46 protein-coding genes (1 of these 46 only partly in view) are annotated in these 57,671 nt (G+C 42.2%); 24 read left to right on the top strand and 22 right to left on the bottom strand.

Annotated features, from left to right (window positions below):
- The 10 genes from BMW53_RS08695 to BMW53_RS08645 all read left to right on the top strand — a co-directional run.
- Positions 1 to 537, top strand: the 3' portion of a protein-coding gene (locus BMW53_RS08695; RefSeq protein WP_038558195.1) for an adenylate kinase. 36 nt of this gene lie to the left of the window's left edge; only the last 537 of its 573 coding nucleotides appear in the window; its start codon lies off the left edge, out of view; it ends in the stop codon at positions 535 to 537.
- Positions 538 to 623: 86 nt separating this feature from the next.
- The gene (gene obgE / locus BMW53_RS08690) at positions 624 to 1,613 is read left to right on the top strand and encodes a GTPase ObgE (RefSeq protein WP_038558199.1); all 990 of its coding nucleotides are present in this window, start codon (positions 624 to 626) and stop codon (positions 1,611 to 1,613) included.
- On the top strand, positions 1,613 to 2,305 hold the full coding sequence (locus tag BMW53_RS08685) for a phosphatase PAP2 family protein (RefSeq protein ID WP_051567807.1): 693 nt from the start codon (positions 1,613 to 1,615) through the stop codon (positions 2,303 to 2,305). The genes obgE and BMW53_RS08685 overlap by 1 nt, the downstream gene beginning before the upstream one ends.
- Positions 2,306 to 4,084 (top strand): MutS-related protein, encoded by a 1,779-nt coding sequence (locus tag BMW53_RS08680; RefSeq protein ID WP_038558201.1) that lies wholly within the window; start codon positions 2,306 to 2,308, stop codon positions 4,082 to 4,084. It abuts the gene before it with no gap.
- Positions 4,085 to 5,218: 1,134 nt separating this feature from the next.
- Positions 5,219 to 7,054: a DNA topoisomerase IV subunit B gene (locus tag BMW53_RS08670; protein WP_038558204.1), complete on the top strand. Its 1,836-nt coding sequence runs from the start codon at positions 5,219 to 5,221 to the stop codon at positions 7,052 to 7,054.
- A gap of 38 nt (positions 7,055 to 7,092) precedes the next feature.
- Positions 7,093 to 9,744, top strand: coding sequence for a DNA gyrase/topoisomerase IV subunit A (locus BMW53_RS08665; protein ID WP_038558207.1), 2,652 nt, complete (start codon positions 7,093 to 7,095; stop codon positions 9,742 to 9,744).
- Between the two features lie 20 nt (positions 9,745 to 9,764).
- Positions 9,765 to 10,262 (top strand): shikimate kinase, encoded by a 498-nt coding sequence (locus tag BMW53_RS08660; RefSeq protein WP_038558209.1) that lies wholly within the window; start codon positions 9,765 to 9,767, stop codon positions 10,260 to 10,262.
- A 180-nt stretch (positions 10,263 to 10,442) separates the two neighbouring features.
- Complete coding sequence (locus tag BMW53_RS08655) at positions 10,443 to 12,074, top strand: thiamine pyrophosphate-binding protein (protein WP_038558211.1); 1,632 nt, start codon at positions 10,443 to 10,445, stop codon at positions 12,072 to 12,074.
- 64 nt (positions 12,075 to 12,138) lie between these two features.
- Positions 12,139 to 14,592 carry a helix-turn-helix domain-containing protein gene (locus BMW53_RS08650; RefSeq protein ID WP_038558214.1) on the top strand — a complete coding sequence of 818 codons (2,454 nt, stop codon included), beginning with the start codon at positions 12,139 to 12,141 and terminating at the stop codon, positions 14,590 to 14,592.
- A 91-nt stretch (positions 14,593 to 14,683) separates the two neighbouring features.
- Positions 14,684 to 17,944: a ligand-binding sensor domain-containing protein gene (locus tag BMW53_RS08645; RefSeq protein WP_038558216.1), complete on the top strand. Its 3,261-nt coding sequence runs from the start codon at positions 14,684 to 14,686 to the stop codon at positions 17,942 to 17,944.
- A 132-nt stretch (positions 17,945 to 18,076) separates the two neighbouring features.
- Here BMW53_RS08645 and BMW53_RS08640 read toward each other — a convergent pair whose 3' ends face one another.
- Positions 18,077 to 18,739, bottom strand: a complete 663-nt coding sequence (locus tag BMW53_RS08640; RefSeq protein ID WP_038558219.1) for a transaldolase family protein — start codon at positions 18,737 to 18,739, stop codon at positions 18,077 to 18,079.
- 298 nt (positions 18,740 to 19,037) lie between these two features.
- On the opposite strand from BMW53_RS08640, the gene BMW53_RS08635 reads away from it, so the two are divergent.
- From BMW53_RS08635 to BMW53_RS08625, 3 genes are all read left to right on the top strand, one after another.
- Complete coding sequence (locus BMW53_RS08635) at positions 19,038 to 19,826, top strand: LysM peptidoglycan-binding domain-containing M23 family metallopeptidase (protein ID WP_038558223.1); 789 nt, start codon at positions 19,038 to 19,040, stop codon at positions 19,824 to 19,826.
- A 53-nt stretch (positions 19,827 to 19,879) separates the two neighbouring features.
- Positions 19,880 to 20,770 (top strand): alpha/beta hydrolase, encoded by an 891-nt coding sequence (locus BMW53_RS08630; protein WP_051567809.1) that lies wholly within the window; start codon positions 19,880 to 19,882, stop codon positions 20,768 to 20,770.
- Positions 20,771 to 20,863: 93 nt separating this feature from the next.
- Positions 20,864 to 22,183, top strand: coding sequence for an aspartate kinase (locus BMW53_RS08625; RefSeq protein ID WP_038558226.1), 1,320 nt, complete (start codon positions 20,864 to 20,866; stop codon positions 22,181 to 22,183).
- 61 nt (positions 22,184 to 22,244) lie between these two features.
- Here the strand turns inward: BMW53_RS08625 and BMW53_RS08620 are convergent, their stop codons facing one another.
- From BMW53_RS08620 to BMW53_RS08610, 3 genes are read right to left on the bottom strand one after another with little or no spacing between them, the layout of a single operon-like run.
- Positions 22,245 to 23,075 (bottom strand): MBL fold metallo-hydrolase, encoded by an 831-nt coding sequence (locus BMW53_RS08620; protein ID WP_074780511.1) that lies wholly within the window; start codon positions 23,073 to 23,075, stop codon positions 22,245 to 22,247.
- Positions 23,076 to 23,132: 57 nt separating this feature from the next.
- Entirely contained in the window at positions 23,133 to 23,675 is a 543-nt protein-coding gene (locus BMW53_RS08615; protein WP_038558230.1) for an isochorismatase family protein, read from the bottom strand.
- A 58-nt stretch (positions 23,676 to 23,733) separates the two neighbouring features.
- On the bottom strand, positions 23,734 to 24,351 hold the full coding sequence (locus BMW53_RS08610; RefSeq protein ID WP_038558234.1) for a KpsF/GutQ family sugar-phosphate isomerase: 618 nt from the start codon (positions 24,349 to 24,351) through the stop codon (positions 23,734 to 23,736).
- A gap of 377 nt (positions 24,352 to 24,728) precedes the next feature.
- On the opposite strand from BMW53_RS08610, the gene sucC reads away from it, so the two are divergent.
- Positions 24,729 to 25,862 (top strand): ADP-forming succinate--CoA ligase subunit beta, encoded by a 1,134-nt coding sequence (gene sucC / locus BMW53_RS08605; protein WP_038558236.1) that lies wholly within the window; start codon positions 24,729 to 24,731, stop codon positions 25,860 to 25,862.
- 32 nt (positions 25,863 to 25,894) lie between these two features.
- Complete coding sequence (gene sucD, locus BMW53_RS08600) at positions 25,895 to 26,767, top strand: succinate--CoA ligase subunit alpha (RefSeq protein ID WP_038558238.1); 873 nt, start codon at positions 25,895 to 25,897, stop codon at positions 26,765 to 26,767.
- A 116-nt stretch (positions 26,768 to 26,883) separates the two neighbouring features.
- Here sucD and arsC read toward each other — a convergent pair whose 3' ends face one another.
- From arsC to prfB, 3 genes are all read right to left on the bottom strand, one after another.
- Positions 26,884 to 27,222: an arsenate reductase (glutaredoxin) gene (arsC, locus tag BMW53_RS08595; protein WP_038558240.1), complete on the bottom strand. Its 339-nt coding sequence runs from the start codon at positions 27,220 to 27,222 to the stop codon at positions 26,884 to 26,886.
- A 53-nt stretch (positions 27,223 to 27,275) separates the two neighbouring features.
- The gene (ppk1, locus tag BMW53_RS08590; protein ID WP_038558242.1) at positions 27,276 to 29,336 is read right to left on the bottom strand and encodes a polyphosphate kinase 1; all 2,061 of its coding nucleotides are present in this window, start codon (positions 29,334 to 29,336) and stop codon (positions 27,276 to 27,278) included.
- 98 nt (positions 29,337 to 29,434) lie between these two features.
- A protein-coding gene (gene prfB / locus BMW53_RS08585) for a peptide chain release factor 2 (protein ID WP_139178064.1) occupies positions 29,435 to 30,524 on the bottom strand; the annotation gives its coding sequence in 2 pieces (ribosomal slippage) (positions 29,435 to 30,460 and positions 30,462 to 30,524; 1,089 coding nt in all).
- 246 nt (positions 30,525 to 30,770) lie between these two features.
- On the opposite strand from prfB, the gene BMW53_RS08575 reads away from it, so the two are divergent.
- Positions 30,771 to 32,729, top strand: coding sequence for a beta-N-acetylhexosaminidase (locus BMW53_RS08575; protein ID WP_038558248.1), 1,959 nt, complete (start codon positions 30,771 to 30,773; stop codon positions 32,727 to 32,729).
- A 121-nt stretch (positions 32,730 to 32,850) separates the two neighbouring features.
- Here the strand turns inward: BMW53_RS08575 and BMW53_RS08570 are convergent, their stop codons facing one another.
- The 8 genes from BMW53_RS08570 to BMW53_RS08535 form a co-directional block, all read right to left on the bottom strand.
- A complete protein-coding gene (locus BMW53_RS08570; protein WP_038558251.1) occupies positions 32,851 to 33,321 on the bottom strand; it encodes a regulatory protein RecX in 471 nt (156 codons plus the stop codon).
- A gap of 103 nt (positions 33,322 to 33,424) precedes the next feature.
- Positions 33,425 to 34,147, bottom strand: a complete 723-nt coding sequence (locus BMW53_RS08565; protein WP_038558252.1) for an ABC transporter ATP-binding protein — start codon at positions 34,145 to 34,147, stop codon at positions 33,425 to 33,427.
- A gap of 156 nt (positions 34,148 to 34,303) precedes the next feature.
- Entirely contained in the window at positions 34,304 to 35,770 is a 1,467-nt protein-coding gene (locus BMW53_RS08560) for a DUF5687 family protein (protein ID WP_038558254.1), read from the bottom strand.
- Between the two features lie 71 nt (positions 35,771 to 35,841).
- Entirely contained in the window at positions 35,842 to 36,546 is a 705-nt protein-coding gene (locus BMW53_RS08555; RefSeq protein WP_051567811.1) for a hypothetical protein, read from the bottom strand.
- A 7-nt stretch (positions 36,547 to 36,553) separates the two neighbouring features.
- Positions 36,554 to 37,291 (bottom strand): hypothetical protein, encoded by a 738-nt coding sequence (locus BMW53_RS08550; RefSeq protein ID WP_038558256.1) that lies wholly within the window; start codon positions 37,289 to 37,291, stop codon positions 36,554 to 36,556.
- Between the two features lie 7 nt (positions 37,292 to 37,298).
- A complete protein-coding gene (locus tag BMW53_RS08545; RefSeq protein ID WP_038558258.1) occupies positions 37,299 to 38,012 on the bottom strand; it encodes a hypothetical protein in 714 nt (237 codons plus the stop codon).
- The gene (locus BMW53_RS08540) at positions 38,013 to 38,345 is read right to left on the bottom strand and encodes a PadR family transcriptional regulator (RefSeq protein WP_038558260.1); all 333 of its coding nucleotides are present in this window, start codon (positions 38,343 to 38,345) and stop codon (positions 38,013 to 38,015) included.
- A 108-nt stretch (positions 38,346 to 38,453) separates the two neighbouring features.
- Positions 38,454 to 39,893 carry a T9SS type B sorting domain-containing protein gene (locus BMW53_RS08535; RefSeq protein WP_038558263.1) on the bottom strand — a complete coding sequence of 480 codons (1,440 nt, stop codon included), beginning with the start codon at positions 39,891 to 39,893 and terminating at the stop codon, positions 38,454 to 38,456.
- 87 nt (positions 39,894 to 39,980) lie between these two features.
- On the opposite strand from BMW53_RS08535, the gene BMW53_RS08530 reads away from it, so the two are divergent.
- Together BMW53_RS08530 and BMW53_RS08525 are read left to right on the top strand one after the other, a co-directional pair.
- On the top strand, positions 39,981 to 40,991 hold the full coding sequence (locus tag BMW53_RS08530; RefSeq protein WP_038558265.1) for an aspartate-semialdehyde dehydrogenase: 1,011 nt from the start codon (positions 39,981 to 39,983) through the stop codon (positions 40,989 to 40,991).
- Positions 40,992 to 41,120: 129 nt separating this feature from the next.
- Positions 41,121 to 41,720 carry a 3'-5' exonuclease gene (locus tag BMW53_RS08525; RefSeq protein WP_038558267.1) on the top strand — a complete coding sequence of 200 codons (600 nt, stop codon included), beginning with the start codon at positions 41,121 to 41,123 and terminating at the stop codon, positions 41,718 to 41,720.
- 117 nt (positions 41,721 to 41,837) lie between these two features.
- On the opposite strand, the gene serS is transcribed toward BMW53_RS08525, so the two are convergent.
- Positions 41,838 to 43,112: a serine--tRNA ligase gene (gene serS / locus BMW53_RS08520; RefSeq protein WP_038558269.1), complete on the bottom strand. Its 1,275-nt coding sequence runs from the start codon at positions 43,110 to 43,112 to the stop codon at positions 41,838 to 41,840.
- Positions 43,113 to 43,294: 182 nt separating this feature from the next.
- Between serS and BMW53_RS08515 the strand changes: the two genes are divergently transcribed.
- A complete protein-coding gene (locus BMW53_RS08515) occupies positions 43,295 to 44,347 on the top strand; it encodes an alpha/beta hydrolase (RefSeq protein ID WP_051567812.1) in 1,053 nt (350 codons plus the stop codon).
- 96 nt (positions 44,348 to 44,443) lie between these two features.
- Here BMW53_RS08515 and rpmA read toward each other — a convergent pair whose 3' ends face one another.
- Positions 44,444 to 45,013 carry a 50S ribosomal protein L27 gene (rpmA, locus tag BMW53_RS21605; protein ID WP_081804821.1) on the bottom strand — a complete coding sequence of 190 codons (570 nt, stop codon included), beginning with the start codon at positions 45,011 to 45,013 and terminating at the stop codon, positions 44,444 to 44,446.
- 19 nt (positions 45,014 to 45,032) lie between these two features.
- Positions 45,033 to 45,344 (bottom strand): 50S ribosomal protein L21, encoded by a 312-nt coding sequence (gene rplU / locus BMW53_RS08500; protein ID WP_038564567.1) that lies wholly within the window; start codon positions 45,342 to 45,344, stop codon positions 45,033 to 45,035.
- A gap of 302 nt (positions 45,345 to 45,646) precedes the next feature.
- Between rplU and BMW53_RS08495 the strand changes: the two genes are divergently transcribed.
- Positions 45,647 to 47,443 carry a sensor histidine kinase gene (locus tag BMW53_RS08495; protein ID WP_074780506.1) on the top strand — a complete coding sequence of 599 codons (1,797 nt, stop codon included), beginning with the start codon at positions 45,647 to 45,649 and terminating at the stop codon, positions 47,441 to 47,443.
- A gap of 155 nt (positions 47,444 to 47,598) precedes the next feature.
- Here the strand turns inward: BMW53_RS08495 and BMW53_RS08490 are convergent, their stop codons facing one another.
- Genes BMW53_RS08490 through BMW53_RS08475 form a run of 4 tightly spaced genes read right to left on the bottom strand, consistent with a single transcriptional unit; the run spans position 47,599 to position 51,112 of the window.
- A complete protein-coding gene (locus BMW53_RS08490) occupies positions 47,599 to 47,784 on the bottom strand; it encodes a hypothetical protein (RefSeq protein ID WP_038558271.1) in 186 nt (61 codons plus the stop codon).
- Positions 47,785 to 47,794: 10 nt separating this feature from the next.
- Positions 47,795 to 49,816 (bottom strand): transglutaminase-like domain-containing protein, encoded by a 2,022-nt coding sequence (locus BMW53_RS08485; RefSeq protein WP_038558273.1) that lies wholly within the window; start codon positions 49,814 to 49,816, stop codon positions 47,795 to 47,797.
- 51 nt (positions 49,817 to 49,867) lie between these two features.
- Complete coding sequence (locus tag BMW53_RS08480; protein WP_038558275.1) at positions 49,868 to 50,608, bottom strand: hypothetical protein; 741 nt, start codon at positions 50,606 to 50,608, stop codon at positions 49,868 to 49,870.
- Between the two features lie 6 nt (positions 50,609 to 50,614).
- Positions 50,615 to 51,112, bottom strand: a complete 498-nt coding sequence (locus BMW53_RS08475) for an RNA polymerase sigma factor (protein ID WP_038558277.1) — start codon at positions 51,110 to 51,112, stop codon at positions 50,615 to 50,617.
- 282 nt (positions 51,113 to 51,394) lie between these two features.
- On the opposite strand from BMW53_RS08475, the gene BMW53_RS08470 reads away from it, so the two are divergent.
- The 4 genes from BMW53_RS08470 (at position 51,395) to BMW53_RS08455 (ending at position 57,485) form a co-directional block, all read left to right on the top strand.
- The gene (locus BMW53_RS08470; protein ID WP_038558279.1) at positions 51,395 to 51,985 is read left to right on the top strand and encodes a bifunctional nuclease family protein; all 591 of its coding nucleotides are present in this window, start codon (positions 51,395 to 51,397) and stop codon (positions 51,983 to 51,985) included.
- A 116-nt stretch (positions 51,986 to 52,101) separates the two neighbouring features.
- Complete coding sequence (locus BMW53_RS08465) at positions 52,102 to 53,553, top strand: NupC/NupG family nucleoside CNT transporter (protein WP_245749027.1); 1,452 nt, start codon at positions 52,102 to 52,104, stop codon at positions 53,551 to 53,553.
- Positions 53,554 to 53,907: 354 nt separating this feature from the next.
- A complete protein-coding gene (locus tag BMW53_RS08460) occupies positions 53,908 to 56,535 on the top strand; it encodes a valine--tRNA ligase (protein ID WP_038558281.1) in 2,628 nt (875 codons plus the stop codon).
- Between the two features lie 203 nt (positions 56,536 to 56,738).
- Positions 56,739 to 57,485: a peptidase associated/transthyretin-like domain-containing protein gene (locus BMW53_RS08455; RefSeq protein ID WP_074780502.1), complete on the top strand. Its 747-nt coding sequence runs from the start codon at positions 56,739 to 56,741 to the stop codon at positions 57,483 to 57,485.
- Positions 57,486 to 57,671: the final 186 nt, after the last annotated feature.

Below are 57,671 nucleotides of genomic sequence, written 5' to 3'. Positions count from 1 at the left end.
GGAAAAGGAACCCAGGCCGAATTTCTTATTAAATCATTTGGATTGATCCACTTGTCAACCGGCGATTTGCTGCGTAGCGAAATTGCCGGGGAAACAGCACTTGGAAATGAAGCAAAAAACTTCATGGATAAAGGAGAGTTGGTTCCTGATGAAGTAGTAATCGGAATGATTAAAAGTAAACTCGACGCAAACAAAGACGCGAAAGGTTTTATTTTCGACGGATTTCCCCGTACCGTTGACCAGGCAAAAGCTCTGGATGTTTTGTTGAACGAAAATGGTACGCCAATCTCGGGTATGCTTTGCCTGCAGGTGGAAAAACAGGAGTTGATCGATCGTTTGTTAAGCCGGGGAAAAGTTTCGGGCCGTTCCGACGATCAGAACCAGTCGATTATTGAAAACCGCATCACGGTTTACACCGAAAAAACACTTCCTCTAATCGAATACTACAAGCCACAGGGTAAACATTTCGATATTAACGGAATGGGAACCATTGAGGAAATTGCAGGCAGATTGCAAGAAGTTGTTGAAAAACTATAAGATTGACTTATAAGGGTGGGAAGCTTGTGTATTACAGGTGTCTCACCTTTTTTATATTTGTACAGTTAACGAACAGGAAAAATCAGATGGCAGAGACCAATTTTGTTGATTACGTAAGAATTCATTGTCAGTCGGGTAACGGAGGTTCCGGCTCAGCGCATTTGCGCAGAGAGAAATTTGTGGCCAAAGGTGGCCCCGATGGTGGCGATGGTGGTCGTGGTGGCCATATTATCCTTGTAGGTAATGAGCAGATGTGGACATTGCTGCATCTGAAATTTCGGAAACATATTAAAGCCGGACACGGCGAACCGGGCGGAAAGCAGCGCAGTACCGGTGCCGATGGTGAAGATATTTACCTGGAGGTGCCGCTCGGAACCGTTGCCCGCGATGTGGAAACCGGTGAATTCCTGTTTGAAATTACGAAACACGGCGAAGAGCAAATTCTGCTAAAAGGTGGTCGTGGTGGTTTGGGAAACGATCATTTTAAAACATCTACCCATCAAACACCTCGTTTTGCGCAACCCGGCGAAGAAGGTGTTGAAGGTTGGAAAGTACTGGAGCTAAAAGTACTGGCCGATGTTGGCCTGGTGGGTTTCCCGAGTGCCGGAAAATCAACATTGTTGTCGGTGGTTTCGGCGGCAAAACCTAAAATTGCCGACTATCCGTTTACCACGCTTGTACCCAATTTGGGGATTGTGGGGCATCGCGAACAGCGTTCGTTTGTAATGGCCGATATTCCCGGAATTATTGAAGGTGCACACGAGGGTAAAGGCTTGGGACTTCGCTTTTTAAGGCACATCGAGCGTAACTCGATGTTGTTGTTTATGGTGCCGGCCGATAGTAAAGATCACCTGAAAGAATACAAAATATTGCTCAACGAGCTGGAAAAATATAATCCTGAGCTGCTCGACAAGCAGCGGTTTTTAACCATCAGTAAAGCCGATATGCTTGACGAGGAACTGATGAAGGAAATCAGCCGGGAGCTGGGCGATATTCCGCACCTGTTTTTTTCGGCCGTTTCAGGGTTTAATATTCAACAATTAAAAGACCGAATCTGGGAAATTTTAAATAGTTAATGGAATTATTTCAACGAATACTGGAGCTGGATAAAGAGCTGTTTTTATTCCTCAATGGTTTTCACAACGACTTTTGGGATACCATTATTATAATGATAACGCGACAGGAAACGTGGATTCCGTTTTTTGCCAGCATCTTGTTTTATATTATTAAGAAATACCGTAGCAAATCAATATTGATATTAATTGCTATAGGGCTGTTAATCGCAGCAACTGATCAGTTCTCGAATGTGATCAAAGATTCGGTTCAGCGTTGGCGTCCAACACACGACCCGGCAATTTCGCACCTGGTTCATATTTTTTTCGGTAAAGGCGGATATTATGGTTTCGTATCGGCACATGCTGCCAATTCGGTTGCCATTTTGGTATTAACATCCCGAATTTTCAAAAACCGGATTTATTATGCCTTAATGCTTACATGGGTATTGGTTTTTTGTTATTCGCGTATTTATGTAGGCGTGCACTATCCGCTCGATCTGATTTGCGGGGGGCTAATCGGCTGGCTGATCGGTTGGGGCTTGTTTAAACTGCTGATGTTTGTCGAGAATCATTTCTTTTTTGGCCGCTCGCCTAAAATTGAAAAAACGGCACTGTCGTTAAAAGATGTCGGAGTTATTTTTCTGGTATTTCTAGTGTCGTTTGTTACCGTTTTTCTTGTGGTTGGCCAGCTTCATTTCTTTAAAATTTTATAAATGAGCGAACCGGCCCGGCTTTATTACGAAAGACTTTTGTTTTACACCGATGAATTACAGCGTGTATCGGCGAAAGTAAAACGTTTTGCCTGGTATCGGTTTTTAGCATTTGTTGGCATATTCGCCCCACTTATAATTCTTGGGTGGGAAATTACCACACTGTATTGCACACTTCCCTTAATTGTGCTTTTTTTCTGGCTGATCAAAAGAAATCTTCGGCTCGATAAAATAAAGCAAACCCTTATTGTTAAAACGAAATTGCTGGAAGACGAGCTAAAGGCTCTGGATCATTCCTTTTTGCATTTTGAAAATGGCGAACAGTTTCTTAACGTGGAGCATCCGTTTGCCTACGATTTGGATTTGTTTGGCGAAGGTTCCATGTTTCAGTACTTAAACCGCACGGCAACTGTTGAAGGCCGGCAACGCCTGGCCGATTGGTTGCAAAAGCCGCTAAAAGAAAAAGTGGAGATTGAAAAACGTCAGGAAGCTGTTAAAGAATTGGCTGGAATGCCTTTGTGGCGACTCGACTTTTTAACCGAAGGCAACCTGTTTCAGGAAACCGAAGTGCAGTACGATGAAATCCGAAACTGGTCGGAAATGGAGCTCGGCCTGGATCGCGCAAATTGGTTAAAATGGATGATCCGTATTGTTCCGGCAATTACTGTTCTTGCCGCAATTCCTGCCGTTCTGGGGGTAAGTAATTTTTACCTGGTGGCAATGATATTTGTGCAGTTTCTGCTTTTGTTTGCCTTTACAAAACAGGTGAATTATTACTTCGGGTTTTTTGGCCGTAAGTCCGACCTGCTGGCAAAATACATGCAGTTGCTGAAGCTGATTGAGGAAAAAGAGTTTCGGTCTCCTTATCTCTGCGAGTTAAAGAGAAAAGTAACCGAACCATCGGCCGGAAAAATCTTTGGGGAGCTAAAAAGCCTGGTAAAAGAATTCGAGTACCGGCAGAATATTCTGGTTGGTGTGGTGTTGAACGGGCTTTTCACCTGGGATATTCGATGCGTTTACAAACTTTGGCTGTGGCACAAGCAAAATCACGACAGACTGGCCCGGTGGCTCGAAGTTATCGCCCAGGTGGATGCTTTTATAAGCCTGGCAAATTATGCCAATAATCACAGCGATTTTGTGTTCCCGGAAATCACAGATCAGGAATTTGCCTTATGTGCCACCGAACTGGGGCATCCGTTGCTGAAAAAGGACAAACGGGTGAATAATGATATTGAAATTGAAGGGTGGTCGAAAATAATGATCGTTACCGGGGCAAATATGGCCGGCAAAAGTACTTTCCTGCGTACCGTGGGAACAAATATTTTGTTGGCCGGAATGGGCGCGCCGGTTTGTGCTGCCTCAATGAAAATAAGGCCGGTTGATTTATATACCAACATGCGCACAACCGACTCGTTGCTTAAAGATGAATCGTATTTCTTTGCCGAGTTAAAACGGATAAAAGCAGTGCTCGATCGTTTGGCAGCGGGCGAGCAAATCTTTGTAATCCTCGACGAAATGCTGAAGGGAACCAATTCGATTGACAAGTTGAACGGTTCGAAAGAATTGGTGCGAAAACTGGCACAGCAGCCATGTGCGGCAATGATTGCCACGCACGATTTAAAGCTTAGCGATATGGAAAAAGAACTTCCGCAGCAGGTATTTAACAAGTGTTTCGAGATTCGGATTGAAAACAACGAACTGATTTTCGACTACAAACTATCTGATGGTGTTACACAAACCATGAATGCCACTTTCCTGATGAAAAAAATGGGGATTATTTAGTCCCTGAGACTCTGATTTCAGAAGCCGTCAGCTAACGGACGAGGCCAGGCTGCGATGTTGCAGACGTTGCATTTGTGGACGGCCTCTTTTGGTCGTTGCCCGGAGTTGAAGTAGAACCTTAATGAGAGCGGGAAGCTCCGAGGGATCGAGGAGATCACCCGTCCGAATTTAGGTTTTATGAAAACGTAGGGGAAGGGTCAAAAGCAGCCTTGAATTTTCTGCTTCGTCTTTGCTTTAAGGCAAAGATGAAGGCCCCCGGCAGGGAAAAAGCGGAATAGATCCGGAGGCGTTTCAAAGTTAAATCCATCGATAATTTCGGGGAATCCAGTCTTTGTCTGAAGATCATCTTAATACCAATGAGGAATTAAAATGAGCCTTATTTCAGGGAAATCCTCCTTTTGATCGAAATTCCCACAATAATCTCATTGTCTTCCCTAAGGCTCACAACGAGATTCAATTGATATTATATGGCACACGATTTTCCTTTTTATTCTCCCTTGTAACTAAAATAGCCTTGCGAGGTACTAATATTATGGCGCGAGGTATGAATAATAGTGCGCGAGGGGCTAAAAATATAGTGCGAGATAAAAATATTGTGGTGCGAGGTATAAAAAATAGTGTGCGAGGTAACCTCGCACATGAATAAAAGTACCTCGCAAGCATATATTATTACCTCGCATATAAATATTATTACCTCGCGGGTGCATATTAGTCCCTCGCACGGTAATATTATTCCCTCGCAGGCCTTTATTGTTAGCAGGGGTAACAAATACGCGGCAGATTATGATGTATTAGCCTTAAATCTTTTGTCTGTCAATAAATAATACCTGGTGTTTAACAGTAACAAATTGGCGCAACCATCTCCGTAAAATGTTTTGCGAATTCACAGGTGCGAGCAGGGAGAATTGTGGTTCTTCGCCCGCTTATATCCCTAATTTTATCCACACTTTTTCAACGGACGATTGTTAGTTATTGCCCCCGCGAACACCCTTGTAAAGCGGAGGATTTGATTATATTTGTGACAATTGGGTGAATTCTGTGTTTCGTAAATAAAAAACCAAGTCCCGTAAGCACAAAACCATTGAAAACACAGGGTTTCTGATAAATTCGAAAGTTGATTCTGGAGATTAAAGTATGAGCGCAAACTACGACGAAGGTGCAATTAAAACGTTAGACTGGCAGGAGCACATCCGGCGACGTCCGGGTATGTACATTGGGAAACTCGGAGACGGAACTTCTGCCGACGATGGTATTTATGTTTTGTTGAAAGAGGTGATGGATAACTCGGTTGACGAATTTATGATGGGGCATGGAAAAAAGATCCTTGTAAAGGTCGATCAGGATTTGGTTACCATCCGCGATTATGGCCGGGGAATTCCACTGGGGAAACTGGTGGATGTGGTCAGCAAAATGAATACCGGCGCAAAATACGATAACAAGGTTTTCAAAAAATCGGTAGGCTTAAATGGTGTTGGTATAAAAGCCGTGAATGCCCTTTCTTCCGATTTTACGATAAAAGCAGTGCGCGAAGGCGTGGCTAAAGAAGTATATTTTAGCCAGGGGGTTAAAACCGGCGAGAAAGATTATCAAAATCTCGACGAGGTAAATGGAACAGAGGTGAGGTTTGTCCCCGATGTGGAAGTGTTCAAGAAGTATCGTTATATGAACGATTATATCGTGAATATGATGAAAAACTATACCTTCCTGAACGCGGGCTTAACCATTGAGTACAACGGCGAACGTTTTCACTCGCGCAACGGATTACGTGATTTGCTCGAGGAAAATATGGATCACGACCCAATTTACCCAATTATACATCTCAGAGGCGAAGATATTGAAGTTGCCATAACACATGGTAATCAATACGGGGAAGATTATTATTCGTTTGTTAACGGTCAGCACACCACCCAGGGAGGGACTCACTTACAGGCTTTTCGCGAAGTTTTAGTGAAAACGATCAGGGACTTTTACAAAAAGGATTTCGACCCGTCGGATATACGGGCATCGATTGTGGCGGCTGTTAGCATTAAAGTAGAAGAGCCTGTATTTGAGTCGCAAACCAAAACCAAACTCGGATCGCGGGATATTGGCCCAAACGGTCCGTCGGTGCGTGCACATGTTGGTAATTTCCTGCAAACCGAGCTCGATAATTTCCTGCATAAAAACCATGAGGTTGCAGAAGTGCTCCTCAGACGTATTGTGGAGTCGGAGCGCGAAAGAAAAGCAATTTCGGGCGTGAAAAAACTGGCCCGGCAACGCGCTAAAAAGGCCAACCTGCATAACAAAAAACTGCGCGACTGCCGAATTCATTTCAACGAAAAACATGAACGCAAAGAAGAATCGAGCATTTTTATTACCGAGGGAGACTCGGCAAGCGGATCGATAACCAAATCGCGCGATGTAAATACACAGGCCGTTTTTAGCTTGAAAGGAAAACCGCTGAATACTTTTGGCCTCACCAAAAAAGTGGTTTACGAAAACGAGGAATTTAACCTCTTGCAGGCAGCATTGAACATTGAAGAAAGCATGGAAGACCTGCGGTACAATAAGGTAATTATCGCTACCGATGCCGACGTTGATGGAATGCACATCCGTTTGCTGCTCATTACTTTCTTTCTGCAGTTTTTCCCTGAATTGATAAAAAAAGGGCACGTTTATATTTTGCAAACACCGCTTTTCAGGGTGCGAAACAAGCAAAAAACGTTCTATTGTTATTCAGAAGAAGAGAGGGTGAAAGCCATAAATAAATTGCGTGGTAAACCCGAAATAACCCGGTTTAAAGGATTGGGCGAAATATCGCCCGATGAATTCAAGCATTTTATCGGGAAAGATATCCGCCTCGATCCGGTGCAAATGAAAAAGCACGAATCGGTGGCAGAAATGTTATCCTACTACATGGGTAAAAATACCCCCGAACGCCAGGATTTCATCATCGAAAACCTGTATGTTGAAAAAGACAAAGTGGAATAAGAGCCTCAAATAAAGTACGATAAATTTCAGAGAGAAGAATGTCAGAAGAGAATTTAAATCAGGAGGAAATTCAGGACGATAGTGTAAAAGAGGAAGTAATCTACCTTTCGGGCATGTACCGCGACTGGTTTTTGGATTATGCCTCGTACGTAATACTCGAACGGGCGGTGCCGTACATTAACGACGGGCTAAAACCCGTGCAGCGGCGTATTATGCATGCCATGCGCGAAATGGACGACGGGCGCTACAACAAAGTGGCCAACATTATCGGGCAAACCATGCAGTATCACCCGCACGGCGACGCTTCAATTGGCGATGCTATTGTGCAAATCGGGCAGAAAGAATTGCTGATCGACTCGCAGGGAAACTGGGGGAATATTCTTACCGGCGACGGTGCAGCAGCACCTCGTTACATTGAAGCCCGGCTGACGAAGTTTGCTTTGGAGGTACTTTTCAACCCGAAAACTACCGAATGGAAACTGTCGTACGATGGCCGTAAAAAAGAACCGGTTACACTTCCTGTAAAATTCCCGCTGCTGTTGGCGCAGGGAGTTGATGGTATTGCTGTTGGTTTGGCGTCAAAATTGTTTCCGCATAACTTTATCGAACTTATCGATGCCTCAATAAATTACCTTCGCGGAAAGGATTTTGAATTGTACCCCGATTTCCCAACCGGAGGATCGGCCGATTTTAGCAAATACAACGACGGTTTGCGCGGTGGTTCGGTAAAAGTTCGTGCCAAAATTGAAAAGCGCGACAATAAAACACTCGTGATTAACGAGGTGCCTTACGGAAAAACAACCACAACGCTGATTGAATCGATTATTAAGGCTAACGACAAAGGAAAAATCAAAGTAAAAAAGATTGACGATAACACGGCCGAGCATGTTGAAATATTAGTTCATCTGGCAGCGGGTGTTTCGTCCGATAAAACCATCGATGCGCTTTATGCATTTACCGATTGCGAAGTTTCGTTGTCGCCAAATGCCTGTATCATCGAAAATGACAAGCCGCATTTTATTGGCGTTTCCGAAATTCTGAAACGTTCGGCCGATTCAACAAAGGCCTTGCTGAAACTCGAACTGGAAATCCGTAAATCGGAACTGGAAGAGCAGTGGCATTTTTCTTCGCTCGAAAAAATATTTATCGAAGAGCGCATTTACAAGGATAAAAAGTTTGAGGATTCGGAAAACATGGACCAGGCGGTAGCGCATATCGACCACCGTTTAGAGCCATGGAAACCAAAATTAAAACGCGAAGTTACCCGCGAAGACATTCTGAAACTGATGGAAATTCGGATGGCGCGGATACTGAAATTTAACAAGGACAAAGCCAACGAACTATTGAAATCGATTGAAGATGAAATTGCAGAGATCGAGCATAACATCGAAAATATTATCGATTTCACCATTGAGTGGTTTAAACACCTGAAAAAGAAATACGGTAAGGGCAAGGAGCGCAAAACAGAGATACGCAGTTTCGAGAATATTGTAGCCTCGAAAGTGGTGGTGAAAAACGAAAAACTGTATGTTGATCGGAAGGAAGGATTTATGGGAACATCGCTTCGTAAAGAAGAATTTGTTTGCGACTGTTCGGATATCGACGACATTATTGTTTTCCGCCGCGATGGTTCGTATTTCATCACCAAAGTTTCGGATAAAGCTTTTATCGGCAAAAACATTTTGCACCTGGCCGTTTTCAAGAAAAACGATAAACGCACCATTTACAACGTGGTGTATAAAGACGGAGAATCGGGTAATTTCTACATGAAACGCTTTTTTGTTACGGGCGTTACCCGCGACAAAGAGTACAACCTTACAAAAGAAACGAAAGGCTCGCGCATTGTCTATTTCTCGGCCAACCCAAATGGCGAAGCAGAGATTTTACGCGTTGTTTTAAAGCCAAAGCCACGAATTAAAAAGCTTGTTTTTGAAGAAGATTTGGGCGAGTTGGCCATTAAAGGTCGCCAATCGATGGGGAATATCTTAAGTAAAAACGATATTCATAAAATCACCCTTAAAGAAAGAGGCGTTTCTACGCTTGGAGGTCGTAAAATCTGGTTCGATCCGGATGTATTACGACTGAATGCCGATAGCCGCGGAACCTTCCTGGGTGAATTTTCGGGCGAAGATAAAATCCTGGTTATCTACAAAAATGGTGAGTTCCAGTTGTATAATTACGATTTGAGTAACCACTTCCAGCAAGATATTCTGGTGATCGAAAAATTTGATCAACGTAAGATTTTGTCGGCGGTGTATTACGATGCCGACCAAAAATATTACTACGTAAAACGTTTTGAAATTGATGAACCCGAAGGAAAACTGATACGTTTTATTGGCGAAAACACCGATAATAAACTCATTAGTTTAACCTGGGTGCATTATCCGCGTTTGGAGCTTACGTTTGGCGGAAAGAATGCCGAGCGCGAAAATGAGATCATCGAAGTGGCCGAGTTTATCAGTGTAAAATCGTGGAAGGCAAAAGGTAAGCGACTGAGTAATTACGAAGTGGATAATATTAAAGAAATTGAGCCGGTAATTAAAGATGATTACGATCATCATGAAGAGGAAGTAGAAGAACCGGAAACGGAACAGGATAGCAAACCGGACAAAAAAGAGGAGGTTGATGATATCCCGTTTGAAGTAACCCGGCCGAAAAGGGAAGATGACGGGCAAGGCTCTTTGTTTTAGCCAGTAACAGAAGAAAAAAGATGCGAGTATATTTGATTGGATACATGGGGTGTGGAAAGTCGCGTATGGGGCGCCATTTGTCGGAGCATATGGGGCTGCAGTTTATCGACATGGACGATTACATTGAAGAAAGAAACTGCAAAACAGTGCCGCAGCTATTTGCCGATTACGGCGAAGATGGCTTTCGGCAAAGAGAGCGAAAGGCTTTGGAAGAACTAGCTGAATTCACCGACGTTATAATTGCTACCGGCGGCGGAGCTCCTTGTTTCTTTGATAATATCGACCTGATGAATAAAACTGGGAAGACCGTCTTTTTGAATATCGACCCGGCTATTCTTGCCGACCGTCTCATGAATTCGAAAACCGAACGGCCACTGATTAAAGGAAAATCGCGCGAAGAATTGGTTGCCTTCATCGATGAAACACTAAAGAAACGGAAGCAATTTTATTCGCAGGCACAATTTGAAATTACTGAGCCCGATTTTAGCCTTGATCGTATTCAGGAAATGATTTCGTAATTCAGATAGTTCCTCCCCCTTAATTCATTTTGCTTTTGCATTCTCCTGAAATAGGCTTTAAATTAGCTAAGTCTTAGGTCAAATACAATGTACAGGAGAATATTAGTCCACAAGTTTAAGTTGCTTGAAGGTCCTTTTGCCTTTTTCCTTTATACTTTTGACTTGATAAAATAAAGAAGCATGTCAACAGTTGCAGAAGTTTTTGCGCATACGCTAAAAGAAATCGGGGTACGCTATGTTTTTGGAGTTCCCAGTGGAAACATGATCGATTATGTGGAAGCGTTGCGAAAAGAAGATGGCATCGATTTTATATTGGTTGGGCACGAAGCAACCGCTGCTTTTCTGGCCGGAGTTTGTGGCCGGTTAACCGGAGTTCCGGGCGCGTGTTTTGCTACATTTGGCCCGGGAGCAACCAATTTAAGCACAGGCGTTGGCGGCGCTCAGCTCGACCGATTCCCGCTGTTGGCTTTTACCGATGAAATGCCCGATGAGTTGTTAAAACGCACCGTGCAAATGAACATCAATCATCAGCAGCTTTTCTTTCCTTTAACAAAGTGGACAACCCGCCTGAACGAGAATAACGTTGAAGAAATTATTTTGAAAGGAGCGGGAATTGCAACTGACGATCAACCGGGTGCCGTGCATATAGGTATCCCTGCCGGAATTGGCGGAAATCAGGTGCAGAAAGTAAAAGCTGAAGTGGATTACCTGCGTTTGGAAAAGAAACGCTGGTCGCCCCTGGTTGCCGATCAGATTGCGAAAGTTGAAAAGCTCATCCAAAAATGTAAAAAGCCTGTTTTAGCTGTCGGACTATCGGCGGTACACGTTAAAATAAATGAGCAGCTTGTTGCGCTGGCTGAAAAGTTGCAGGCTCCGGTGGTGCTTACGCCAATGGCAAAAGGCCTGTTCCCCGAAAATCATCCCTTGTATGCAGGAGTGCTTTTTCATGCCTTATCAAACCAGGTTGCCAAAGTTTATTCGCAGGCCGATCTGGTTATTGGAATAGGGTACGATCCCGTGGAGTTTAATTACGAAGACTGGATGCCTGAAGTGCCGCTGATTCATATCGACCAGCAGGAGGCCGATGTGGCAAACGGGAAAATTCCGGAAGTATTTAATGTGTTGGGAGCACTGGACCTTGCCTTGAATGAGTTGCAAAAACTGGATGTAAATCCTAAGGCATGGGATCATCAGGTTTTAGAAGCAAACAAGCAGCATATATTACAAATGCTGACTCCAAAAGACGACAGTTTTGGCTCGCTGGCAGTGCTTGATGGATTGCGAAAGGTTTTGCCCGACGAAGGAATTCTAAACGTTGATGTAGGTGCCCATTTGCACCTGGTTGGGCAACAGTGGCGCACTCCAAAGCCAGAGAAACTACTAATGACAAATGGCTGGTCGAGTATGGGTTTTGCCATCCCGGCAGCTTTGGCGGCAAAACTTTGCAATCCCGATTTGCCTGTTGCAGCACTAATGGGTGATTGCGGTTTCCTGATGATGGTTGGCGAATTGGCAACGGCAAAACGTCTTAACCTGAATATCGTTTTTGTGGTGATTTACGATGAGAGCCTGTCGCTGATAAGCATAAAACAGAATAAGAAGAATTTCGATAGCAGTTACGGAACGGATTTACATTTGTTGAGCGATGAGCCAACCAATCATTATTTTGGAGTTTCGGTAGTTCGGGTAACTAACAGCGAAGCCTACAAAATTGCCTTGGAAAAAGCTTTTGCCGGTGATGGCCCCGTTGTAATAGAGGCTGTGGTAAGCAACAACGAGTATGAGGATTTGGTGTTGCAGCCCAATAAATAAATTCTTATTATATTTATTCTTTAAATAAAACAAACCATATTTTCGAATTTCAGCTGAATAAAAAATGAAAACCAACAAACAACTCCAGTTAGCTTTTGATTTTGTACAATATACCGGGCAAAATATCTTTCTTACCGGCAAAGCCGGAACCGGAAAAACAACTTTTCTGAAAAGCCTGAAACAACGTTCGCCCAAACGCATGGTGGTGGTGGCGCCAACGGGTGTGGCGGCTATAAATGCCGCAGGCGTTACTATTCATTCGTTTTTCCAGCTGTCGTTTGCACCTCAGGTAGGGCACGAGAGCAAACACAGCAGCGAACAGCGGTTTACCAAAGAAAAGATAAATATTATGCGAAGCCTCGATCTGTTGGTAATCGATGAGGTAAGTATGGTTCGCGCCGACGTTTTGGATGCCATCGATCGCACACTTCGTCGCTTTAAAAACAAACGAAAGCCTTTTGGTGGTGCGCAGGTTTTAATGATTGGCGATTTGCAACAGTTGGCTCCGGTGGTGAAAAACGAAGAATGGGGCTTGTTGCGCCACGAATACGATACCCCTTATTTTTTCAGCAGTAAAGCACTGCGCGAATTTCCGCATGTAAGTATCGAACTCACCGAGGTATTTCGTCAGCAAGATGAAAAGTTTATTGCTTTGCTAAACAAGGTGCGCGAGAATAAATTGGATGAAGAAGCCCGTCAGTTGCTGAATACGCGTTATATCCCTGACTTTGTTCCGGGCGATGAGGACGGTTACATTACACTTTGTACGCACAATATAAGTGCGCAGCGGATTAATGATTCGAAACTGAGTGTATTAACCGGCAAAAAGCAAGTTTTTACGGCCTCGGTTGAGGGAAAATTTCCTGAATATTCGTACCCCACTGATTTTAAACTCGAACTGAAAGTTGGTGCGCAGGTGATGTTCGTAAAAAACGACTCCAATCCTGAAAAGCGCTTTTATAACGGTAAAATAGGGCAGGTGCAGTCGATCGCCGATGATCGGGTGTACGTACTTTGCCCGGGCGAGGATGAGGAGATTGAAGTGGAACCGCAAAACTGGGAAAACTATAAATATTCAATCGATAAAGAATCGGGCGAGATACGTGAAGAAATGGAAGGTATGTTCACCCAGATTCCGTTGAAGCTGGCCTGGGCCATTACCATTCACAAAAGCCAGGGATTAACCTTTGAGAAGGCCATTATTGATGCCGAAGCTTCGTTTGCGCACGGGCAGGTTTATGTGGCACTAAGTCGTTGTAAATCGCTGGAGGGCATGGTGCTTTCATCGCCAATTGCCGGCAAAAGCATTATTAACGATCAAAAAGTTAGTGGTTTTATTCGCAATGTGGAAGAAAATCAACCCGGCGAGCAGGAATTAAATGCTGCCAAACTGGCTTTTCAAAAAGAACAGTTAACCGAGATTTTTCGCTTTTACCGCTCGGAAAACTTACTGCGAAATATTGCCAGGCTGGTGAACGAAAATAAAGGTAGTTTCCCGGATGTTACGATTGCGCAGATTGAAAAAATGCGCAACGGTAATGATAACGAGATTGTAGCTGTGGCAGCAAAATTTCATAAGCAGATTACTGATTTATTGCGGCAACAGCCCGATGTTTATCAAAACGATCCTTTACAGGAGCGCATAAAAAAAGCGGCGGCTTATTTTGGCGAAAAGGTGCAACATGTTCTGGCCGATGGAATTAAAAAAATCGACATGGATGTTGACAATAAGGAGATAAAGCGCCAGTTGAAACGTTATGTAACCGACCTGAAAGATGATGTGCAGTTAAAACTGACCGCATTTGAATCGTGCCTGGAAGGATTTGATGTAAAACGACTGATGGATTCGCGCGCCAAAACGCTGGTGAAACAAAGCAAGTCTTCGGGGAAACAAAAGGCGAAAGAAATTACCGATTTCGAAAATATCCCGAATCCCGAATTGTTCGAACAATTACGCAATTACCGCACGGAAAAGGCCGGTGAACTGGAGATTCCACCGTTTATGATTTTTTCGCAAAAAGTTTTGTATGCACTGGTAAATTATCTTCCAACCGATGCCGCATCGCTGAAACTGATTAATGGTTTGGGACCCCGAAAAGTAACGCAGTTTGGAGCTGATATTACAGCAATCATTCAGCATTATTGTAAAGAAAACAAGATTGAAAAAGGGGAGATTCCATTGCAGGAACCCCAAAAGGAAAAGAAGGAAAAAGTGGATACAAAGCTGCTTAGTTTTGATTTGTTTAAGTCCGGAAAATCCATTGAAGAGATTGCAAAAGAACGTGCTCTTTCGGCAAATACCATCGAGGGGCATTTGGCGCATTACATTAAGCTGGGCGAACTGGAGGCCACCCGTTTGGTAGAAGAGGAGAAGCTGAAAAAAATAGCCGAATACTTCGAAAAAGCTGAGGACAAATCCTTTGGTGCCGCAAAATCGCATTTCGGAGAAGAGGTGAGTTATGGCGAGTTACGGATTGGTTTGAGTTATTGGGAGCATGAAAATGAACAGAAAAATTAGTTGCACTTTCCACCTCAATCCGAATTTTTGGAAATAACCCAACTTATCACGAACTTCGCAGTGCGCTGGTTAACTAATACCTTTTTTTACCATGAAACCATTGTGCTGTTTTCTGATTCTTAACTTTGCGCTGCAGATATTTGCTTTCCCCCGCGAACTTACTTTTTCCAATTATTCAATCAATGAAGGGCTGTCGCAAAGTGTTGTGAATTGTCTGTTTCAGGATTCGCAGGGTTTTATCTGGGTGGGTACCCAAAACGGATTGAACCGCTTCGATGGCGAAAATTTCAGGGTTTATCGCTACCTGCCGAACGATTCACTTTCCATTTCCAATAACTGGATTTATGCCCTTTCGGAAGACCGACAGGGAAATTTGTGGATCGGCACTAAAGGAGGATTGAACAAATACCTCCGCGAAAAAGATTGTTTTCAACGGATAAATTATCGCACCGGTTACAATCCCGAGGTGAGCACGCACAGTTATAATAACCAGCTTTTAAGCAACGGGCGATTACTTGTGCACACGCCGCCGGTAATTTCTGTTTTTAAGCCCGAAGCATTACAATTTTCACATTTTCAAAGCGATATTCCGTTCGATCCTGCCATAAAAGATGTAAAACTTCCGGTGTTGGAAGATCGCGATGGCACAGTTTGGACAGGATGCTCGGAAGGTATTGCAGTCTTTTCATTCGCAGATGAAGAATTTACTTGCTATCCGTTTTTATCCGGCAGCGGCGATACATTGCAACAAGCAAATGTTACCGAATTATTTCAGGATGCAAAATCCCGGATATGGGCCGGAACAACAGAAGGCTTGTATCTTTTTAACCGAGAAAGGAAAGGTTTTGAAGAGCGGGTTTTTGCACTTGCATCGGGCGAAGAATTTACTTTTAGCAACTGCGTTCGCAGCATCGTAGAAACAAATTCGGGGCAACTGATAGTGGGAACCGAAGGAAACGGAATTTACTTTCTGACAGAGGAGGCCGGAAAATACTCGATCGAAAATTTAACATCGGAAAACAGCGGGCTGGCGCATAATATTGTTCAGAGTTTGTTGATCGATAAATCGGAAAACCTGTGGGCAGGCACGCTGGCCGGTATCAGCAAAACCGATTTAAAAATGGATAAGTTCCGGCTTTTCCGCCGTAGTAACTCGCCTACATCAATCGATTTGCTGGGAAATGTAATTGCCGGAATGCTAAAAAACGACGATGGCAAACTGTGGATCGGGAACTGGGGGCAGGGGCTAAATATTGTTGATCAGGAAAACAATGAGGTAGAACATTTTTCATCGCAACACAGTGGAAATCAATTTCTGCCCAACGATTTTGTGCATGTGATTTTTAAAGACAATGAAAGCAATATTTGGTTAGGTACCCGCGATGGAATTTTCATTTGGGATAAACAGAAAAGGCTTTTTGAAGATTGGCGGCAATATTTTGACCGCCCCGATTGGCCGGCATTGGCGAATTCACGAATTTATCACATTATTCAGGATAAAAACGATCGATACTGGATCGGAACTTCAGTTGGAGTTTACCTGGTAAATAAAAACTCGCACGAAACGATAAGGTTTGGTCAGCAGGAAAACGGTTCCCGAAAAATTAGTTCAAACCTCGTTTATACTCTTTTGGAAGATTCCGACGGATTGATATGGATGGCGACCATCGGTGGGCTGGATGTGTATAATCCGGCAACCGATAAACTAATTCATTATAACAAAGCAGAAGGTCAACTGAGCAGCGATTTTGTTATTTCGTTGTGCGAAGACAAGCGCCAAAGGATATGGATTGGTACCAATGCGGCACTCAATATTTTTGATAAAAACACGCAGCAGTTTAGCTATCTGGATGAGAATGACGGTTTGCCCAGTAATTACATTTACGAAATTGTTGAAGACAAAAATCACGATTTATGGTTTGCCACCGGTAATGGTTTGTGCCGGTACAATTTGGATAAAAATGAGATTCAGGTTTTTACTCCCGAAGACGGATTGCAAAGTTCTGAATTTAACCTGCGCGCAGCCTACTGTGCTGATGATGGCGAACTGCTGTTTGGCGGAATGAATGGCTTCAATACTTTTTATCCCGACTCGTTGAAAGGAAATCCTTATGTGCCCGATATTGTGTTCACGGCTTTTACCATCACCCGTAACAATCAGCAACACGAAATTAATATTACCCCTGATTCGAAAGTGGTTTTAAAGCACGATGTGCAATCGTTTACCATCGAATTTGCCGCCCTTGAGTTTACCAACGCAAACAAAAACAGTTATGCCTATAAAATGGAAGGCATTTCAAGCGAATGGAATGAAATTGCCAACCGCAAGTTTGTCCCGTTTTTTGCTTTGCCGGCCGGTGAATATACTTTCTCGGTTAAGGGATCAAATAACGATGGTGTTTGGAATCAGGAAGGGGTGAGTTTGCAAATCGTTGTATTGCCTCCGTGGTGGCGCAGTAAAGTGGCTTACATGGCCTATTTTGTATGGATTGTTTTGGGTATTTGGGCGTATATAAAATTGCGCGAACGGCGACTTCTGCTCGAAAAAGTTAAGTTGGAGAAAAAAGTGCTGGAACGTACTATTCAAATTAAAGAGCAGAATGAAGTAATTACGGTTAAAAACAAAGAATTAAACGAGTTAAACCGCACAAAAGACAAATTTTTCTCCATAATCGGGCACGATTTGCGTAATCATTTTAATATCATTATTGGTTTCTCCGAAAATCTGCTGATGAGTTTCAAAAACATGGATGCAGCCAATCAGGAAAGACACATATCAAATATTTACAAATCGTCGATACAGGCGAACGACTTGTTGGGAAACTTATTAACCTGGGCACGCTTGCAGCGAAATGCCATTGCTTTTAATCCTGAACGCGTAAAAGTTACCGAAAAAATCAGGGAGATATTGCGTTTTCATGAAGAGGCTGCTTTAAAAAAGAATATATTGATTGAGGTTTTTGCAAAAGAAGAGCTGGTTGCCAATGTGGATGTGAATATGTTTTCCACGATTATGCGTAACCTGCTTGCCAATGCCGTAAAGTTTACACATAACGATGGCGAAATCGCGGTTTCCGTATCAAAACAAAACAGCTGGTGTGAAGTGAAAATCGCCGACAATGGTATCGGAATAGCCGCCGATAAACTGCAAAGTATTTTTAGTATTGAAAGTACTGAAGTTGTCCGCGGAACAAATGGTGAAAAAGGTACCGGACTGGGGTTGGTATTATGTAAAGAATTTGTTGAAAAACATGGCGGCAAAATAAGTGTTAAAAGCCAGGTTGGAAAAGGAAGCGAATTTGTATTTTCCTTGCCTTTGCATGAATCAACAAAACCGCAATCCATCGTTTAGCCGCTTGTGCTTTTTAACGAAATGAGGGTGTTTTAAACAAGCCGGCTGGTTCTATCCCAAAAGCAATCCACACCTTATTACGGCAAATAAGTATGAATTCCTTTCAGGACTTAGCCGTTAATTCAATCTTCGTTAAAAGATATTGTATAAACCTTCGCCGTCTTTTTCAAACTGTGCAATGCTGATGTCGGTCATTGGGTGCTTTATCAGTTGGAAAAGCAACTCGGGGTTAATTGTAGCCGACTGTGCTCCGGCCATACTTACCCGGTGAATCTGGTCAACAGTTTTAAAACTGGCTGCCAGTACCTTGGTGTCAAGTTTAAATTCTTTGGTATTTTTAACAATGTCGCCAACAACTTCAATTCCATGCGACGAAATATTATCTAACCGGCTAACGTAAGGTGCAACAAAATCGGCTCCGGCACGCGATGCCACCAAGGCCTGTTGCTGCGTGAAAATAGCCGTTGCCGTTACATTAACACCTGCATCTTTTAGTATGCGCATGGCTTTGTAACCTTCTATCGATATCGGAATTTTAGCGTAAAAATTATCGCCCAGATTAAAGTAGCTTTTGTAGGTTTTCGCCTCCTTAACCATTTCTTCGGCTTTGTTGCTCATCACCTGAACGTGAACACTTCCCCGGCCCACAATATCGATAATATTCTGAATGGCTTCCGAAAGCTTTAACCCCGATTGTTTTAAGATGGTAGGATTTGTAGTTACCCCTGTTAACGGGAAAAAATCGTATAAATCTTTTAGTGCCTGAATGTCGGCGGTGTCTGCCAGATAAATCATTTTTATTTTTATTTTTTTGTTGAAATATAGTACAGGCGATCAGTTCTGTTTTAGTAAGTACTGCAAAGATAGCTATGATTTTTCCGGAGGCACTTTTTTTCAGGCGCTTCAATATATTTGTTAACATGAAATGAGCACAAGTACAAAATTTATTTATCGGGAATCGATTGGAAAGCAGTGCGAATTTTACCTGTTGCCTGTGCACTTGCAATTTTAAACACATGAAATTTTTTGGCAAGGAAATATTCTTCCTGCTTTGTCGTTTCCGATTCCAGAAACTTTTGACTTTTTTTGTAGCATGATAGTTAAACGAGTGGGGATTTTTTGTTTGCTGCTTTTGGCAGTGTCTGTGGCTTTCGGGCAAAGTAAAATGGTTACCGCGTTGGATGTGCCAAATATTGAACAAACCATAAATATTGAAGGGTTCACAGCTGCACTGGATAGCTTTCCCCGGTCGGCACAAAAGGGCTACCTGGAGCAGTTTCTTGTTCCCGGAAACGATGGGTATATCATCAGTCGTTTTGGACCGCGTTCGGGGCGCATGCACTATGGCACCGACATAAAAATGTATAAAGGCGACACGGTGGTGGCCACACAAAGCGGAGTTATTGCCCGCGCCAACTGGGGCCATGGTTTTGGTCGGTTGGTGGTTATTCAACATCGGAATAATATTGAAACGTATTACGCTCATCTCACCAAATTTCTGAAGGAAAAAGGCGATACCGTGGAAAAAGGGGAGCCGATAGGTTTGGCCGGAAGTACAGGGCGTGCACGGGGTGTGCATTTGCATTTCGAAATGCGCGAAAACGGAAAGCCTTTTGATCCCGAACTGGTGTTTGATTTTAAAGAAGAAAAAATACGCGACGATGCCTTTAATACCGAAAGTTTAATGGCGCTGCATAAAAAGCTAAAACCAAAAGGCTATTCTACCAATGTTGCAGTGCCCGAATATTACAAGGTGCGCTCAGGCGATTCGCTTTGGGTGATCTCGCGAAAGTTTAAAACCTCGATTACCGAGTTGTGCCGCCTGAACAATATTGCCGAAAATGCCGTATTGCAAATCGGGCAACCGCTGCGAATGTACTAAGCGAATATTGCCATTCGTATTTTTACGGGATCTTTCAAAAAACAAAACAAAAAATGATTGAAAATATAGATTTACCAAAAGCTATAAATGCTGCCGGCGTGCCTGCTACCTTTGCCAACGAACACTACGGCACACACGAACGAAATACTTTCGATATTTGGCTGGCCGATTCAGATCAACCCACGCCGCTTGTAATTTACATACATGGCGGTGGCTTTATTGGTGGCGACAAAAGCCGCTACTACGATTCGGAAGACTGGGTGCGTTTGCTCAATGCCGGTATTTCAATAGCCAGCATTAATTACCGTTTTATGAGCGAGGCTCCATACGGTATTCTGGCCAGCTTGAACGACTCAAAGCGTTGCCTGCAATACATTCGGGCCAACGCCGAAAAATATAATATCGATAAAAAACGAATTGCCTGCAGTGGTGGCTCCGCAGGTGCCGGAACTTCCTTGTGGCTGGCTTTTTCCGATGATATGGCTGATAAAGAAAATAACGATCCGGTGTTGCGGGAATCGACAAAAATATCTTGTGCAGCAGCTTTTTCCACGCAATCCACTTACGATATTCTGCGCTGGCCCGAACTGATTGGCATTCCTCCTTATCAAAATCCCGAGGATCTATTGACCATTGCCCGTGTTTTTGGTCTGAAATCGGCTGAGGGTGTTGATTTGTTCGCCCAAAATGAAATTCGATCGGAACTCGATTTTCTTGCAAAAATGACAAAAGATGCGGTGCCATTTTTTGTGTTCAATCATTACGAAGGGGGCATGCCGACCAACGAAGACGAATTGCATCATCATCCGCTGCATGCCAAAGCGCTTAAAGACCGCGCCGACGAAGTAGGTGCCGGGGCAATTGTTTTCGCTCCGGCCATCGGAATTTCAGATCCTTCGGGTAACGATGTGGTTGAATTTTTCATTGAAAACCTCAAGAGTTAATAAATATTCAAAAATGATGCATATTTATACGTTGTTTTTTGAATTCATTCAAAATTTTTCATCTTTGCGCAGCTAATATATAAGACTAAAGAAATGAAAGTTTTAAAATTCGGAGGTACATCGGTTGGCTCGCCCGCTAATATGAGGGCTGTTATGGATTTGGTAACCGATGGAGAGCAAAAGATTGTGGTGTTATCAGCCATGTCGGGAACGACCAATTCGTTGGTGGAAATTTCAAATTACCTTAAGAAGAAGAATAAGGATACCGCGAGTATTTTTATTGGTAATCTGGAGGAGAATTATAAAAAAGTAGTTGCTGAACTTTTTACTTCCGAAGAAAACAAGAAGAAGGGATTACGGCTTATTAAAGAGGTCTTTCAAACCATAAAATCATTTACATCGGGTACTTTTAACGAAGTTGGCGAAAATACAATTCTGGCGCAGGGCGAAATTATTTCTACCAACCTGGTAACCCTGCTGATGAACGAAAACGGCCACGACACAAAATTGTTACCGGCCCTCGATTTTATGAAGATTGATGAGGACAAAGCTGCCGACCTGAATTACATTCGCGAGCATATTAAGCCGGTTTTGAAAGAGGTTGGCGAGGCGAAATATTATATTACCCAGGGTTTTATTTGTAAAGATGCCAATGGCGAAATTAACAACCTGCAACGTGGTGGTAGTGATTACACTGCATCGTTGATTGGCGCTGCCATTGATGCCGATGAAATTCAGATTTGGACGGATATCGATGGCTTTCATAACAATGATCCGCGCTTTGTAGAGAATACCAGAAAAATCGATCAGCTGTCGTATAACGAAGCGGCTGAGCTGGCTTTTTTCGGCGCAAAAATTCTGCATCCGCAAACGGTTTTGCCGGCACGTGTTCAGAATATTCCGGTTCGCCTGAAAAATACCATGAACCCTACTGATAACGGTACACTTATTACTGCCGAGTCGGATGGGCGAGGAATAAAAGCTGTTGCCGCAAAAGATGGTGTTACGGCTATTAAAATTCGTTCGGGAAGGATGTTGAATGCCTATGGTTTCCTGGCCAAGGTTTTTAAAGTATTTGCCGATTTTCGTACGCCTATCGACATGATTTCAACTTCGGAGGTGGCCGTGTCATTAACAATTGACGATACCCGAAATCTTGCCTCAATAAAAGGGGAACTGGATAATTATGGAAGTATTAGTCTCGATCAGGATATGACCATTGTTTGTATTGTTGGCGATATTATTCAGGAGGAAAAAGGTTTTGCATCGAAGGTGTTTAATGCGTTGGATGGAATCCCAATTCGTATGATTTCGTACGGCGGAAGCCGCCACAATATCTCGATTTTGGTGCCAACGGAGCGCAAAAAGGAAACACTTCAGGCTTTAAGTGATAATTTATTGAATGGATTATAACGGAAGAAATTCCGGATAGCGACGAATCTCGAATAAGATCCCAAACAGCTTTCGCGGCTGGTTAAAACCCGGGAAACTGCAGTTTTAAATTTTGGGTATTGTTCGGGATTTGTTTTTTATGGCCTGCCTCATGCGAAAGTTGGTAAACTTCCGAAGCCTCAAAGCGCGATGCAATAGTAATTTCGAATCTACCGGTAAGCGGTTGCATTGTTTCCAAAGCTTTTTCGTGGGTGTTATTGTCTTTCGAAATGTGGCTCAGAAATACGCATCTCAAATCGCCGTTGGTGTGTTTATCCAGTAATTCAAAAGTCTGGTCGTTCGACAGGTGACCGACATTCGAGGCAACTCTTTCTTTCAGAAACTGTGGATAGCGGCCTTCCCAAAGCATTTTGTCGTCGTAGTTCGATTCCAGGAACAAAGCATGGCATTTTGCTACATGCGCTTTTACATTGTCGCAGGCTTCGCCAATGTCGGTAAAAACCCCGATGCTCAGGTCGTTGTAGCTAATTCTGAATGAACACGGATCGGCAGCATCGTGAAGTTTCTGTACGGGATGAACGGTAAAGTCGTCGATTGCAATGGTTTCATCGCAGGTAAAAAACTTCGGGAAGTCGGGCCGTAGGTTTTTATACGAGCCATCGTAGGTTTTGGCGGTCATGTACACCGGAATCTGAAGGCGTTTTCCCATAACCCGTGCTCCGCGCATGTGGTCGCTGTGCTCGTGCGTAATAAAAAGTGCCCGTAGTTTGCCCGAATCCAAACCGCGTTCGTCCATACGTTTCAGAATTTGCTTGGTAGAAATTCCGGCATCGACCAAAATCGCCGAATTTTCGTTGCCAATGTAATAGCAGTTTCCGTTACTTCCTGAAGCGATGGCGCAAATTTCGAGCATATTGTTTTGTTATTTGTCATCGCCCGACGATGGTGCAGGCGATGACTATGGTGTTTTTTATTTTACGAGTTTTGAAATGGCACGGAACGAAGGATCGCCGGCCGAGCGGGTTAATTCAAACAGTATCGATTCGTACGAGCTCATCATAATTCCTTCGAAACGGAAACGCTCTTTTGCCAATTCAATATTAGCCGCAGTGCGCGATGATACACAATCCATAACTACGATCGGGTTCAAACCGGCGGCTTTTAAATCAACAGCAGTTTGCAATACACACACGTGCGATTCAATGCCGCAGATGATGATGTTTTTCGCATTCAGTTCCTTTAATTTTTCGGTAATTTCAGGCACATCATAACAGCTGAAGTCTTTCTTTTCAAAGTAGCTGAATTCATCAAAAGCAGCCTGAATTTCGGGCATTGTTTCGCCTAATCCTTTGGTGTATTGTTGCGATACCAACATCGGTACTTCCAGCTCTTTTAAGCCCTGAGTTAGTGTTTCGCAATTTTTCAGGAGTGTTTCATTATCGTTCATGGCAACAATCAGTCGCTCCTGAATATCGATAATTAATCCAACTGTATTTTCTTTGGTAATTCTCATCTTCAATATCGGGTTATCAATCTACATCAATCTTCTATCAATCTACATCAATCGTCAGTCAATCTTTCTTCTCACTTTTGGCCTGTAAGCGCGATTTGCTTCCGAGATACCCGCCGTGGTGACGTTTGGCATAATCTTCGTTTGAAAAACCAATTTTGTTCATCATCGACACTACCAGAGCGTCGCCAATTACAGTCATAACGGTGGTTGATGTTGTTGGAGAAAGTCCCAGCGGGCAAACCTCCTTTGGGTTTCCGGTGTAAATAAAAGCATCAGCTGCTTTTGCCAGCACGCCTTCCGGGTTACTCGAAATAACAATCAGCGGAATTCCGGCATATAAATTTTCTGCCAGCTCAATCAGCTCAATAATTTCGCGTGTTTTTCCCGAGTTGGAGATCACCAGTAAAACATCGTTTTGTTGCAGCACGCCCAGGTCGCCGTGTTGCGATTCACTGGGGTGAAGAAAAACCGCCGGCGTTCCGGTAGAGCTAAAAGTGGTTGCAATATTGGCTGCAATTTGCCCGGCTTTTCCCATTCCGCTGGTCACCAGTTTCCCGTTTTTTTCGTGTACCTGTCGGTGTATCAATTCAATAGCATCAAGTATTCCGTCTTCTACCGGAATAGCCTGAATGGCCTTTGCTTCGTGTTCAATAACTTGTCTGATCGCTTCCTTCATTATAATCTGTTTAAGTGCTGCAAATCTACTCAAAAAAAAGAAGTGGCTCAGTACGGTATTTCTGTTTTAGCAGAATTTTACAATCAAGTGATTTTGGTTACAGAAAAAATGTGTTGTAAGTCATAAAATTTCAAAACAAAATGAAGGGTTTAACGGTTAAATAATCGTTACATTTAACATTAATTTTTAAAACTGAAAGTCAATTAGCACAGGAATTGGTGTTTAAACCTTGTTTATGTTTCTGGCCCGGTGGTATTTGACTTTCAACGACAAACAACTAATATAAAATGAGCATATAAATGGATTCGCATCAAATGAAAGGATTACATGAAAAATGCGATATCCACACGATGCCTTTAAAGTAAATATTTAATCGTATGAAAATTCACGAATATCAAGCCCGAAATTTATTCAGGAAGTACGGGATTCCTGTGCCGGAAGGAGTTGTATGCCACACGGTTGATGAAGTAAAACAAAATGTATCGGACAAAGACAAGCTGCGAGTTGTAAAAGCGCAGGTACATGTTGGCGGACGTGGAAAAGCCGGTGGCGTTAAATTGGCGAACACAAAAGCCGAGGCCGTGGAAAAAGCCGGGCAAATTCTTGGCATGGACATTAAAGGTATATGCGTTGAAAAAGTATTGGTTGCCGATGCTGTTGACATTGAAAAGGAGTTTTACGTTGGTCTGATCAATGACAGAAACACCAAGTCAGTAACATTGATGGCCAGTGCCGAAGGTGGCGTTGAAATTGAAGAAGTGGCAAAAGTATCGCCCGAGAAAATCATTAAAATGTCTATCGATCCTGCGATTGGATTAATGCCGTGGCAGGCACGTAAAATTGCCATTCAACTGTTTGCCGACCCAAAAGAAATCAGGCAGTGTGCCAATATTCTGGTGAAACTATACCAGCTTTATGTTGATACCGACTCGTCGCTGGCCGAGATCAATCCGCTGGTTCTTACACCCGATAAGCAGGTTCTGGCCATCGACGGGAAAATGAATTTTGATGACAATGCCTTGTATCGTCAGAAAGAAATCTTGAGCATGCGCGAAGCCGATAAAGATGAGCTGAAAGAAATTGAAGCCAATGCAAAAGGGCTTTCATACATTAAATTGGATGGAAATATCGGTTGTATGGTAAACGGTGCCGGACTGGCAATGGCTACCATGGATATGATTAAATTATATGGTGGCGAACCTGCCAATTTCCTGGATATTGGTGGCTCTTCGAATCCGCAAAAAGTGGTTGATGCCATGAATATTTTGCTGAGCGACCAGAACGTGAAATCGGTTATGATTAACATTTTTGGTGGTATTACGCGTTGCGACGATGTAGCCCGTGGTTTGGTAATCGCTCTCGATCAGATAAAAACCGATGTGCCTATTGTAATTCGTTTGTCGGGAACCAACGCCAAAGAAGGTTTGGAAATTATTAAGCAAACCGGATTGCCGGTTGTTGAAACCATGCGCGAAGCGGCTCAAACAGCAATTGAGTTAAGTAAAAAGTAAGGCAAAAGTTTAAAGTAAAAAGTGAAAAAGTAATGAGCATACTTATAAATAAATATACAAAAGTAATAGTACAGGGAATTACCGGTCGCGACGGAGCTTTTCATACCTCAAAAATGAAAGCCTACGGAACCAATGTTGTTGGTGGAACTTCGCCCGGTAAAGCTGGTCAGGAAGTAGAAGGTGTGCCGGTTTTTAACAGTGTTGAAGATGCTGTTAAAGCAACCGGTGCCAATGCATCGGTAATATTTGTGCCGGCGGCATTTGCTGCCGATGCCATTATGGAGGCCAGTTATGCAGGTATTGAATTGGTGGTTTGTATTACCGAACATGTTCCGGTTCAGGACATGATAAAAGTAACTCCGGTTTTAAAGAAACACGGAACAAAACTGATTGGTGCCAACTGTCCGGGATTAATAACTCCCGACGAGTGTTTGATCGGAATCCTTCCGGCAATGATATTCAAAAAAGGAAATGTTGGATTGATTTCGCGTTCAGGAACATTAACCTACGAAGTAGTGAATATGCTAACTGAAAGCGGACTGGGCCAAACAACTTGCGTAGGAATTGGTGGCGATGCCGTTTCAGGTTTGTATTTCATTGATTTGCTGGAGATGTACGAAAACGATCCGGCAACCGAAGCCGTAGTATTAATTGGCGAAATTGGCGGCGATGCCGAAGAGCAGGCTGCCCGTTTTATTAAAGAGAAAATGACCAAGCCGGTGGTTGCATTTATTGCCGGACAATCGGCGCCTCCGGGAAAACGGATGGGACACGCCGGTGCTATTATTTCAAGTGGATCGGGAACTGCAGAAGAAAAGATTAAAGCTTTTAAAGCTGCTGATGTTCCGGTGGCAAAAGAACCACGCGAGATTCCCGGATTGGTAAAAGAAAAGTTAGGATTGTAAAAATCCGGTTTCAAAAACATAAAAAAGAGGCTGTCCGAAATTGAGCAGCCTCTTTTTTGTGGCGCAATGCGCTTAGCGGTTAGAACCGCTTAGCGCGTAGCTATCGACATTGTTTTTTACAGAATCCCGTCAATGTTTTCAGGAGGATTTCCCAGAACAGCTTTATCGCCGTTCACCACGATAGGGCGGTGCAGCAATTTCGGATTTTCAACCAGTACTTTTATCCATTCTTCGTCGCTCAAAACTTTTCCTTTGTAGTGCTCTTTATAATCTTGTTCGTGTTGGCGCACAAAATCAAAAGGTTTTTTGCCGGTTTTGGCAATTAGCTCCGAGAGTTCTTTTTCGGTTAAACCCTGATCGAGGTATTTTATAATTTCAAGTTTGCAGCCTTTGTCTTCAAGATACTGCAGGCCTTTTCGGCTTTTCGAGCAGCGCGGATTGTGATATATCTTCATTTTAATTCTTTTTAGTGGTACGACACAAAAAACAGGAAATGGTTCAACGTTTTTTAATTCGTGATCGATTTTATGTAGTTGTAATAGTCTTCCTGCGCCCGGTATTTTTGGTCGGTATTATTTTTCGTGTACTTGTTCGATAATTCCGGATCGAGAATCCGGGCTTTTGAATTATCCTGGAGTTGAATTTCCAGCATTTTTTTCAGCTCCGATTTAATGTTTTCGTCGTAAATAGGGCAGGCCACTTCAATACGACGGTTTAAATTCCGGGGCATCCAATCGGCCGACGAAATGTACATTTTCTCTTCGCCACCCGCCCCAAACAGGAAGATGCGCGAATGTTCCAAATATTTATCTACAATACTTATTGCGGTAATATTTTCGCTAAATCCGTTTAGTCCAACCTGCAGTCCGAAAATTCCGCGAACAATAAGCTTCACTTTAACTCCGGCCTGCGCAGCTTTGTACACCTTTCTCATCATTTTCGGATCGATGAGGCTGTTCATTTTCAGGGTCATCCAGGCCGGTTTTCCCTGTTTGGCCAGGGCAATCTCGTTCTCAATGTTCTCTTCCCATGTTTGTCGCATGGTAAATGGGCTCACAATCAGGTGTTTGTAGTCGTGGCGAAGGAAATTCTGCTTAAAGAAATCGAACAGTTTTTCCACTTCGTTTGCCAGTCGTGGATCGGTAGTCAGCAAACCATCGTCGGCATAAACGCGGGCTGTTCCCTCATGGAAATTTCCTGTTCCGATGTAGGCATAATTGCGCATCATATCCTCTTCCTCGCGGTGTACCCAGGCCAGTTTGCTGTGAATTTTCATTCCCGGTATTCCGTTAATTACGGTAGCGCCTTCTTCCTGTAATTTGTTCGACCAGAAAATGTTGGCTTCTTCGTCGAAACGTGCCTGAAGCTCGATAATTACGGTTACCTTTTTGCCGTTTCTAACTGCGTTTAAAAGTGCATTCACCACTTTCGATGCCGGGGCCACACGGTAAATTGTCAGGCCAATTTCCTTTACCTGCGGATCGATGGCTGCTTCGCGTAAAAAGTCGATAAAGTGATTAAACGTTTGATACGGGTAATGCAACATGATGTCCTTTTCGCGCATCATTTTCATGATACTGGTAAAGGGCGGCAAATCCTTATGCCGGAAAGGCGGCAACTTGGTATAGTAATGTTTCTTTTTCCCAATCTCAGGGAAATTCATAAAGTCTTTGTGGTTGTGGTACCGGCCACCCGGACTGGCATCGCTGCCTTCGGTCAGTTTCATTTTTTTCAGCAGAAACTTTAGCAAATCCTCAGGCATTTCACGATCATAAATTAAACGAACCGGTTTTCCTTTTTTACGCTTTTTCAGGCTTTGGCTCATTTTTTCCACAAAACTTTTCGAGATGTCATCGTCGAGGTCGAGTTCGGCATCGCGGGTAATTTTTATGGTGTAAGCCCCATACATGTCGTAATCAAAATAAAAGAAGATATCGGCCATGCAGAAACGAATAATGTCGTCGAGAAAAAGTACGAACTGTTTGCCGTTTTCCTCCGGAAGTACCAAAAATCGCGGTACCGATCGGCCCGGAATCCTGATGAGTGAGTAAGCCAAATCTTCAGGGTCTTCTTTTTTCCAAAGCTTAACGGCCAGGTAAACCGAGCGGTCGCGTAAATAAGGGAACTTATTTTTTTTGCTCAGCATAATGGGCACGAGGTTGGGCAGCACTTTTTCGTAAAAATAATTGCGCACAAATTTGCCTTGTTTTTCCGTCAGATCTTTTTCATTAATAATCGAAATGTTATTCGCTTCAAGTTCGTCAAGAATGTTGGCATAAATCTCCTGTACCTTATTTTGCTGCTGAATTACAATTTCCTGAATTTTGGTGTGTAATTCATCCGGAGTCATATCGCCCAGGAGGTTTTCTTCATCTCTTCCCAGGTCGACCATTCTGCGCACTGCGGCCACGCGCACCCTGAAAAATTCATCGAGGTTGTTCGAGAAGATTCCGATAAAACGAATTCGTTCGAAAAGTGGCGTTTCCGGATCCTGAGCTTCCTGAAGCACTCGTTCGTTAAACGATAACCAACTTATTTCGCGGTTTATGAATTTTTCTTTTGAGTACATTTTGAATGAAGAATTGAACGGTTATTAAATTACGAGATGACTTTTACAAGATGTAAAAAGCCGGGGAAAAAAGCAAGAATTGGGCGGGGTTTCGGGGATTATTGCCCGCCAAATTCCATGAGGTAAGCTTTTATAAATCCATCCAGTTCGCCATCGAGCACCGCGTTTACGTTGCCCGATTCAAAATTGGTGCGTAAATCTTTAACCATTTTGTAGGGTTGCAGCACGTACGAACGGATTTGTGAGCCCCATTCAATCTTCTTTTTCGCCGATTCGATTTCCGCAGTTTTTTCGTGGCGCTTGCGCAGTTCCATTTCGTAAAGCTGCGATTTTAAAAGCCTCAAAGCATTTTCTTTGTTGCCCAATTGCGAACGGCTTTCGGTATTTTCAATGGTAATTCCGGTAGGGGCATGGCGCAGTCGAACGCCAGTTTCCACTTTGTTTACGTTTTGGCCGCCTGCACCTCCGCTACGGAAAGTATCCCATGTAATATCTGCGGGATTGATCTCAATTTCGATGGTGTCGTCAACCAGCGGTGCTACATATACCGAAGTAAACGAGGTCATTCGTTTGTTTTGCGCATTAAAGGGCGACAGACGAACCAGGCGGTGCACGCCGTTTTCACTTTTCAGATAACCGTAAGCAAATTCGCCTTCAATTTCGATGGTACAGCTTTTTACTCCCACTTCGTCGCCGGCCTGCATATCGGCAATTTTCATTTTGTAGCCCTGCTTTTCAATCCAGCGGGTGTACATTCTGAAAAGCATATCGGCCCAGTCGTTACTTTCGGTACCACCGGCGCCGGCATTTATGCGCAGTACAGCTCCCAAACGGTCTTCCTCGTTACGAAGCATGTTCTGAGTTTCCAGCTCCTCAATCAGCGTTAGCGTTTCTGAATAGGTCGCATCAACTTCTTCTTCGCTGGCCTCTTCCAACTCAAAAAATTCGTAAAGCACAAGGAAATCTTCGGTGGCTTCGTGTACTTTTTTAAAGCCGTCGGTCCACACTTTTATGGTGCGGATTTTTTTCATTTGGGCTTCGGCTTCTTTGGGATTGTTCCAGAATTCGGGATCCTGGGTTTTTAATTCTTCTTCTTCCTGTTCAATTAATTTAGCATCGTAGTCAAAGATGCCTCCTCAGCGCGTCCCGGCGCTCAACAAGGTCTTTTACCTGTTCCTTTAAAATCATGTTTTCGTTTTATTTTTGATTGTTTGCAAAGGTAGCAGGAAAAATGAAACGTAAAGTGCTTTCAATGTTCTGGCACACACTTTTCAAAATCAAAAAACTTTTGCTGATGAAGATTGCCGGGGTGTTGGTGAATGGCCGATTATTTTGCCTGAAGGATACGATTAAAAAGACTACATTTTTATCTTTTGTAAAAAATAGATATACTTGCGGCATAGTTCTTAAAAAAATTACAAACAATTAATTATTATGAAGAATATTTTTCTGGCATTTAGCTTTTTGTTTTTCGTTGTGGTGTCGTTCGCTTCTTCGGAAAAGAAACCTTTTGTAATTCCTGAATTACAAAGCTGGACAGGAGCAGAGGGTGATTTAAGCCTCGATAATACGCTGACGATTGCTTACGAAAGCACGAAGTCTGACGATAAAAAAATGCGTTCAGTGGTGAGCCAGTTTTCCGCCGACCTGAAAACCATGTTTGGCGTTCAGGCTGAAACGACAACGGGTAAAGCGAATTTTGTAGTGAAAATGGCACCGATTGCGGTGGATAATAAGGAAGGTTACGAAATTGAAATTGGCGAGCAGGTGGTGATTAGCGCTAACGAGCCGATTGGTGCTTTGTGGGCAACCAAAACCATTTTGCAAATGCTGGAAGCAACTGAGGGCAAAAGTTTGCCCAAAGGAAAGATTGTGGATTATCCCGAATACCCGCTGCGTGGTTTTATGCTCGATGTGGGCCGAAAGTTTTTTACCATCGATTTTTTGCGCGACTATGTGCATTTTATGTCGTATTATAAAATGAATACATTTCATATTCATTTAAGCGACAACGGTTTCCGTCAGTATTTTGGAAACGACTGGGATGAAACTTACGCCGCTTTCAGGTTAGAAAGCGATACGTATCCCGGGCTGGCAGCTAAAGACGGGTATTATACCAAACAGGAATTTATCGACCTGCAGATACTGGCCGAAGAAAACGGCATAACTATCGTTCCGGAGATTGATATTCCGGCGCATACTTTGGCTTTTACGCAATATATGCCCGAGCTGGGAAGCGAAGAGTATGGCATGGATCACCTGGATTTGTTTAACCCGAAAACCTATGAGTTTTTCGACAAACTTTTTAAAGAATACCTCGACGGAAAAGAGCCTGTTTTCAGGGGAGAATATGTGCATATTGGTACCGACGAGTATTCGAACAAGGACAAAAAAGTAGTGGAGAAATTCCGTTATTTCCAGGATCACTACATTAAAGAAGTGGAAAAGTACGGCAAAAAGGCCGGTGTTTGGGGATCGCTGACACATGCGCAAGGCGAAACTCCGGTGAAGGTTGAAGACGTTCTTTTGGATTGCTGGTACAACGGTTATGCCGATCCGAAAGCAATGATTGACCTGGGCTACGATATGGTAAGTATTCCCGACGGGCTGGTTTATATTGTGCCTGCAGCCGGTTATTATTACGATTATTTAAACATTGCCCACCTGTACAAAAACTGGACGCCGGCTACTATTGGAAATCAGGTTTTCGAGGAAAACCATCCGCAGATAAAAGGTGGAAAATTTGCGGTTTGGAACGACCATTGTGGAAATGGAATCACCGAAAAAGATGTTCATCATCGCGTATTCCCGGCCATGCAAACGTTGGCAGTAAAAATGTGGACAGGTAAAAATACTTCGCTTCCATTTGATGAATTCAACAAACAACGCCTAGCGATTAGCGAAGCGCCTGGCTTAAATATTAATGCCACTTACAAAGCTGATGAAAATGGGGTGGTGCTTGAGCGGGAAAATTTGGCAGCCGGTGATACACTGCCTATTCCTGAAATTGGTTATAATTACCGTGTGGAGTTTACCATTCGCGCAAAAAACAATATCAACAGTACGGTTTTATTTGAATCGCCCAATGCCACTGTTTACCTTCGCCACCCCAAAACCGGGAAACTGGCTTACGAGCGCGAGGGCTACTGGAGCGAGTTCGATTATGTGGTGCCAAACGATTATCCGGTGGTGTTGGCTATCGAGGGAACCAACACCGGAACCAAATTGTTTGTAAACGGTCAATTGGTTGATGCGCTGGAAAATGAATTTATTGAGTATAACCAGTCGGGAAAAAGCAAAATGGCAAAGATTCAAACCCTTGTTTTTCCCTTGGCAAAGGTTGGCGATTTTGAAGGTGCTATTTCCGATTTTACGGTTAAGGTGTTGAAATAAGTTGGGCAGATACTGCAAAGTATGTATTGCGAAAAACAGGATAAAAAAATACCGGGAATTTTCCCGGTATTTTTCCCGGTATTTTTTTTATCTAATGCGTAAGATGTTTCGTTGATCGGGTTTAGTCCAGCACTTCATTCATGTGCCGGTGGATTAGTTCCGGTTCAAAACCTCGGCCTTGCGTGTAACGAATAATCTGGCCCATCTTGGTAAATCGATCTTTGTTTTTAATGGTTTTGGCTTTGTCTTTCATGATTTTCACCAGCACCTTTATGTATTTTTCTTCATCAATCTTTTCAAGCCCTTTTTCAATGGTGGCATCCGAAAGGCCTTTTTGGCGCAGGTAAAAACGCATTTTTACACGGCCCCATTTGTTGAAACGGAATTTGTCGTTCACATATGCTCTGGCAAATCGTTCGTCGTCGATGTATTTCTCGGCAATCAGTTTTTCAATGATTTCATCCACAATTTCATCTACAATTTCGTAAGTAAGTATTTTCTTACGGATATCAGCAGAGCATTGCTCCGAACGGCTGCATAACTGCGCCATTTTCGAATAGGCTTGTTGTACATTTTGTTCGTGGTTTTCCATGTGGTAAATCGGTTTTAAAAGGATAATAAAAATAGTGAAAAATCTAACTTAATCCTATTCTTCTATTGCACAGCACATAATATAAAGTGAGTGGGGGATTTTTTTATTCAGCTAATGCTTCTTCTTTGCGAACTCCGGTAAAGAATTCTTCCAAATCCGCCAGTGTTGAATCTGTTTTTTCTACATCGCGTACCACTTTGCCTTTGTCGAGAATAACAATGCGCGAGCAAACATCGGCAACATGGTCGAGGTCGTGGCTCGAAATCAACAGTGTTTTTTCCTTTTGTTTCGAAATGTCTTTAATAATATTTCGCAGTTGGTATTGCGACGAAGGGTCGAGATTGGCAAAAGGTTCATCTAAAACAATAACTTCAGGATTTCCGAGCAGAGCGCCAACAACACCCACTTTCTTTTGGTTTCCTTTCGACAGGTCGCGTATGAATTTCTTTTTACCCAAAATCTCGTCTTTAAAGAAGTCGGTGTAGTCTTCCAGAAAATTGGAAACGTCTTTGGCATTCAAACCGCGTAATTCGCCAATAAATTCGAAATACTCGTCGGGCGTGAGGTAGCCAATCGTAAAACTTTCGTCGATGTAAGCCGCCACCAGTTCTTTCCATTCTTCGGTTTTCGACACCTGAATTCCGTTAATTACTACCTCGCCTTTATTGGCCCGAATCAGATCGAGAATCAATGAAAAGAAAGTTGTTTTTCCGGCACCATTGTTACCCACCAGGCCAAATACTTCGCCTTTTGCAATGTGTAATTCTTCGAGATTCAGAACTGTTGTTCCGTTGTATATTTTTTGTAAGCTATTTACTTGTATCATAATTTTTAAAGTTTGAAGCTGGAAGAACGAAGTTGGAAGATTCGAGCTTCCGGCATATGGTTAATTTTTTGTTTTATATTTTAAGTCGGATTATTTTCTCGCGGATTAAATTTTATCGCTTTTGCAAAATCAGCGCAATCTGCGAGCAATTTTTCTTTATGTTGATTTGTAGTTGTAAATCATTTTGTGTTTACGCTTCAAATATTGCCCGGTGAAATAGTCGATTAAACGTGGGTGAAGGATGATTCCGATAAAGCCCAGCGAACCGAAAACGATATAAGCAGCGATATTTCCGAATAACCACGAAAGCAATCCGTAGAGTGCCACCGGACCAAAAACAACCGGGAAGGCCATCAGCCACTGGGTAGCGCCAACGCCCTGGTAGTTAAACGCTGCCCGCTGGTTTAATTCGATTGCTTTTTTACTGTTTAAACCAAGTGCAAAAATCACCCACGAGTTTACACCAACGTTGTAAAGCATTACCACTAAATGAATGTACAGCACTTTTGGCGAGATGTACATGTAGCCCAACGAAAGCAGGTAAAAAACAACGTTAGTTACTGCCATCAGAAAAAAGGCCGATTGAATCACCTGTTTCATGCGCACGTTTTGTGCCATAAGCAAAGGGTAATATTTTCCGTGCCATGCGGGGAAAAACTGGCCGTACATCATGCTGAAAACACCTGTCATAAACATACCGCCTAACACGAGAATGAATTCCGGAATTTCTTCGCCGCCGTTGGTTTTGTAGATTAGAAGTCCGTAAAAAAGAAACAGCACCGACATCATGGCTGTATTTTTCGGGCGTTTGTTACGCATAATCATTTTCACTTCCAGCGACAGCATTTTTCCGTAGTCGCCAACATTATTCAGCCACGAGAAATCGTGTGTAGATCCTTGTTTTTTCTTTTTGCTGAGTTCGTCGAGGTAAAAGCGGCTGTTAATATACGATTGATTTAAAAAGTATAAAGCAACAATTGCAACAGGGAAGATTAATGCAGCATATGGATAGGCCACAACAAAATCGAAGATTTTTCCAAATCCACCGGTCAGGTCAACGATATTAAAATAATCGATGGCGGTTAAGCCGGCAGCCAATCCCAGGAAACTGTAGAACAGGACGTCTGATTCGTTGGTGCGCCATTTAATGTACAGCGCCAAAAAGTGATTTATAAAAATCATACAAAACAGGGCAGCCAGCCAGGCCCAGAAAACCGGTGGCGCCAATGTTGGTGCGGCAATGCGGATAACAAACGGCAGCCCGAGTATTAACGGCAAAACATTAAAAAAATGCAGCAACGATTTGTTGAGCATGTACCTGGCAATACGCAGGCGTTTTACCGGCAACAATAAAAAGGGCTGAAATCCAAAGGTGGGCAGGTTTTGGATCATAATTCGCAAAACCAGTTCGTAGCCAAAATAGATCAGCAACATACCATTAAAAACCTGCACCGGGTTTTCCAAATCTTTTAGATTTTCGGTGAGCTGGAAGCCCATAAAAAAAGCCACCAGCGAAAAGTAGATGGCAAAAAAGATCAGCACACCTTTGGTAGCCATGTTTTTGTTTTTTGATGCCGACCGCAGAAATTCGCGCCAGGCAAAGTAGAAGAAGTTTCGTTTCATATTAGAGTAATGAGTATTTAGATTTTGAGATTTGAGACATCGATTTATTTGTCATAAGTTGAGTAGAAAAGTTACACGGCAAACTCGGCAAATTGTTCTAAAAAGTGTTCTTTTATCTTTTTAGGGAGGTAGAAAAGCTGTCCGTAAAGCAAAACCGTTAAGGCTACCATAAAAAACGATATGCTTAAAAGTATCCACTTGTTTTCAATAGAGTGGGAATCGAGTAAATTAAATGTTTGAAAGCAGAAATTAGGTAAATTAATTAGTAAAACAAAAGCCTGAGAAGCACGGTTATATTGGTCGGCTAATAAAAATGACTTGCCTGGCTTTATCTTCAACCTGGTCTTTATATGAATTCCAAAATAGTAGAACATCGTGCCAACCGTTAGCAGAACAAGATAACCTAATATTATCCATCGCGATTGCTCGATGAGTTGAAACAGCAAAAACAATCCAAGCGTGCAAACAAATGTGGTAATTACTTTTGGCCAACGGTAGAATTCAAGAAAATAATGCCATAACAAGCGGTTGTATTTGCGCCTCAATTCCTTTACTTTTTGCGATTTTATTTTGCTAAAATCGTGAATGCCAAATTTCTTAAACGAGTTTTTCAGGCCTTCGTCAAAACTGAGTTCCGGGTTCTCTTCCCACTGTTCTTCAATTGCCGATGCCAGGTGATCAACCAACTCCACCTGTACATCGTAATGGTACACGTAATGTTCTCTGCAAAACTGGAACAGTTGTTCGGATTCTTCCTGTGTAATTTGTCGGTTCATGGTACTTCTATTTTACAAATTCGGGAAATTGTTCGGTAAAATGTTGTTTGATTTTTTGAGAGGCATAGATTGAATAACTGTATGACAGAATTCCGAAACATACCATTAAAAATGATAGGCCGAAAATGAATAAACGCATTTTAAAGTCATTAAAAGAGAGCCCCTCCCAACCGCCTTCGGAAGATTTATCGAGGACAAAGAAATTTAAAATATTCAAGGGCAGAAACAGCACCATCCAAAACTGTTTGCATCGCATATTTAGTACTTCCAACAACAAAAACTTAGTGTTATTTTTTGCCTTAAGTTTTCCTTTTTTAGGAAACCAGAATAAATAGAAATAAGCCATTGCAGGAATGGTAAATGCGAAGAAAATTGTATACACAACTCTGAAATTTTCGGTTAGTATGATTGTGTTGAAAATCAGGTAGCTGAGGATGAATGTAATTAAAATTTGAGGCCAGCGAAAAAAGCTATAGAAATATTTAAAGTGCAGACGAGTATATTTTTTATTTAGTTCTTTTTTTCGGATTTCATAAATCCTACGAAATCCGTTGTGTCCAAACTTTTTGAAAGCACGTTTTAACGCGAACTCGAACGAAAGTTCCGGCCATTTTTCCCACTGTTCTTCAATTGCTGAAGCCAGGTGATCCACCAGTTCAACTTGTAAATCATAGTGAATGATATTCTGTTCGCGGCAAAACTGGAACAGTTGTTCGGATTCTTCCTGTGTAATTTGTCGGTTCATGGTACTTCTATTTTACAAATTCGGGAAATTGTTGAGTGAAATGTTGTTTGATTTTTTGCGGGATGTAAAAAAGATAAGCAAACAGAACTATGGTTGAGCTTACTATGAAAAAGGCGACCGGGAACAAAATAATAAAATTTGTTGGCATGCTTATGCTTTGTTTCTCAAGTATTTGAAATGGTAGATTTGCCCAAATAGGTAATTGGCATAGAAACATTGCAAAGTATTGAATGTGTTTAAGTTGGTTCAATAATAAAAAAGATTTTTCAGAATTGGGGGTTGTTTCATTTATTGATTTGTACCGAAGATGATAAATAAGATTGCCACAGACCAACACCAAAATATAAATAGCAAATAGCCAATGCAGTTGATGAACAATTTTAAACAGTAAAACTACTGCCAAAGTTAAGGCCAATGTTAACAGTGTTTTTGGCCAGTGATAGAATTCAAGCAGATAATGCCACAGAATACGGTTATACTTTCGGGTCAGTGCCCGTTGTTTTTGCTGTTTAACTTGTTGAAACCCGGTTGGCCCAAATTTTTGGAGTGCTTTATAAACGGCGTACTTAAAGGGATCTTCAGGTTTCTCTACCCAGTGTTGCTCAACTAATGATGCCAGATGGTCAACCAGCTCAATTTGTAAATCGTACTGCGGAACATCGTGATTTTCACAAACTTTAAAAAGATGTTCGGTTTCTTCTTTGGTTAGTGTTCGGTTCATTTATGCCAGTTTTGGGTTAATCAATACTTCCATGTTCGAGATGAAACTTTTCATTTCATTCAACAGGTTGGCGGTTTCTTTTTTCCCTTTTTCGGTGATATAATAATACTTCCGTACACGGTTGTTTACTTTGGCCATTTCAACACTCAACAATCCTTTGGCTTCCAGTTTGTGCAGGGTGGGGTAGAGTGCACCTTCGGTAACTTTAAGTTGTCCGCTGGTAATTTTTTCTACCTCGCGGGTAATCTGGTAGCCATACATTTTGCCTTGCTCCTTTAACAGCGAAAGCACAATAGTTGAAAGACTTCCCTTGTACAAGTTGTTTTTTTGCATGTATTAAAGTTATGAAAAATATAATACCTAAGCAAATTAGGTATGTCATTCTTCGGGACATGCGGTTTTTAACCGCATAATAAGTTGCGGTTGAAAACCGCAGATCCCTTATTCAAACCGATCGGTTAAAACCACTCCATCCTTAAAACGCTCTACTGTGCCGTCGGTATTAAAAACTTCAACCATTACAATGTAAGGGCCGATTGGTAACCTGTTTCCTGCTTCATCCTCTCCGTTCCATGAAATTTGTTCGTGCGTTCCCAAAATCGAATTATCAGCTAATTTGCATAGTCTGCGCCCCGCGGAATCGAATACCAGTATGTTGCAAATATAACCGGGGCTATCCATCGAAAGATCAATCGAGTACATGTCGTTATAACCATCGTTGTTGGGTGAAAAAGCTTCCGGCTGAAAAGTTACCGATATTTGTTGTGCTTCCTCATTCATCAATTGTGAATTCTGATAGCCGGGCGTTCCATAACCCGATTGTGTGGATGCCGAATGCCAGTTTTGTGCGTCGTTTGTTGGCTGTGTAAAGGAAATGCGTTCGAGTGCAATTCCCTCGCGATCGTAAAATAGGGGCGAATGCATTTTTTCGTAGTAGTAAAATTCGTCGATAATTTCCATATCGTAGTTTAGCAGAACCACGTAATCCTCGTCGTTATTAAACGACGGGAATTTTTCCATTTGCAGAAAACATTCGGGACAAGGAATTGTAAACCACGGAAAAACACCAAGCGTATCTTTGGTAAGCGCAAGATATTCGAAGGGTAGTAATTTCTGCTTTTCGCTGGTAAGTGCATAAACCTGGGTAAGCTCCAAATCGTTGTCGCGCGAGGCGAGGTAAAGTTTATTCAGCGGGATTTCTTTTTCCGAGTTATTGTAAATTTCCACATAATCGTCGCCATCGGGAACGGGATTAAAAAGTACTTCGTTCAAAACAATATCGCTGGGCTGGATAATAACCGGATTTTTCTCCTCGCCCGAAACAATCACTTCATCCAAAATAACTTTGTTCGATGAATAATGATTGTTCATATAAACCACGATTTGTAATTCATTTCCAACCAGTCCGGTTTGTTCAGCAACGGCCTGTCCCCAGTTTCCGCGATTATCGCTGTTGGTTTCAAAAGCTTGTTCTTCACCCTGATCGAGAACATAATATGCTTTCAGGTATTTCTGTTCTTCGTTGGTACTGCTGCCGGTTTCGTTGGCATTTAATTGGATGGAAATATTCTTATAAGCCGAAATATCGATAGTTTCCGAGCGCCAAATTACCTCTCCATTTATATCAACGCACTCAAAACGTCCGCCGGAAGTTGTAACTGTTTTGGCGTAATCATCTTCGTTTTCAAGCGTGATCAGGTTAAAATCGAGTGTCCATTCTGTAATGCCGGAGAAGTCTGAATCGATGCCCGTTCCATCGCTATTTCCCCAAGCGCCTTTGTTGGGAATGGAAAAACTTTCGTGCCAGATTTCCTGAGCATTTATCGGGTTGAAAAACAGGATAAAAGAGTATGTTAATAATTTTAGAAGATTGGGTTTCATAGCACTTACAATTAGAAGCAAAATACTAACTTTGACGCACATTTAGACAGAAAAAAACTTTAAATTTTAAAAAAAAATAAACAAAACATGAAAGTTGCAATTGTTGGCGTGAGCGGCGCTGTTGGACAGGAGTTCCTGAAAGTGCTTGCTGAAAGAGATTTCCCTATGGATGAGTTGGTATTATTTGGATCGGCAAGAAGTGCCGGTAAAACTTACGAATTTAAGGGTAAACAGCTTACAGTTAAAGAGCTCAAACACGGCGACGATTTTAAAGATATTGATATTGCACTAACTTCGGCAGGAGCCGGTGTTTCAAAAGAATATGCTGAAACCATTACCAAACACGGTGCGATAATGATCGACAACTCGAGCGCGTTCCGTTACGACGATGATGTGCCGTTGGTAGTTCCTGAAGTAAACCCGGAGGATTCTAAAATTCGTCCGCGCAATATTATTGCTAACCCGAACTGCTCAACCATTCAGATGGTTGTGGCGCTGAAACCGATCGAAGAACTATCGAAGATCAAACGTGTTCGGGTGGCTACTTACCAGGCAGCAAGTGGTGCCGGTGCACAGGGAATTGCCGAGCTGGAAGAGCAAACCAAAGAAGTGGTGGAAGGAAAACCGGTTACAGTAAATAAGTTCGCTCACCAGTTGGCCATGAATATCATCCCGCACATTGATGTTTTCCTGGATAACGATTACACCAAGGAAGAGATGAAAATGAACTGGGAGACTAAAAAAATTATGCACACCGATGCTGAGGTGAGTGCAACCTGCGTGCGTATTCCTGTGGCCCGTGCTCACTCGGAAGCCATTTGGGTAGAAACCGAAAAACCACTGACAGCAGAAGCTGTAACAAAAGCTTTCGAAGCATTTGAAGGTTTAACAGTGATCGATAATCCTGCCAAAAACGAGTATCCAATGCCCTTGTTCGTGAGTGGAAAAGATGATGTGTATGTTGGCCGTATCCGCCAGGATGTTACTGACCCGAATAGCATTACTTTCTGGTGTGTTGGCGACCAGATCAAAAAGGGTGCAGCGCTTAATGCCGTTCAGATTGCTGAGTGGCTGGTTGCTAATGGTGAAGTGAAATAAGACGTTGAAATAACGATATAAAAAGCCCGGAAGATTTGTTTCTTTCGGGCTTTTTCGTTGCTGCAAATTGTTCAGGCGTATAATTTATTCTATTTTTAGTGATCTGAAAAACACTAAACAAATCGTTTTATGAGCGAACATTATCTGTGTCTCGACCTGGAAATGTCGGGGCAAATACCAGGAGTTCATGATGTTATTCAAATCGGAGCAGTTTTGCTCGATGATAAATTTGAACAGATAAGTACTTTCGAGTCGCTGATTTATCCTGAAAATGAAGCTGATTTTGATCCGGGAAGTAAACGTATTCATGGTATTTCGCGCTTTGAGCTGGAGGAAGCACCCTCGCTGGAAGAAACAATAGAAGATTTAGAATACTGGTTGCAAGGAGAAGGAGGCTTCCCATCGAGGAAAGCGATGTGCGACATTAAAATTTGCGGACAGGGAATTAACAATGATATCAGCTTTTTAAAAGCGTCGTACGAAACGGTAAACCTAACCTGGCCTTTTGCTTACCAGTATATTGATTTGCAGGATATAATGTTGTTTTATAAAACAATATTGGAGGCCAATGGAAAGGAAGTGCCTAAAGGTCTTGGGCTTAACGCAATTGCCGAATACCTGGATATGGAACGTACACGAAATAAACACAATGCTTTGGAAGATGCCGAACTCACAGGGTATTGCTTGTCGGAACTTTTTAGGCGAGCCAAAGAAGTTAAGCTGCACTGAGCGGAGTTTGATGTGTAAAACAAAAGCCCGAAAAATACAATTTTTCGGGCTTTTGTTTCTTGGGATTCATCGGGTGACTATATGTTGTTAATAATAGTCATCCGATGAATAAAGTTTTTAGCTAATAATATCAAAACCAGTAAACGGAACCAAAGCTTCAGGAATTTTAATGCCTTCAGGAGTTTGGTTGTTTTCGAGCAGTGCCGCAACAATACGTGGCAATGCCAGCGCACTTCCGTTAAGGGTGTGTGCAATTTGTGGTTTTTTCACGCCTTCTTCGCGGAAACGTAATTTCAGACGGTTAGCCTGGAACGATTCGAAGTTGGAAACCGAACTTACTTCCAGCCATTTTTTCTGCGCTGCCGAGAATACCTCAAAATCGTATGTTAAAGCCGATGTGAAACTAATGTCGCCACCACATAGGCGAAGAATGCGGTAAGGTAAACCCAATTTGGCCACCAAACTTTCAACATGCGCTACCATTCCATCCAAAATTTCGTACGATTTTTCGGGATGCGCAATCTGAACGATTTCCACTTTATCGAACTGGTGCAGGCGGTTCAAACCGCGAACATCTTTACCGTACGAACCGGCTTCGCGACGGAAACAGGCACTGTAAGCGGTGTTTTTATAAGGCAGATCTTTGGCATCCAGAATTACATCGCGGTAAATGTTGGTTACCGGAACTTCTGCCGTTGGAATCAAATATAAATTGTCTTCGGTAATGTGGTACATCTGGCCTTCTTTGTCGGGCAGCTGGCCGGTTCCAAAACCCGATGCTTCGTTAACGGCCAATGGCGGTTGAATTTCTTCGTAACCGGCTTTTGATGCTTCGGCTAAAAAGAAATTGATAAGGGCACGTTGCAGTTGCGCTCCTTTGCCACGGTAAACCGGGAATCCTGCGCCGGTAAGTTTTACACCCAACTCAAAATCAATCAGGTTGTATTTAGTCGCCAGTTCCCAGTGTGGCAGTGCTTTCTCGTTCATTGCCGGAATTTCGCCAACTTGTTTTACCACCTCGTTGTCCGCTTCACCTTTTCCGGCCGGAACCGATTCGTGAGGTAAGTTAGGCAGTTGAACCTGTAAATCGTAAACTTTTGCTTCGATGGCTGCAAAATCAGCATCAAAGTTTTTAATGTTTTCTTTTAGCTCGGCAGTGCGTTCTTTTGCTGCGTTGGCTTCTTTGTGTTTGCCTTCGCGGAAAAGCAGACCAATTTCTTTCGAAATTTTATTCATTTCAGCTTTTGCCGAATCGGCTTCGCCCTGCAGCTTATTTTTTTGGGTATTAAGATCTATAATGTTTGAAACAATTTCCGAAGCATCGAAATTTTTGCGTTTTAGTTTTTCTATTACTAACTCCGGATTGTCTTGAATAAATTTTAAATTGAGCATGTCTTATCCATTTATTAGGCTGCAAATTTAATAAATGAATTGGCACTTTATGATTAAACCTATTTCTAATTTCCAATCTAATAGCAATAGTTTAAAACCCTGATTGTGAAATAAACAAATTGCCGTAATTTTTTAGGTGTATTCACGTAATCAGCTACTTTTATAAAACAAATAAAAAAACTATGAGAAAACTATCTTTATTCCTGTTAACTGTAATTGTGCTGACAGGTTCTGTAAATGTTCTTTTTGCTCAACCAGAAAAACAAGAACGAAAAGCGATTCCCGGGATGGGAAACCTGTTAATGCCAAATGAAATTAAACCTTGTGATAACAGTACCAGTATTGTGCTCGAAGGTATTTCCGGCACTCCAAAAATGCTTCGTGAGGTTCCTGAAAATCTTATGCTTACTGAAAATGTGATTTTTCACGAAACCAAAAGTTCTGATGGCGATCCAATGTCGATGAAAATGGATATTGTAAGGCCGGCAGATGATGAAATTTATCCGTGCGTTGTATTTATTACCGGTGGTGGTTTTATGTTTGCCCCGAAAAACAGCAGTTTATACAACCGCTGCGAAATTGCCAAAGCAGGATATGTAGTAGCAAGTATTGAGTATCATGTGGCAACGAACGGATTGTACAGCGATGCCGTGAAAGATACAAAAGCGGCTATTCGGTTTATGCGTGCCAATGCACAAAAATATGGTGTTAATCCCGACAAAGTGGCTGTTTGGGGAGAATCGGCAGGAGGTTACTTAACCGGAATGACGGGAACTTCGAATGGCGAATTAGCGTTTGAAGCGGGAGAAAACCTCGACCAAAGCAGCGATGTGCAGGCGGCCATTGTGGTTTTTGGTTTAAGCGATCTGACAAAAATTGGAGCCGATTACGATAAAGAAGCCGAAGAGGCACACTTTACAAAAGAAGCACCAGAAGCTATGTTTGTACATGGAAAAAACAGTGGATTAACGATTCTCGATAAACCTGAAGTGGTTGCCAAATCAAATCCGGTGAATTACGTGGATAAAAACGATCCGCCGTTTCTTTTAATTCACGGAACAGTTGATGCGCTGGTTTCTCCAAGCCAGAGTTTATTGCTGCACAACGCACTTCGTAAAGCAGGTGTTGAATCAACCCGCTATGCCATTGTTGGTGCCAATCATGGCGGAGGTCATTTTTCCGATCCGAAAGTGATTGAGATAATGGTTGACTTTTTGGATAAAACCTTAAAATAGAAACACGAAAATTCCCATAAAAAAAACTCCTGCCGTTACCGACAGGAGTTTTATATTTTCTTTGAGGGAGTTTAAACCCTCTGGTTTATCAATATCTTAAGCTAAACCTTTAGCTTCTTCAATCCAAGGTTGTGGATCTTTTGAAGCGTAGCGGCTTCCTGCAGCTTCAAGAACTTTCTGAATTGCTTCAACAGATGCTTCAGCAACTTCAGCATAAGTTGTAAAACCACCTTCAACCAATACTTCAGCTAATTTTGGTCCTACACCAGTTAATTTTGTAAGATCGTCGCCTTCAGCTGCTGCTTTTGCTTCAGCCTTAGGAGCTTCTTCTTTTACTTCTTCAACAACCGGAGCAGCTTCTTTTTTAGGAGCAGCTTTTGCAGGAGCTTCAGCAACTGCAACATCAGCATCAACAACCGGAGCTACTGATACATATGAGCGGTTATTTCTTTTCTTTCTGAATACAACAGTTCCGTCGATCAATGCAAACAAAGTATGGTCTTTACCAATACCTACATTGTCGCCGGGAAAATGTTGAGTACCACGCTGGCGAACAATAATATTACCAGCTTTAGCAAACTGACCTCCGTAAACTTTTACTCCCAGTCGTTTACTTTCCGATTCGCGTCCGTTTTTCGAACTACCTACACCTTTTTTGTGAGCCATGGTAAATTTCCTTTATTAATTATCCAACAATGGTTTCTACTTGAATTTGAGTAAATTGCTGACGGTGACCATTCATTTTTTGATAACTCTTACGACGTTTCTTTTTGAAAACAATCACTTTCTCGCCTTTTACATGTCCCAGCACTTTGGCTGTAATTTTAGCACCTTCTACGGTTGGTGTTCCAACGGCTACTTTTCCGTCGTTGTCAACCAGTAAAACTTTATCGAAATCAACCGATGCACCTTCTTCTGCATCCAGGTGATGTACGAAAAGTTTCTTGTCTTTTTCTACTTTGAATTGCTGTCCTGCAATTTCAACAATCGCGTACATAATTTCACTTTTAATGTTTACACCGTCAGGCGGATATCGCACCGGATTTCACTTATTCGAGCCTGATCGATTCAAAATTCGGACTGCAAAAGTAGTTAATTTTAGATAATTAGCAAATATTTGCATCTTTTTTGACCTTGATTTTACATCTTTAATTTCCTGAAATCTTAAAAGTTACTTCAAAAATACCTAAATCGATGATGTGTATTTTTTTATCGCTATTTATGATGTAATTTTGCCAGCCGTTAAAAAAATAGAAAACGGCCGTTTGTAAAAGGCTTTTCGAGGTTGCTAAACAGTGTATGCATAAACAGATTTACAGAACTTTTTTTAGAATTTTTATTCCCCTTTTTATTTTGTTTTCAGGTGTTGTTTTTTCGGTTAGAAAAATTCAGGACGATTCTGAGAAACAAATTTCATTAAGCTCAGAACAATTTGAAATCAACCAGAAATCAGAGATCATTCACCGCGATCTTAATTTTATTATTGGCGATCTGCAGATTATGGCTGCGATGAATTTATTTCGGGATGTATGGCGCGAAGAGGGTAACTCAGCGGTAAAACAAACCATATCATCGTTGTTTCGCAAAATAAGCCGAGAAAGGCAGCTTTACGATCAAATACGATTGATCGACAGTGAGGGCGATGAACTGGTACGGGTAAATTTAAACGATAGTGTAGCCTGGGTAGTTGCTGAAAAGGATTTGCAAAACAAACGCCAGCGACCTTATTTTTCGAATACTTTTAACCTTAAACGCGGCGAGATTTATGTGTCTCCATTCGACTTAAACATTGAAAACGACACCATTGAAATTCCCTTAAAACCTATGCTGCGTTTTGCTACGCCAGTGTTTGGTGAAAAGGGCGAAAAGAAAGGAGTATTGGTAATTAACTACCTGGGCGAGCATATGCTTCGAAACTCGGAAGCGGTTGGGAACAGGCGCTTTAAGGAGCATTTTATGTTGCTGAATAAAGATAGCTACTGGTTAAAGGCTCCCAATTCGGAACTCGAGTGGGGCTTTATGTTCGACGATAAAAAAACAGAAAACTTTCAATATTACTATCCCGAGGAGTGGAAAATTATTTCGACGCAAACTTCAGGGCAGTTTGAAAACGAACGCGGACTTTTTACATTTAATACCATTTATGCGTTAGAAAACAATAATCCTGAACTAGTATGGAGCGAGCAGGAAGCATTTCAGGCTACGCAAGATTATTATTGGAAAGCAGTATCGTTTGTTCCGCAAGCTGAATTGTACAAAAGCCAGAAGGCAAGAAATTTTCAGTTGTTAATCGTTTATATGTTGTTGGTAGCTCTGAGCGGATGGGGAGCCTGGGTGCTGGCGCGCTCAACAAACCGGCGCAAATTAGCGGAACAAAAAATTAAAAACAACCTGATAAAACTGCAGGAGTTGAATGCAGCAAAAGATCGTTTTTTCTCGATAATTGCACACGATCTTCGAAGTCCGTTTAACACCATGCTTGGTTTTGGTGAAATGCTGAAAGAGGAGGTGGATAATGGAAAAACAGAGCATGTAAAAGAATACACGCATTATCTTTATAGTGGCATACTGAAAACTTATAATTTGCTTAGTGAGTTGCTCGATTGGGCCAACCTGCAACGACAGAAGGTTGCTTTCGAACCCAAAATTATTGATGCAGAAAGTTGTGTGGATGAAACTTTCCAGATACTGGAATTAAGTGCCCAAAATAAAAAACTTACGTTGGTGAAGTTAATACCTGAAAATACGGAATTAACAGCCGACAGGAACATGTTTTGTACCATCGTTCGCAACCTGCTAAGCAATGCAGTAAAATTTACTTCTGAGGGTGGTACAATTACATTCTCGGCAAAATTTGTTAATGGGGAACATGTTTTTACCGTAGCCGATACTGGCGTTGGAATAAGCCCCGAGAACCTGGAAAGATTGTTTAAAGTTGATGAAAGTTTTTCAACAGCAGGCACCAACGAAGAATCAGGTACCGGACTGGGGCTTATTCTTTGTAAAGAGCTCGTGGAAAAACACGGTGGAGTAATCTGGGCCGAAAGCGAAACAGGAAAAGGAGCGGAATTTCATTTTACCATCCCGCTTCCTTAATCTCAGAAAGTTTTTGGGTTCATTTGCCATTGGTTTGCACCGTCAGGCGGATATCGCATCGGATTTCACTTCTTCGGGTCTGAACGATTCAAAATTCGGACTGCAGAAGTATTTATTTCCAGAGAATTAGCAAATAAGCACCAATAAATTGATGGCTAATTGACAAGCTTTTCAATTATTAGCAGGAAATCGACTTTGGCAGTGGCTCCCATTGGTCTGAAGATTGGCTTAACATTGGGGATAATCGACACTACTTCGCCGTGCAAATTATTTAAAAATTGCTCCAACATTTGCTGATCTTCGTTCATGTTAACTTTTAGTTTGTGCACTTTATATTCCATGGCTGTTGTTTTAAAGTTCAATTTGTTTTTTCAGATAAACATTAACGTAAACGTACATTCTAACAACTTCATTGGCATCATTTCTTTCAAACTCAACTTCATTTTTTCCCAGTTCATCTTTCCATAAGCCGGATTCAGTATGTTTCGGTAATTTTACGGTTTCATTCGTCAAAGGGTTTTTAAAAGCAAGTATCCCGTTTTCATAAACCACTTTAAAATCTGCACGGGCCTGAGCAAACCAGTAATTTCCTACAAGTGGCCTTATTTCGTCAGGCACATCGGATGGAATGCTGTCCTGTTCAAACTTTTTACCAAGCGGAATTACCTGTTGTAATTTCATCGTAGAAATGTTTCCATAGATGTCGTTTCCGAAAGAAAAGTTCAACTGCCGGGTAACTGTTGGATAAAACACGCCATTCTCATCGGGGGGATTAAGTGCAAGCACTTGTGCATTGGGAATATCAACGGCGAGGCTTCCATCTTGATATAGAATCTTAAAAATGCTGTTTCGTTCTTCAAAGGGGTAATTGCCGAGGTATTTTTTGTATTTTTCAGGAACTGTATTGTCAGCCGATTCATTCTCCATTTGATAATCCAGAATTTTCATTGCTTTCGGATTAAAGGAAGTTTTTTCACCCAAACGGATGTGTCCTGCATCTACAAAATCGAATTCATGTGCGGTGGCATCAATTGCTACCCATCCGGCATCGCCCATGTAAACCTCGGTCCAGGCGTGTTGGTAAAAGCAGCCACCTGCATACGAAATATACATGCATCCAATGGAAAGTCGGGCCGGAATACCAACTGCACGGCAAAAAGCTGCCAGCAATCGCGAATGCGAGCGGCATTCACCTTCGCGGGTGTTGTAAGTATTAATGGCTGATGTGCCGCCCGGAATGGCTCCCATAATATTTTCGCCAACCCAGGTGCTGAGTTTCACTGTAGCTTCCCAGGCATCTTTTGAATCTGCGGTGATTCGTTGCGCTTCTTCAACCAAAACAGGATGATCTGATTCAATCAGTCGTTCGGGTTCCAAATATTTTTTGAGTTTTTCATCCGAAAAATGAGGAGGGAAGGAGGGAGCATTTTCACCGGTGTAATGCTGTCGTTCAACTTCAAATACGCCTTCAATTAAATTATTGCTGACAGTGCCTTCGAACTTCTGCCCCGGAAAATTTAAGCTCTCAGTGGTAATTATTTCTCCTTCTGATTGTATCGATGCTTCAATTCTCATGGAAGAAATGGCGTGCACATTGGCGATAACTTTATTAACGCGGGCAAATAACAAATTGTCGACATCAACAACTTGTATCCTTTTTTTTAAGGATTCATCAGCCAGGTAAATCAGCCGGTTTGAAGTGCTTATTTTTAGCGCATGACTGTTTTTTTTATCCAACCAGAGTTTGGTGGTAATGCCGGTTTGGTGATTGAATTCTTCTAACACTGTAGCATTATAATTAGCTCCTGCCAATTCCAGTTGCTCTTCACCAATCCGTTTGTATGTTTTCGATATAATTTCTCCACTTTGAAAATCGAAAACCTTGTATGTTTTTTGATTTGCATCTCCACCGATAAAGTCGTTCATTAAATGCGGAAAAGAAAGTGGATTCTCCAGAATGACATCATCAGGCAATTTAATTTCCCGAGGTTCTCCATTTTCTGCAGTGGTGAAATACGCAACACCATTATCGAATTTAGTGCAGGAGTAGATTTCTGCATTGGTTTTAAAACGTTGTTCAACGAAAACCGGGAGTTCCGTTTCGGGCGTAATTAGTGCATGCTCAGTAATAATTAACTCTACATTTCCGCCCAGGGCACGTTGTTTTACCAGCGCCTCTGTATTTATGCTTAGTAATTTCCGGCCATCTTTTTCAGTAGAAGAAATGGTCATTTCAGAATAGCCGCAAAGTACACCGCTGATTTCAACAGCGAAAGTCATTCGTTTTGGCAGATCTTTAGCAGTCTGCCCGGCTGCTGCTACCCATAAAAAAACAGACAGCAATAGCCAGCTTATGGTTTTTATTGTTTTCATGGCAGTAAATTTTTGGTTGCTGAACAGTTCTTTTACTGTTCAATGTCCGGTTTATTTGGCGATAAAACCGATGTTTTTAAATACTATAATAAGCAGTAGAATTCCGAGAACGAGCACTAATGCCAGCAGTAGTTTGTTTGCCCGGTCGCGTTTTCGTTGCAGTTCAATGTTTTCAGAAACCAACTTCAGGTTCTGGTCATTAAGATCATTCAAGCAAATCTCAAGGTGTTTAATGTGGTATTTTACCTGTCCGTGGTTAACAACAAAGTTGAGGACTATTCCGAGAATAATGAAAGTTAAAAATACAACAAAGTCCACACCGTCGAGTGGTCGTACATAGCCGTAAGCTGCATAAAAATAAAGTAACGAACCTGCAATAAATACAAACAAGTAGGTTCCCGATACGGAAAGCAAAGTGGTAAAGAACTTTGTTTTCAGGTAAGTAAGCATCGAGGCCAGTTTATTGCGGGTAGTTTGTCCGTTGTCGGCCGCTTCAGAAAATCGGTTCAGCAATTTGTATTGCATAAAAATAAGCGGAATAAGTATTGCCACTCCTGCAACAGTAACCGACATTACATTGGTGGTTCCAAAATAAAGAACAAAATCAATGGCCAGCGCACACAGTGCCAGTGCTTTCAAAACAAGATCGAAAATGATCATGTTCCTTATTTTTTGGGTAGTATCGTTCGAGCGTCCCGAAATAAACTGTTCGATGGACGAGCTTTCGTAAGCCGAAGCTTCCATCAGGGTTTCTGCTTTGTTCCACATGTCTTTTAATTTTTTATCGTTCATGGCTTTTTACTGAATTTTGAAAATCATTTCTTCCAGTTTCTGTTTAATACGAACCAGCTTCACGCTTACATTCGTTTTCGAGATTCCCAGTATCGAAGCAATTTCGTCGTAACTTTTTTCTTCGAGCCAAAGCAGAATCAGTGCTTTGTCAATCCGGTTAAGTTTTGAAATGGCCCGGTACAGTAGTTTTACCTGTTCCTTCTCGTCAGAAGGTGCTGTTTCCAAACGATCGTTGTCGTGCAGTTGCTCAAAATGAATATCCGTTTTCTTTTTTCGTATATCGCTGATGGCTGTATTCAATGCCACGCGGTACATCCAGGTACTGAATTTCGACTCGTTCCGAAATCTTGGGTACGATCGCCAAAGTTGCAGGCAGATCTCCTGGAACAGGTCTTCGCGATTCGATTGTCCGTTGGCATAAACCATTGTTATTTTATGGATTATTGCCTGATGCTTCTCAATCAGCTCGCTAAACTCAGTTTTATTTGCATTACGGTTTTTCATTTTTGCTCTTCACTCTGTAAGTCGCAAAAGCAGATAAAAAACTACAACTTCAAATCACTTTTTGTATAAAATGCTTTCTTTTACCCTTTACGTGGCTTGGGGCGCAGAGATTCTGATTTTAAAGAATATCTCTGTTTCTGCAAATTTTCTTCATCTCGTATTGTCAAATTTTAGTGCCGTTTTGGGAGCAATACTTTGAAAACGGGCAAAATAAATGAAATGGAACCAAAATGATTATTATATTTGTTTGCATCGAAAAAAAGATACAGGGCAAACGTTAGCATGCAGAAAATACGCTTAAACATTTTAGGATTATCGGTAAGTCAAACCCAGTCGGGGGCTTACGCGTTGGTGTTGGCAGAAGAAGATGGAGAACGCAGAATTCCTATAATTATCGGACCGGTTGAAGCACAGGCAATTGCCATTCAGCTGGAAGGGTTGAAGCCTCCGCGGCCACTTACCCATGATTTAATAAAAAATATGGCGCTTGCGTTTGATATTGCCTTGCTGGAGGTTACCATATATAAATTGGAAGAAGGCATTTTTTATTCGGAGCTCTTGTGCGAGATGAACGGCAAAGAGATTCGGATTGATTCCCGGACATCGGATGCGGTGGCGCTGGCTTTACGTTTCAGGTGCCCGATTTATACTTCAGAAGAAATTTTGCAGAAAGCCGGAATTGTATTGGAATCGGATGATGAAAATTCTCCGGTTCGCAGTATGATGGATGAGGAAGAGCCCGAAACAAGCGGTTCCTCTTATGCCCAGTATTCAACCAGCGACTTACAGGAACTGTTGGACGAAGCCATAGAAGATGAGGATTATGAAAAGGCATCGATAATTCGCGATGAGTTAAATAAACGAGAGAAATAAGTTAGAAACGCATAATTAACAAATCACCCCTATCGCTACTTCATAGCGATTGTCCCCTTAAGGGGACAGGAGGACCAAAGGGACGACAGGGGTGTAAGGAAATGAAAAAACACGCAATGAAACGCATTATAATGTTGCTGGTAGTAATTACCGGCATTTTCTTTTTACAACCGCTGGCGGCACACGCTGGTGAGACAATGTTTGCAGCAGCCGACGCAGTAGCACAACAAACTGATACTTCAAATATTCTTTTGGCAAAAGAACGACAAACGCCTTTTTCGGTTATGACCCTTTTTCGGGGGTTGTTAGGAATGGTGGTGTTGGTTTTTGTAGGTTATGTTTTTAGTTCCGATCGGCGTAATATCCCATGGCGGACAGTAGGTATTGGTTTGGCCATGCAAATTTTGCTGGCGCTTGGGGTTTTATATGTACCTGTTGTACAGAGTGGATTCGAGTTTTTCGGAAAAATATTTGTTAAAGTGCTCGACTTCACCAAAGAAGGAAGCACCTTTCTGCTCGGCGATTTAATGAATGCCGATACTTACGGTTATATTTTTCTTTTCCAGGTGTTGCCAACAATTATCTTCTTTTCGGCCTTAACCAGTTTGTTATTCTACTGGGGAATTATCCAGAAAATTGTATATGGGCTGGCGTGGGTGTTTACCAAAGTTCTGCGGATTTCGGGAGCTGAAGCCCTCTCGGTGGCAGGAAATATTTTTCTGGGGCAAACCGAATCGCCGCTGATGATTAAAGCCTACCTCGATAAAATGAGCAAATCGGAGATTTTGCTGGTAATGTCCGGCGGAATGGCTACCCTTGCCGGAGGTGTTTTAGCGGCATACATTGCCTTGTTGGGTGGCGACGATCCACAACTGCGTTTGGAATTTGCGAAACACCTGCTTACTGCATCAGTAATGGCAGCTCCTGCAGCTATTGTATTTTCGAAAATGCTGGTACCACCAACCGACGCTATCAATAAAACCATCGAAGTAAGTCGCGATAAAATTGGTAGCAATGTGCTCGATGCCATCACAAACGGAACTACCGAAGGTGTAAAGCTTGCCGTAAATGTTGCTGCAATGCTTTTGGCGTTTATTGCTTTTATTGCCATGTTCAATTTTATATTTACCAAAGTTGGGGCTATTACACATTTAAATGATGTTATTGCCAATGTTACCGATGGGAAATACGATGAGCTGTCGTTGCAATTTATTTTGGGTTATACCTTTTCGCCAATAATGTGGCTGATTGGTGTTTGTCCGGAAGATATTGCTGTAGTTGGTCGTTTGTTGGGCGAGAAACTCATTCTCACCGAATTTATAGGCTATGTTTCGCTGGCCGACCTGAAAGCCGCCGGAGCGTTTACCGAAACCAAGTCGATTATTATGGCTACATATATATTGTGTGGTTTTGCCAATTTTTCATCAATTGGAATTCAAATTGGCGGAATCGGAGCGCTGGCCCCAAAACGTCGTGTGCTGCTTTCGCAATACGGAGTGCGCGCATTGTTGGCCGGAACACTGGCCTCGCTTATGAGTGCGACTATTATTGGTATGATTCTCGGCTAATGTGAAAAAACGTTAATAATACTTCGGCAAATTAAACCAACTGTGAATAAAACAATCACAGTGCTATGTTTAGTTTGATAAACAATGTATTTATATTGTTTGTAAGATATGACTCCCCGGTGAGGCCGGGGAGTTTTTTTTTACCGCAAATGGTCCACTGTCTTTTTACTGGTTCAGCATCGTGGAAGTGAATTGAACAACGGAGATTTTCAGTTTGTCAGAATAAAAGATCGCTACCTTTTTTACGTTATTCTGTTGCAGCACGCAAACTCTGACCTTTAAACTCTGAACTTTAAACTTTTAATTGTACTTTTGCACCTCAAATTTTTAGCTAGATATTTCAAGATGAGTCAGATGGAAATTCCGAGCAAGTACAACCCAGCCGAGGTTGAAGATAAATGGTACAAATACTGGATGGATAACAAATACTTCCATTCCACACCCGACGAGCGCGAACCTTACACAATTGTAATTCCGCCGCCAAACGTAACCGGTGTGTTGCACATGGGGCACATGCTTAACAATACCATTCAGGATATTCTGGTCCGCCGTGCGCGAATGACCGGTAAAAATGCCTGCTGGGTGCCGGGTACCGACCATGCATCGATTGCTACCGAAGCCAAAGTGGTAAACAAACTGAATGCTGAAGGAATTGACAAGTACGATCTTTCGCGCGACGAATTTTTGAAACATGCCTGGGAGTGGACCGACAAACACGGGGGTATTATCCTGGAGCAACTGAAGAAACTGGGTGCTTCGTGCGACTGGGACCGTACAGCATTTACCATGGACGAAGCCCGCAGCGAGTCGGTAATCAAAGTTTTTGTCGATCTGTTTAACAAAGGAATGATTTACCGCGGTGTGCGTATGGTAAACTGGGATCCGGCAGCAAAAACGGCACTTTCTGATGAGGAGGTGATCTACAAAGAAATGCAGGGTAAACTGTATTACCTGAATTATAAAATTGAAGGCGAAGAAGGTTTCGTAACCATTGCAACAACACGTCCCGAAACGATTCTGGGCGATACTGCCGTTTGCGTAAATCCAAACGACGAGCGTTTTGCACACCTGAAAGGTAAGCGCGTTTTGGTGCCGCTGATCAACCGTTCAATCCCGATTATTGAGGATGAATACGTTGACATGGAATTTGGTACCGGATGTTTGAAAATTACACCGGCGCACGATATCAATGACTACGAAATTGGCCTGAGATATAACCTGCCATCCATCGACATTTTTAACGACAACGGAACGCTGAACGAAAAGGCAGAGCTTTATGTTGGTGAAGATCGTTTTGTTGTTCGCGATAAAATTGTTCCTGAACTGGAAAAAGCAGGAAACCTGGCAAAAGTTGAAGACTATACAAATAAGGTTGGTTTTTCGGAAAGAACAGATGTGATCATCGAGCCAAAATTGTCGGCACAGTGGTTCCTGAAAATGGAAGAACTGGTAAAACCGGCTTTGGAAAATGTGATGAACGATACCATCAGTTTCCACCCACCGAAATTTAAAAATACCTACAAACACTGGATGGGCAACATTAAAGACTGGTGTATTAGCCGCCAGTTGTGGTGGGGCCACCAAATCCCGGTATATTACCTGCCCGACGGAACTTATGTTTGTGCCGAATCGGCAGAAGAAGCGCTGGAGTTGGCTAAAGAAAAATCAGGTAATGCAGAATTAACTGCTGCCGATTTAAAACAAGACGAAGATGCTTTGGACACCTGGTTCTCAAGCTGGTTGTGGCCAATCTCGGTTTTCGATGGAGTTCGTGAACCGGAGAACGAAGAGGTAAACTATTACTATCCAAGTTCGGATTTGGTAACAGCACCCGATATTATTTTCTTCTGGGTGGCCCGAATGATTATTGCCGGTTACGAGTACCGCGATGATTTCCCGTTCAAGAATGTTTATTTTACCGGAATGGTGCGCGATGCACAACGCCGGAAAATGTCGAAATCGCTGGGTAACTCACCCGATCCGCTGGATTTGATTGCCAAGTATGGTGCCGACGGAGTTCGTGTGGGAATGTTACTTTGTTCGCCTGCAGGTGGCGATTTGTTGTTCGACGAAAGTTTGCCGCAACAGGGAGCCGGTTTCTCAACAAAAATTTGGAATGCTTTCCGTTTGGTGAAAAACTGGGAGGTTTCATCGGAAATTGAACAACCGGAACATTCAAAACTGGCCATCGAGTGGTTTAAAAATAAACTCAGCCAGGTGGTTGAAACATTAAATGCACAATTCGACAGTTTCCGTATTTCGGAAGCATTGATGACGGTTTATACAACAGTGCGCGACGAGTTTTCGGGGTGGTTGCTCGAGATGGTAAAACCAGCCTATCAACAACCGATCGATGCAAAAACATATACCGAAATTCTTGAACTATTCGACCAGATGTTGCGCCTGATGCATCCGTTTATGCCGTTTATTACCGAAGAAATCTGGCAATTGTTGGAAGAACGTAAGGAAGGCGAAAGCATCATGATCAGTCAGTTGCCAACCGAAGTAAATTACGATGCCGAATTGCTGGCAGCTTTTGAAGATGTGAAAGAAGCGGTTTCCGGAATTCGAAAAATCCGTAAAGACAAAAATATTGCCTTTAAAGATGCGATCGATTTTTCGGTGCAAAAGGGCGATAAAGGTTTTGATGCCAAATTCAACAGTATTCTTATAAAATTGGGTAATCTTACCGAGTTGACTGCGGTTGACGAAGAAGTTAAAGGCGCAGCTTCATTCCGTGTAAAATCGACCAGCTTCTACATTCCGCTCGATGGATTTATTGATGTGGAAGAAGAATTGAAAAAACTGGAAGAGGAGTTGAAATACGCCAAAGGATTCCTGAATTCGGTAATGAAAAAACTGAGTAACGAACGTTTCGTGAATAATGCTCCCGAAGCAGTGGTTGCCAAAGAAAAAGCAAAACAAGCCGATGCCGAAGCCAACATAAAAGTATTGGAAGAACGCATTGCTTCAATGAAATAATTCCAATTAGTCATAGTATGACTCTAAGTCATGCTATGACTAATTTCCTATATTCCCTGTATTTGTGATACCCTGATTCTAAGTCATGCGATGACTATTTTCTATGTCCCCTTAACATCTGTTAAAAACCCGTTAAATAGTGTTATCTTCAAAATGGTTAAATTCTTTTGCATAGATTTGCAAACGAATAGAATTACGCATTTATGTATAGATATTTACTGCTGCTATTAATCGTTTTGATGAGTTTTTCAGTTTGGGCGCAGGATGAGGAATATCCGGTTGATCCGATGTTGATTGAACTGAAAGCAAAAATCCTGAGTTCATCCGACAGTTCAGCAGTTCCTTATGCCAACATTATTAATCACCGCACACACAGCGGAACGATAACCAATGGCGACGGAATTTTTACATTGGAGATGCTTAATATCGATTCGCTCGAAATCACTTCGGTGGGTTACAAAACTTTTATTCTGAAAGTGCCATCGTATTACACCGGCTACGAAATGCTGACTTTTTATATGGACCCTGTACTTTATAATGTTGGCGAAGTTACCGTTGAAGGCGAAGCCCGGCAGCTGGATTATTTCGAGCACGGAAATCCAACAGATCTTGACCCAACCTTGAGAGGCGATGCATTTAACGAAAAACCTCCTATTATTGCAGCACTGGTAAGCCCTTTATCGTTTGCCCAATATTATGGGAAGCGCGAAAAACGTAAACGCCAGGTACGCGAAGACATGGCGATAATGAAAAACTGGGACATGCACTCGAAAAACTACAATAAAGAAATGGTAATAAAACTTACCGGATTAAATGAGGCTTATGCCGATACTTTTATGATGTGGTTTAACGGGCAAAATGTTCTTCCTTATACCGCCTCTGAATACCAGGTGAGGGAGTCGATTGTACAATATTACAAGTTGTTTAAACTGGATTACGACATCGAATAGTTGAACGAGAAATTCGACAAATATTTAGATATTTGTTAATAAAATACAATCTAGTATTTATTTTGGTCATTCTTCAACTTTCATATTAGATATATAAAGATGTGTATATCTTTAAAATATAACTAAAATTACAAAATTGCTTACAATCTAGTTATTTGTAGTACTTAGTGGTAGCGAACCATCAAA

Source organism: Draconibacterium orientale (genome assembly GCF_900111425.1).
Classification (GTDB): domain Bacteria; phylum Bacteroidota; class Bacteroidia; order Bacteroidales; family Prolixibacteraceae; genus Draconibacterium; species Draconibacterium orientale.
Note: the sequence above shows the minus strand (reverse complement) of the source record. Positions and strands in the feature narration are given on the sequence as shown.

Coding starts and splice junctions, on each gene's coding strand:
- obgE (WP_038558199.1), top strand. CDS start 624: ATGGCAGAGACCAATTTTGTTGATTACGTAAGAATTCATTGTCAGTCG.
- BMW53_RS08685 (WP_051567807.1), top strand. CDS start 1,613: ATGGAATTATTTCAACGAATACTGGAGCTGGATAAAGAGCTGTTTTTA.
- BMW53_RS08680 (WP_038558201.1), top strand. CDS start 2,306: ATGAGCGAACCGGCCCGGCTTTATTACGAAAGACTTTTGTTTTACACC.
- BMW53_RS08670 (WP_038558204.1), top strand. CDS start 5,219: ATGAGCGCAAACTACGACGAAGGTGCAATTAAAACGTTAGACTGGCAG.
- BMW53_RS08665 (WP_038558207.1), top strand. CDS start 7,093: ATGTCAGAAGAGAATTTAAATCAGGAGGAAATTCAGGACGATAGTGTA.
- BMW53_RS08660 (WP_038558209.1), top strand. CDS start 9,765: ATGCGAGTATATTTGATTGGATACATGGGGTGTGGAAAGTCGCGTATG.
- BMW53_RS08655 (WP_038558211.1), top strand. CDS start 10,443: ATGTCAACAGTTGCAGAAGTTTTTGCGCATACGCTAAAAGAAATCGGG.
- BMW53_RS08650 (WP_038558214.1), top strand. CDS start 12,139: ATGAAAACCAACAAACAACTCCAGTTAGCTTTTGATTTTGTACAATAT.
- BMW53_RS08645 (WP_038558216.1), top strand. CDS start 14,684: ATGAAACCATTGTGCTGTTTTCTGATTCTTAACTTTGCGCTGCAGATA.
- BMW53_RS08640 (WP_038558219.1), bottom strand. CDS start 18,739: ATGATTTATCTGGCAGACACCGCCGACATTCAGGCACTAAAAGATTTA.
- BMW53_RS08635 (WP_038558223.1), top strand. CDS start 19,038: ATGATAGTTAAACGAGTGGGGATTTTTTGTTTGCTGCTTTTGGCAGTG.
- BMW53_RS08630 (WP_051567809.1), top strand. CDS start 19,880: ATGATTGAAAATATAGATTTACCAAAAGCTATAAATGCTGCCGGCGTG.
- BMW53_RS08625 (WP_038558226.1), top strand. CDS start 20,864: ATGAAAGTTTTAAAATTCGGAGGTACATCGGTTGGCTCGCCCGCTAAT.
- BMW53_RS08620 (WP_074780511.1), bottom strand. CDS start 23,075: ATGCTCGAAATTTGCGCCATCGCTTCAGGAAGTAACGGAAACTGCTAT.
- BMW53_RS08615 (WP_038558230.1), bottom strand. CDS start 23,675: ATGAGAATTACCAAAGAAAATACAGTTGGATTAATTATCGATATTCAG.
- BMW53_RS08610 (WP_038558234.1), bottom strand. CDS start 24,351: ATGAAGGAAGCGATCAGACAAGTTATTGAACACGAAGCAAAGGCCATT.
- sucC (WP_038558236.1), top strand. CDS start 24,729: ATGAAAATTCACGAATATCAAGCCCGAAATTTATTCAGGAAGTACGGG.
- sucD (WP_038558238.1), top strand. CDS start 25,895: ATGAGCATACTTATAAATAAATATACAAAAGTAATAGTACAGGGAATT.
- arsC (WP_038558240.1), bottom strand. CDS start 27,222: ATGAAGATATATCACAATCCGCGCTGCTCGAAAAGCCGAAAAGGCCTG.
- ppk1 (WP_038558242.1), bottom strand. CDS start 29,336: ATGTACTCAAAAGAAAAATTCATAAACCGCGAAATAAGTTGGTTATCG.
- BMW53_RS08575 (WP_038558248.1), top strand. CDS start 30,771: ATGAAGAATATTTTTCTGGCATTTAGCTTTTTGTTTTTCGTTGTGGTG.
- BMW53_RS08570 (WP_038558251.1), bottom strand. CDS start 33,321: ATGGAAAACCACGAACAAAATGTACAACAAGCCTATTCGAAAATGGCG.
- BMW53_RS08565 (WP_038558252.1), bottom strand. CDS start 34,147: ATGATACAAGTAAATAGCTTACAAAAAATATACAACGGAACAACAGTT.
- BMW53_RS08560 (WP_038558254.1), bottom strand. CDS start 35,770: ATGAAACGAAACTTCTTCTACTTTGCCTGGCGCGAATTTCTGCGGTCG.
- BMW53_RS08555 (WP_051567811.1), bottom strand. CDS start 36,546: ATGAACCGACAAATTACACAGGAAGAATCCGAACAACTGTTCCAGTTT.
- BMW53_RS08550 (WP_038558256.1), bottom strand. CDS start 37,291: ATGAACCGACAAATTACACAGGAAGAATCCGAACAACTGTTCCAGTTT.
- BMW53_RS08545 (WP_038558258.1), bottom strand. CDS start 38,012: ATGAACCGAACACTAACCAAAGAAGAAACCGAACATCTTTTTAAAGTT.
- BMW53_RS08540 (WP_038558260.1), bottom strand. CDS start 38,345: ATGCAAAAAAACAACTTGTACAAGGGAAGTCTTTCAACTATTGTGCTT.
- BMW53_RS08535 (WP_038558263.1), bottom strand. CDS start 39,893: ATGAAACCCAATCTTCTAAAATTATTAACATACTCTTTTATCCTGTTT.
- BMW53_RS08530 (WP_038558265.1), top strand. CDS start 39,981: ATGAAAGTTGCAATTGTTGGCGTGAGCGGCGCTGTTGGACAGGAGTTC.
- BMW53_RS08525 (WP_038558267.1), top strand. CDS start 41,121: ATGAGCGAACATTATCTGTGTCTCGACCTGGAAATGTCGGGGCAAATA.
- serS (WP_038558269.1), bottom strand. CDS start 43,112: ATGCTCAATTTAAAATTTATTCAAGACAATCCGGAGTTAGTAATAGAA.
- BMW53_RS08515 (WP_051567812.1), top strand. CDS start 43,295: ATGAGAAAACTATCTTTATTCCTGTTAACTGTAATTGTGCTGACAGGT.
- rpmA (WP_081804821.1), bottom strand. CDS start 45,013: ATGGCTCACAAAAAAGGTGTAGGTAGTTCGAAAAACGGACGCGAATCG.
- rplU (WP_038564567.1), bottom strand. CDS start 45,344: ATGTACGCGATTGTTGAAATTGCAGGACAGCAATTCAAAGTAGAAAAA.
- BMW53_RS08495 (WP_074780506.1), top strand. CDS start 45,647: ATGCATAAACAGATTTACAGAACTTTTTTTAGAATTTTTATTCCCCTT.
- BMW53_RS08490 (WP_038558271.1), bottom strand. CDS start 47,784: ATGGAATATAAAGTGCACAAACTAAAAGTTAACATGAACGAAGATCAG.
- BMW53_RS08485 (WP_038558273.1), bottom strand. CDS start 49,816: ATGAAAACAATAAAAACCATAAGCTGGCTATTGCTGTCTGTTTTTTTA.
- BMW53_RS08480 (WP_038558275.1), bottom strand. CDS start 50,608: ATGAACGATAAAAAATTAAAAGACATGTGGAACAAAGCAGAAACCCTG.
- BMW53_RS08475 (WP_038558277.1), bottom strand. CDS start 51,112: ATGAAAAACCGTAATGCAAATAAAACTGAGTTTAGCGAGCTGATTGAG.
- BMW53_RS08470 (WP_038558279.1), top strand. CDS start 51,395: ATGCAGAAAATACGCTTAAACATTTTAGGATTATCGGTAAGTCAAACC.
- BMW53_RS08465 (WP_245749027.1), top strand. CDS start 52,102: ATGAAACGCATTATAATGTTGCTGGTAGTAATTACCGGCATTTTCTTT.
- BMW53_RS08460 (WP_038558281.1), top strand. CDS start 53,908: ATGGAAATTCCGAGCAAGTACAACCCAGCCGAGGTTGAAGATAAATGG.
- BMW53_RS08455 (WP_074780502.1), top strand. CDS start 56,739: ATGTATAGATATTTACTGCTGCTATTAATCGTTTTGATGAGTTTTTCA.